Here is a 56,814-nt window from a genome sequence, read left to right as displayed (position 1 = left end):
AATCGCCGCCTTCGCCGTGGCCGACCGAGGTGATGAAGTCCAGCTTGTCGACGAAAGCACGCGGCGACTGCTTGAGAATGATCAGCACCTGCTTGGCGGAACCGGCGATCTCCGGCGCGCCACCGGCACCCGGCAGGCGGGTCTTGGGCGCGAAGTAATCGCCCACCACGGTGGTGTTGATGTTGCCGAAGCGGTCCACCTGGGCAGCACCCAGGAAGCCCACGTCAATACGCCCACCCTGCAGCCAGTAGCGGAAAATCTCGCCGGTCGGCACCACGGTGTCGGCGGTCTCGGCCAGCTCGCCGTCACCGATCGACAGCGGCAGCACGCTCGGCTTGGCACCGATAGGGCCGGACTCGTAGATCAGCACCACATCGGGCGACGAGGTCAGGCGCGCCAGGTTGGCGGCCTTGGACGGCAGGCCGATGCCGACGAAGCACACGGCACCGTTGCGCAGCCGGCGGGCGGCGGCGACGGTCATCATTTCGGAAGTGGAGTAGCTCATTGCGCGGCCTCCGCGGTGCTGGCCAGCTTGGCCTGGAATTCGTTGAAATCGGCGGTGCCACGGATGTAGGTGTCGATCCAGGCGGTGAACGACTCGCGGTTGCGGGCGATCGGGTCCCAGGCCTGGTAGAAGCGGTTGTCACGCTCGTAGTAGCCATGGGCGTAGGACGGGTGGGCGCCGCCCGGCACCAGGCACACCGCGCTCAGGGCCCAGGTCGGCAGCACGCAGGCATTCATCGGTGCGTTCAGGTCATCGACGATCTCTTCGACGGTGACGATGCAGCGCTTGGCCGCCAGGGCGGCTTCTTTCTGCACGCCGAGGATGCCCCACAGCAGCACGTTGCCCTTGCGGTCGGCTTTTTGCGCGTGGATCACGGTCACGTCCGGGCGTACCGACGGTACCGCGGCGAGCACTTCGCCGGTGAACGGGCAGGTGACGCTCTTGATCAGCGGGTTGACCTTGGGCAGGTCGGACCCTGCATAAGCGCGCAGCACCGCGAACGGCAGGCCGGAGGCGCCGGCCACGTAGGCGTTGGCCAGGTCGGCGTGGCTGTGCTCTTCGATTTCCAGGGGCTGCGGCCACTGTTTTTCCACCGCGTCACGCAGGCGGTGCAGCGAGCCGACACCGGGGTTGCCGCCCCAGGAGAAGATCAGCTTGCGCGCACAACCGGCACCGATCAGCTGGTCGTAGATCAGGTCCGGGGTCATGCGTACCAGTGTGAGGTCGCGCTTGCCCTGGCGGATGATCTCGTGACCGGCGGCGGTCGGGATCAGGTGGGTGAAGCCTTCGAGGGCGACGGTGTCACCATCCTGGATGAACTGCTTCACAGCCTCGTGAAGCGAGAGGATTGCTGCCATTGGAGACTCCTGGTCAGGACGAGTCGGTCGGTGAGCAGCGGGCCGATGCGTCGCTGCGATGAGCTCAGATTAAGGAGCCTGGCGGGGTTCAGACAATCCGATAATCGCACTTTTGTGCGATTATCGAACCGTTTGTTGCCCTGCTATCCATCTATGCGAAAGCGCCACTGTAGGAGCGGGGGGGGGGGGGGGGGGGGGGGGGGGGGGGGGGGGGGGGGGGGGGGGGGGGGGGGGGGGGGGGGTGGGGGGGGGGGGGGGGGGGGGGGGGGGGGGGGGGGGGGGGGGGGGGGCGGGGGGGGGGGGGGGGGGGCGGGGGGCGGCCGGGGCCGTCGCGTGGGGCGGCGCGCCCCCCCCCCCCGCCCCCCCCCCCCCGCCCCCCCCCCCGCCCCCCCCCCCCCCCCCCCCCCCCCCCCCCCCCCCCCCCCCCCCCCCCCCCCCCGCTCCTACAAGGGATCGCGCCGCCACACGGGAATCAGGTCGCGTCGGCGTGGCTCACCAGCCCCTTCACCACAACACCGACCGTGGCCAGCGCCGCCGGCACCAGCAGCGCGGTCAGCACTTGTTCGAAGTTCCAGCCCAGCCCCAGCAGGGTAGCCCCGCTCCAGGCCCCGAGAATCGCACCGAAGCGGCCGATGCCGAGCATCCACGACACCCCGGTGGCGCGCGCCTGGGTTGGGTAGAAGCGCGCCGCCAGCGATGGCATGGCCGATTGCGCGCCGTTGACGCACATGCCCGCCACCAGCACCAGGGTCGCCAGCACGGTGATGTTGCCCAGGCTCTGCCCCACTGCGTAGGCGAACACCCCGGCCAGCAGGTAGAAGATGCCGATCACCTTGTGCGGGTTGAAACGGTCCATCGCCCAGCCTACGGCCACCGCGCTGAGCACACCGCCGAACTGGAACAGCGCGCCGATGAACGCCGCCTGCTCCATGCTCGCGCCGCTGTCGCGCATCAGGGTCGGCAGCCAGCTGGTCAGCAAGTAGACGATCACCAGGCCCATGAAGTAGGTCAGCCACAGCAGCACGGTGCCCAGCCCGAAGGTGCCGGAGAAGATCACCGCGAATACGTTGCGCGCAGCCACGGCCTTCTGCTCCGGCACGCTGAAGCTCGACGCCTGGGCCACCACTGCCGGAGCAATCGGGGCCAGGGTCTTGCGTACCTTGTCGGTACCACGGTTGCGCACCACCAGAAAGCGCGCCGACTCCGGCAACCAGGCCAGCAACACCACCGCCAGCAGCAGCGGCAGCACCCCGCCGATCACCAGCAGGCTGTGCCAGCCATAGGCCGGGATCAACTTGGCGGAAATGAAGCCGCCGCCAGCCATGCCTAAGTTGAAGCCGCAGAACATGCTGGTCACCAGCAGCGACTTGAGGCGCTCGGGGGTGTATTCAGACAGCAGTGTGGTGGCATTGGGCATGCCGGCGCCCAGGCCCAGGCCGGTCAGAAAGCGCAGCACCAGCAACTGGTCGACGTTGGTGGCGTAGGCCGAGGCCAGGCTGAAGCCGCCGAATACCAGCACCGCGCCCACCAGCACACCCTTGCGCCCGAAGCGGTCGGCCAGCGGCCCGGAACCCAGGGCACCAAACACCATGCCGATCAGCGCAGCGCTCATCACCGGGCCCAGGCTGGCGCGGTCAATGCCCCATTCCTGGGACAGTGCCGGGGCGATGAAGCCCATGGCTGCGGTGTCCAGGCCATCGAGGAAGACGATCAGAAAACACAGGATCACCACCCGCCACTGGTAGCGGGACAGCGGCTGGTCGTTGATGAACGACTGGACGTCGAGGCAGTTGCCGACGGTGGATTGCGGTTTGTTCATTGTTGTTATCCGGATGAAAGGCGCAGGCAGGCTACTGCGTACGGCTCAGGCGCAGGAACGGGAAATGTCTGAGGGTGCGGTGGCCTTGGTCAGCCGGAATGCAACGGGAGTGTGCGGGTAGTCATGGGGGTGCCCTTTGTGGCCCTGTTGTTATTGTCTGGGTCGGCAAAGCCGACTTGTGCGAAAGACATTAATCAGCGGGCGTGGGCTGCGCAATTCGTCGCAAACGACATTGTGCGTTTATCGAACAGGAAAGTGGTGGCGTGTTCGATTATGGTGCAGGCCATCTCTTTTGCTGCGCCTGCCAGGGCCCTATCGCTGGCAAGCCAGCTCCTACAGGATCAATGCCAGCAGATACCCTGTAGGAGCCGGCTTGCCGGCGATAGGGCCGGTGAGCCTTGCACTGATGCTGATGGCCTCATCGCCGGCAAGCCGGCTCCTACAGGGGTAATGTCTCAACCAAACAGCTGATGGCAGAGGTCGCGGCTGGCGGCCAGCAGGATCGGCAAGAAACGCTGCTCCAGCTCCGTGCGGCTGACCCGGCCCACATGGGTACTGACATTCAGCGCCGCCAGCACCTGCCCGGAAGCATCGTAGATCGGCACGGCAATCGAGCGCAGGCCCTGCTCCAGCTCCTGGTCCACCACGCACCAGCCCTGCTCGCGCACCTGCTGGATACAGGCAAACAACGAGTCATGGTCATGCAGGGTACGGCTGGTGCGGGCCTTGAGGTCGGCGCGCTCGAGGTATTCGTGCAGGCTGGCGTCATCCAGGGCCGCCAGCAGGATGCGGCCCATCGAGGTGCAATAGGCCGGCAGGCGCCCGCCCACCGACAGGTCCACCGAAATCAGCCGCTCCACTGTCGCCGAACGGGCTATATAAAGAATGTCGTCGCCTTCGAGGGTGGCCATGTTGGCCGCCTCGTGCAACTGGTCACTGATGCGGTCCAGGTACGGCTGTGCCGACACCGCCAGCGGCGTCGACGAAAGGTAGGCGTGGCCCAGGGTCAGTACCTTGGGCAGCAGCGAATAGGTGCGCCCGTCGGTGGTGGCGTAGCCCAGCTTGATCAGCGTGTGCAGGCAACGGCGCACGGCGGCGCGGGGGATTTCCGTGCGGTGGCTGATCTGGGCGATGGTCAGGTGGCGCTTGCGCTCCTGGAACGCCTGGATCACCGCCAGGCCACGGGCCAGCGAGGTCATGAAATCCGGATCGCCGGTAAAGGCCTGGATACGCTTGGCCGGCGACGCCACGATTGGCGGGGCCAACGCCGCGCTGGTGCCGCGTGGCGGCTCGATGGCCATCGGGCTGCTGGTTTCGTCATTCATGGGCATGCCTCAAAAAATCGGGAGCTTGTGCGATTATCGAACGAACGGCCGATAATCGCAATTGACCGCCGACACTTTTGCTTATACCTTTCCCCTGCCACATGTGGCTTCTTTGGAGAGACTGGTCAGGTACCCACCGTAGAAGTCCCAGGCAACGGCCTCGCCCAACCGCGAGGCCGTTTTCATTTCCGCCCCCGGCTCTCAGTTCCGCCCTCGGCAAGTGAAACTTCCGATAACAGCCGTTTGAACTTCCGCTGTTGCGCAAGGACCAATCGGTTAACGAACTCGTACAACTTCACAGCCCGGTACACTACCCGTGGCCTTGGCCGTGAGCATTGCTATAATCAGCGGCGTGCCGGGCCCGGTATTCGAATACTGGCTGCAAAGCACCCCGCTCCTCGCCTGACAACCCGCCGCCAGTCCAAGGCTTGCGGCTGCCATGGCGAACGTACCCTGGTGTTGTATCCGCACAATCACCCTGTGCACTAACGCCAGCACCCAACTTCAACCAGTTCAGGTATTACTGTGACGAAAGATGAACTGCGCGCAGAACTCGAGCGCCAGGCAGAACGTTACAAGGATGTTTACGGTGGCGAAGTGACCACCTATGCCGCACAACCCGACCCCGAACGCAAACCCTGGCGCAAACGGGCCACCGTGCACGACCAGGCGTTCGCCCAGGAGCTCGAGAAGATGGAAAAGGAACTGCGCCCGGCGGACGACTGAGGCCAGCTCGATATCACCGTGCCATCAGCCGACAGGCGGCTGGCACGGGCCTATCTTTACCGAAACGCCTTGGATGAAATGGAATTACACAAATTTCATACAAGCGTTTGAAACAAGCCGAAAACACCACTTACACGCCAATTCCTTGAAATTGCTGCATTTTTCAGAATTTTCCGGGCAAGTTTGCGCCCGCAGGCAATTCAATTGTCGCCCGGCCCGCGCATCGGGCGACTGCCATCGGTCTGCGGCAGGTGCATCGATTGCCATGGTTTTCTGGCATAATCCCGCCCCCCTAAGACCGCCAGAAAACCCTTCATGATCGATTTATTCAGCGGACTGGATGCCTGGGTCGTCGTGAGCCTGATGCTCGCCCTGACCTTCGTGCTCGCATTCGAGTTCATCAATGGCTTTCATGACACCGCCAACGCGGTAGCCACCGTCATCTATACCAAAGCCATGCCACCGCAACTGGCCGTGTTCTTCTCCGGCGTGTTCAACTTCCTCGGGGTTCTGCTCGGCGGTGTCGGGGTGGCCTACGCCATCGTCCACCTGCTGCCGGTCGAGCTGCTGATCAACGTGAACACCGGGCACGGCCTGGCCATGGTCTTCTCGTTGCTGGCTGCGGCCATCACCTGGAACCTCGGCACCTGGTACTTCGGCATCCCGGCCTCCAGCTCGCACACCCTGATCGGCTCGATCCTCGGCGTGGGCCTGGCCAATGCCATGATCAACGACATCCCGCTGGGTGACGGCGTCAACTGGCAGAAGGCGATCGACATCGCCATGTCGCTGGTGGTCTCGCCGATGGCCGGCTTCGCCGTGGCCGCCCTGGTGCTGCTGGGCCTGAAGTGGTGGCGCCCGCTGTCGAAGATGCACAAAACCCCCGACCAGCGCCGCAAGCTCGACGACAAGAAGCACCCGCCGTTCTGGAACCGCCTGGTGCTGGTGGTTTCGGCCATGGGCGTAAGCTTCGTGCACGGCTCCAACGACGGCCAGAAGGGCATCGGCCTGATCATGCTGGTGCTGATCGGTATCGTGCCGGCCAAGTTCGTACTGGACCTGAACAGCACCACCTACCAGATCGAACGCACCCGCGACGCCACCCTGCACATGAGCCAGTTCTACCAGCGCAACGCCGCCACCCTCGGCGAGTTCCTGGCACTGGGCAAGGCCAAGTCCAACGACCTGCCGGAGCAGTTCAGCTGCAACCCGCAGCAGACCGAGCCGACCATCGCCGCGCTGCAGACCTCGCTGAACGGTGTGACCGACTACCGCGACCTGAGCGCCGACAAGCGCGTCGAAGTGCGCCGCTACCTGCTGTGCCTGGACGACACCGCCAAGAAAGTCGGCAAGCTGCCGGGCCTTGAAGCCCGTGAAAAGGCCGACCTCGACAAGCTGCGCAAGGACCTCACCGCCACCACCGAATATGCCCCGTTCTGGGTCATCGTCGCGGTCGCCCTGGCCCTTGGCCTGGGCACCATGGTCGGCTGGAAGCGCGTGGTACTGACCGTCGGCGAGAAGATCGGCAAGCAGGGCATGACCTATGCCCAGGGCATGTCGGCGCAGATCACCGCAGCCTGCGCCATCGGCATGGCCAACGTGTTCAGCCTGCCGGTATCGACCACCCACGTACTCTCGTCGGGCGTGGCCGGTACCATGGTCGCCAACAAGAGCGGCCTGCAAGGCGGCACGGTGAAAACCATCCTGCTGGCCTGGGTACTGACCCTGCCGGCCTCGATGGGCCTGGCTGCCGGCCTGTTCTGGCTGGCTTCCAAAGCCATCGGCTGAGTGCAGTTGCTGCATTGAAAAGGCGCCTTCGGGCGCCTTTTTGGTTTTTCCGGTCAAGGCCCTATCGCGGGGCAAGCCCGCTCCCACGCCCCCGGTTGGAACCCGGTAATTGGCGTGGGAGCGGGCTTGCCCCGCGATAGGGCCGCAACAGACCTACCTTTTCTTGCCCCCCAACAACGACCCCATCAACCCCCGAACCAACTGGCGCCCCAGCTGGTTAGCCGCCTGGCGTACTGCCGACTTGATCGCCTGCCCGGCAGCACTCTGCAGAAAATCCCCCGCCTTGTCGGCGAAGCTCTCCTCGTCAGCCTTGGGCTGCGGCGCCGGCTCCACCGGCTCGCCCTTGCGCCGGGTGAGCATTTCATAGGCCGACTCACGGTCGAACGGCTTGTCATAGCGCCCGGCCAGGGGCGAGGCGGCCACCAGCGCGCTGCGTTCGGCCGCAGTCAACGGCCCGATGCGCGACTGCGGCGGGGCAATCAGCACCCGCTGCACCATGGCCGGGGTGCCCTTGTCTTCCAGGGTGCCCACCAATGCCTCGCCGATACCCAGCTCGGTCAGCACCGCCAGGCTGTCGAACCCAGGGTTGGGGCGAAAGCCATCGGCCACCGCCCGCAGCGACTTCTGCTCCTTGGCGGTGAACGCGCGCAACCCGTGCTGGATGCGCAACCCCAGCTGGGCCAGCACGGCGTCGGGCAGATCACCCGGCGACTGGGTGACGAAATACACCCCCACGCCCTTGGAGCGGATCAGCCGCACCACCTGCTCCAAGCGGTCCTGCAAGGCCTTGGGGGTGTCGTTGAACAGCAGGTGCGCCTCGTCGAAGAACAACGCCAGCACCGGTTTGTCGGCATCACCGCGCTCGGGCAACTGCTCGAACAGCTCGGCCAGCAGCCACAGCAAAAAGGTCGCGTATACCTTGGGCGCCTCGTGCACCAGGCGGCTGGCATCGAGCAGATGAATACGCCCGCGCCCGTCCGCGGCCGGGTGCAACAGGTCTTCGAGCTGCAGGGCCGGCTCGCCAAACAACGCCTCGGCGCCCTGCTGCTCCAGCGTGGCCAGGCGCCGCAACAACGCCTGGGTAGAGGCGCTGGTCATCAGCGCGCTGTCCTCGCCTAGCAATTGCGGGTTGTCCTTCAAGTGGGCCAGCAACGCCTTGAGGTCCTTCAAATCGAGCAGCAGCAGGCCTTCGCGGTCGGCCACTTTGAACGCGGCGTACAAGGCCGCCTGCTGGCTGTCGGTCAGCTCCAGCAGGTTGCCCAGCAACAACGGCCCCATCTCGCTCAAGGTGGTGCGCAGCGGGTGGCCGGACTGCCCGGCGACATCCCACAGGGTCACCGGGTAGGCCTTGGGCTGGTGTCCGAGCCACGGCATGCTGGCAATCCGCTCGGCCACCTTGCCCTGGGGCGAACCCGCCGCCCCCAGGCCACACAAATCGCCCTTCACATCGGCCGCGAACACTGCCACGCCAGCATCGCTGAACAGCTCGGCCAGGTGCTGCAAGGTGACGGTCTTGCCGGTACCGGTCGCCCCTGCCACCAGGCCGTGGCGGTTGGCCAGGCGCAGGCTTTGCGACACCGGCTGGCCATCTGGGCACATTCCTACAATCATTTTTGAAATATCCGACATGACGCACCACCCTCCGCTCAAGTTCTGCCCGATGACTGCCGATAGTTCGTAGTGATTAATTCCTGCATTTCAGTAGCCCCCGTAAGGATTCACGGGACCAGTTGCACTGATTTTCTACCGTGCTTTGTGCGAACGACCCGATAAAAAACCTTAGCGGACGCGATCACGTCATGAATAAAAGCCTTCGTTTCAGCCACAAGATTCTCCTGGCAGCATCACTGATCGTGATCCTCGCCTTCAGCCTGTTCACCCTCTACAACGACTACCTCCAGCGTAATGCCATTCGCGCCGACCTGGAGAACTACCTCGGCGAGATGGGCGATTCCACCTCCACCAACATCCGCAACCTGTTCGAAGGGCGCATCAAGCTGGTGGAGAACGTCGCCCAGAACCTGGCGCAGAACCCGCAGAACATCGGCACCCAGCTGGGCATGAACGCCCTGACCTCAAGCTTTCTGACCATCTACCTGGGCCAACCCGACGGCACCTTCACCGTGCGCCCCGACGCCAAGATGCCCGACGGCTACGACCCGCGCGTACGCCCCTGGTACAAGGACGGCCTGAACGCCAGCGGCCCGATGCTCACCGAGCCGTACATCGACATGGCCACCAACAAGATGGTCATCTCGATCATCAGCACCGCTTCGCGCTCGGTCGGCGTGGTCGGCGGCGACCTGGCCCTGGACGGCCTGGTAGAGATCGTCAACTCGCTGAACTTCGGCGGCATGGGCTATGCCTTTTTGGTCAACGACCAGGGCAAGATCCTGGTGCACCCGGACAAGAACCTGGTGATGAAGTCGCTGTCGGACCTGTTCCCGCAGCACACACCGAAGCTGTCCCGCGAACTGACCGAAGTCGAAGTGGACGGCAAGACCCGCCTGCTGACCTTCACCAAAGTGCAGGGCCTGCCGTCGGCCAACTGGTACATCGGCCTGTCGGTGGATAAGGACAAGGCCTTCAGCATGCTCAGCAAGTTCCGCACCTCGGCGGTGATCGCCACCCTGGTGGCGGTGGTGATCATCATCGCCCTGCTCGGGCTGTTGATCCGCGTGCTGCTGCAGCCGCTGCACACCATGACCCGCGCCATGGAGAACATCGCCGAGGGCGAAGGCGACCTGACCCGCCGCCTGGACATCCACACCCACGACGAATTCGGCACCCTGGGCACCGCCTTCAACCGCTTCGTCGAGCGTATTCACGGCTCGATCCGCGAAGTGTCGTCGGCCACCGAGCAGGTCAACGAAGTGGCCCTGCGGGTGATCAGCGCCTCCAACTCGTCGATGAGCAACTCCGACGAGCAGTCCAACCGCACCAGCAGCGTCGCCGCGGCCATCAACCAGCTCGGCGCCGCCGCCCAGGAGATCGCCGGCAACGCCGCCCAGGCCTCGCAACACGCCAGCTCCGCGCGCCTGTTGGCCGAGGAAGGCCAGCAAGTGGTGCAGCGCAACATCGAGGCGATGAACCGCCTGTCGGACCTGATCGTCAGCTCCAGCGGCCATATCGAGACGCTCAACAGCAAGACCGTCAACATCGGCCAGATCCTCGAAGTGATCACCAGCATCTCCCAGCAGACCAACCTGCTGGCGCTCAACGCCGCCATCGAGGCCGCCCGCGCCGGTGAGGCCGGGCGTGGTTTCGCTGTTGTCGCCGACGAAGTACGCAACCTGGCGCACCGCACCCAGGAGTCGGCGCAGCAGGTGCAGACCATGATCGAAGAGCTGCAGGTCGGCGCCCGCGCTTCGGTCGACACCATGGACCAGAGCCAGCGCCACAGCCAGGACAGCATGGACATCGCCAACCAGGCCGGCGAGCGCCTGGGCAGCGTGACCCAGCGCATCGGCGAGATCGACGGCATGAACCAGTCGGTGGCCACGGCGACCGAGGAGCAAACCTCGGTGGTCGACTCGATCAACATGGACATCAACGAAATCAACATGCTCAACCAGGAAGGCGTGGAAAACCTGCAGGCCACCCTGCGCGCCTGCTCCGACCTTGAGCAGCAGGCCGGGCGCCTCAAGCAACTGGTCGGCAGCTTCCGTATCTGACCTGAAAACATCCCGGGGCCTGCTTGCTCCCACGCACTTTGCGCGGGAGCAAGCAGGCCGCGCGACAGGCCCTTCCGGCCAACCCCGATCGAACAAACTATCCTTCCACAAGGTCAACCTTCAGGCGAGTCATCGTCGGCCATTACCGGCAGATGACAGACCCCGAAGACGATCCCGGAGGGATGCTGATCGTGCACATCGCCGACATCACCATGTTCTACGCCCCGGCCAGTGGCGGCGTACGAACCTATCTTGATGCCAAGCACCGCCGCCTCGACGCCATGCCCGGCGTACGCCACAGCCTGCTGATCCCCGGCGCCAACGCCGGCCATACCGACGGTATCTACCAGGTGCCCGCCCCACCCCTGCCGTTCGGCAACGGTTATCGCTTTCCGCTGCGCCTGGCGCCCTGGTGCAAGGAACTGCGCCGCCTGCAGCCCGACCTGATCGAAGTCGGCGACCCCTACCTCACCGCCTGGGCCGCGCTTGAGGCGCGGCGCAAACTCGACGTGCCGGTGATCGGCTTCTACCACTCCGACCTGCCCCTGCTGGTGAGCAATCGCATGGGCAACTGGTTCACCCCCAACGTCGAGGCCTATGTCAGCAAGCTGTACGGCAACTTCGACCGGGTGCTGGCGCCCAGCCAGGTGATGGCCGACAAGCTGCGCCGCCTGGGGGTAAAAGACGTGCACGTGCAGCGCCTGGGGGTAGACCTGGCGCTGTTCAACCCCGCCCGGCGCGACCCCGGCCTGCGCGCCGAACTGGGCATTGCCGACAGCCGCCGCCTGCTGGTGTTCGCCGGGCGCGGCTCGCGGGAGAAGAACCTGCCAGTGCTGCTGGACTGCATGCGCGCCCTGGGGCCGGACTACCACCTGCTGCTGGTGGGCTCGAACATGCCCGCCAGCGTCGCCGGCAACATCAGCGTGATCGACCACTTCTGCCCGCCCCACCAAGTCGCCCGGCTGCTGGCCAGCGCCGACCTGCTGGTGCACGCCGGCGATCAGGAGACCTTCGGCCTGGTGATCCTCGAAGCCATGGCCAGCGCCACCCCGGTGGTGGCCGTGCGCGCCGGGGCCTTCGGCGAAATCGTCCACCCGCAGTGCGGCCGCCTGTGCCGGCCCAACGACGGCCAGGCCATGGCCACGGCGGTGCGCGAAGCCTTCGAAGAAGGCGTGCACACCCTCGGCGCCCGGGCTCGCCGCCACGTCGAGCAGCACTACAGCTGGGACAACGTGGTCAGTGGTCTGCTGTCGCATTACCAGGCGGTGCTCGGCCACACGCCGCAGGCCCGCGCCCATGGCTGACAACCACGCCGCCCGCCCCAGCCTGATGCTGGTGCTGCATGACGTTGCGCCGCAAACCTGGCCGGACTACCAACCGTTGGTCGAGGCCGTCGACGCGCTTGGTGGCGTGCCCATGACCTGGCTGGTGGTGCCGGACTTCCACCACCGCAACCCACTCAGCCACTCGCCGGCCTTCTGCCGCCTGCTCGAACAGCGCCTGGCCCGGGGCGACGAACTGGCCCTGCATGGCTACTACCACGCCGACGATGGCCCGCCACCGCGCAGCCCGGGCGAGTACTTCATGCGCAGGCTTTACACCCATGAGGGCGAGTTCTACGGCCTTGACCAGGCCACCGCGTTGCAGCGCCTGCAGGCCGGGCTGCAGTTGTTCGACCGCCTAGGCTGGCCGGTCGCGGGTTTCGTCGCCCCGGCCTGGCTGATGAGTGAAGGCACCCGCCAGGCCCTGCGCCAGCTGCCGCTGCGCTACACCAGCACACCGCAACACCTGTACCGCCTGCCGGACTTCACCGCCATCCAGGCTCCGGGGCTGGTGTGGAGCGCCCGCAGCGCCTGGCGCCGTGGCCTGTCCAAGGTCGTCAGCGACTGGCAATGCCGGCGCTGGCGGCAGGCCAGCACCCTGCGCCTGGGCTTGCACCCGGTCGACATGCGCCACCCCAGCGCACGTAACTACTGGCTCGACACCTTGCAGGCGCTGCTGGCCCAGGGTCGCGAGCCGCTGACCAAGTCAGCCTGGCTGGACCGCCAGGTTGCCCCATGAACCGCCTTGCCTGGCTGGGCCTGGCACTGCTGCTGGCGGTGCTGGTGCCGGCCCTGCTCGGCGGTGGCGAACTGTTGCCGCGCCTGCACACCTTCGACCCCGGGCTGATGCTGCAACTGCTGGGCATGATTTTGCTGTGCTGGATCATCAACGCCGCGCGCCTGCGCCTGCTATTGGGCCAGCAAGGCGCAAAACTCGGCCGGGTGCGCAGCCTGGGGGTGGTGATGGCCACCGAATTCGCCATCTGCACCACCCCCGGCGGCAGCGGCGGGCCGCTGGCGCTGATGGCGTTGCTCGGCCGCGAACGCATCCCGGCCTCGCGCAGTGGCGCGGTGTTCGCCATGGACCAGCTCAACGACCTGCTGTTCTTTTTCTGCGCCATGCTGGCAATAGCTGCCTACGCGCTGTTCCACCGCCTCGGCCACAGCCAGCAGAGCATGCTGCTGGGCAGCGCGCTGATGCTGTGCGCCGCCCTTGCTGGCGTGCTGGCACTGCTGCGCTACCGGCGCGGGGTGATAAAGACTTGTGGCCGGCTATTGCGGCGCCTGGGCGTAGCCGCGCCTCGGCAGCGGCGCTGGGCACGCAAGCTGCTGCGCTTCGTGCATGCCTTGGCCGACACCTGGCGCCTGCCCAAGCGCACCCTGGCCCTGGTGTTCAGCCTCACCTGCGCGCACTGGTGCCTGCGCTACAGCGTGCTGTACCTGGTGTTGCAGGGGTTGGGGGCGAACCTTGCGTGGGTGCCGAGCTTTCTGGTGCAGATGCTTGCGCTCAGCGCTGGCCAGTTCAGCCTGCTGCCGGGCGGTGCCGGGGCGGCGGAGCTGACTTCGGCAACCTTGCTGGCGCCGTTGGTGGGGAGTTCGACGGCGGCCGCGGCGATTCTGATCTGGCGCGCGGTTACCTACTACTTTTACCTGCTGGCCGGGGGGCCTGTGTTTCTGTGCCTGCTGGCTCGCCCGTTGCTGGCGCGCTGGCGGCGTCAGGCGGGTTGAGCGCTTGCCACAAGGCGGCGGCACCGGGGAACTCGGTGCCATCCTCCTCGCCCAGCGCGTCAGGGTCGAAGCGCGCCAGGCAACCCTCGCCCAAGGTCGGTGGCGCCGAGGCGCCGGCCTTGTCGCGAGGGTCGGCCATGCTCAGTCGAACACCACGGTCTTGTTGCCGTGCACCAGCACGCGGTCTTCGAGGTGGTAGCGCAGGCCACGGGCCAGCACCATCTTCTCGACGTCACGGCCGAAGCGCACCATGTCTTCGATACTGTCGGCGTGGCTGACACGCACCACGTCCTGCTCGATGATCGGGCCGGCGTCCAGCTCTTCGGTGACGTAGTGGCAGGTCGCACCGATCAGCTTCACCCCGCGCAGCGAGGCCTGGTGGTACGGCTTGGCACCGACGAACGACGGCAGAAAGCTGTGGTGGATGTTGATGACTTTTTCGGCGTAGTCGCGGCACAGCTGTGGCGGCAGGATTTGCATGTAGCGGGCCAGCACCACCACGTCGGCGCCGTGCGCCTCGACCAGGCGCGACACTTCGGCGAAAGCCGGGGCCTTGTCCTTGGGGTCGACCGGTACATGGAAGAACGGAATGCCGTGCCACTCGACCATGCTGCGCAGGTCGTCGTGGTTGGAGATCACGCAGGGGATCTCGCAGTCCAGCTCGTCAGTGTGGAAGCGGTGCAGCAGGTCGGCCAGGCAGTGCGACTCGCGGCTGGCCATCAGCACCACGCGCTTTTTCTGCGCCGAGTCAGTGATGCGCCAGGTCATGGAGAACTCTTCGGCGATTGGCGCGAAGGCTTCGCGGAACGCCTCGATACCGAACGGCAGCGATTCGGCGCGGATCTCATGACGCATGAAGAACCAGCCGCTCTGCTCGTCGGAGTGGTGGCTGGCTTCATTGATCCAGCCATTGTAGAGGGCCAGGAAATTACTGACTTTCGCCACGATACCGACACGGTCGGGGCAGGCAATCACCAGTCGATAGGTGCGCATGGGACAAGCTCCAGAACTTCGCAAAGGGGCACATTCTAGCGGCCCGCCGGAAAAAACGCAGTAATGTTCGACGGCAGGAAGCCATTAAGCTGTGCGCGCAATCCTACCGGGCATTTCCCTGCGTCTCACGGGGAAATGGCCATTAGCCTCGACACTAAGTAAATTTTTCTTAACCAAACAGCAATCCGGCCAATTCAAGGCGGCTAATTGATTCAATACTTTTTTAATTGTTTACTTGAGAGTATCGGCTGTCTATTATTACCGGCACTGCCTTCCCGAACATGCACTCAAGGAACTCTCCATGTCCCTGATCAACGAATACCGCGCTACCGAAGAAGCCATCAAAGAACTTCAGGCCCGCCTGACCAACCTGCAGCAAGATGGCAAACTGCAGAAAGAACTCGACTTCGAAAAGAAGCTGCGCGAGCTGATGGCCGAAAACGGCAAGTCGCTGCGTGACGTCATTGCCCTGCTCGACCCGGAAAGCAAACTGAGCAAGGCCCCACGTGGCGCCGCCAAGCCAGTTGCTACCAAGCGCGCGCGCAAGGTCAAGCAATACAAGAACCCGCACAATGGCGAGGTTATTGAAACCAAGGGCGGCAACCACAAAACCCTGAAAGAGTGGAAAGCCAAGTGGGGCGGTGACACCGTCGAAAGCTGGGCCACCCTGCTGGACTGATTCGGGCCTGTACCGTTTCGGTTTCACGATGAAAAACGCCGGCACTTGCCGGCGTTTTTTATTGGCGCGTTGTAGAACATATCGCAACTCGCCAGGTAATTACGGCCCCTGTAGGAGCGGCCTTGCCGGGGCGCCGGACCGGTCGGAAAGGGCTGCGTAGCGGCCCCGGGATTTCGGCGTCATGCAAGATTGCTGGGGCTGCTACGCAGCCCTTTCCGACCGGTCCGGCGCCCCGGCAAGGCCGCTCCTACAAAGGGCTCGCGGCGCGGCCTTTGCCTCACAAGGCAAAGCGCCCCTTCAATTGCGCAACATGCTCAAGCCAGGCCTGCAACACCTGCCGCCCGGCCTCGTCGGCCTCCGGCATACGCGCCTGGCAAGCCAGCTCGAAGTCAGCCACGGTATTCGGCGCGCCCATCGGCGGGCTACTCAAGCGTTGCTGGCAGAACGCATGCCAGCGCGCCGACTCCGCAGCATTCAGGGTGTCGGCAAAGTTGCGCGCCCGATAACGGAACAACAGCTCCGGCAAACGCGGGTCATCGAACATCCAGTTGGCCCCGCCCAAGTGCGCCGGTTCCGCATTGCGAACTTGCTCACACAAACGCCGGTCACGGTCGCCGATGAAACCGTCATACAACTGCTGCTCCGGATCTTCACTGGCGGCAAAGCCTTCTTCCTCAAAGATGACATCCAGCTTGTCACGCCAGAGCGCCTGCTGGCTGGCCAGTTGTTCGGCGCTGCGTTGCAACGCAGACATATCCAGCCCCAACCGTTGTTGATCGGCAGCGCGCACCACCGACAACGGCGCCAGTACCGGGCAGCGGTTGATGTGGACCAACTTCAGCGGCACCGGTAATTGCCCTGCAGGCATTTCTTCGCGACGAGTGTACAAACGCTGACGCAGTACTTCGGCACTTTCCTGCAACAGCGGCGCGCTGTCCTGGCCCAGGTCACAAACAATCAGGGCATTGCGATTGCGCGGGTGCCAAGCCAATGGCAGCACCACGCCGATGTAATTGCGCTCGGCAGAAAAGCGCCCGGAAATATGCACCAAAGGCTGCAACAGGCGAACCTGCTCCATCACCTTGTGCTTGCTGCGCAACTGGAACAACCAGTCATACAACTTGGGTTGTTTCTGGCGAATCAGGCGCGCCAGGCCAATGGTTGCCCGCACGTCGGAAAGCGCCTCGTGGGCATGGCCATGCTCCAGGCCGTTGGCCTTGCTCAAGAGCTCCAGGCGCAGGCTGGTGCGGCCATCCTGCTGCGGCCACTCGATGCCCTCGGGGCGCAGGGCATAGGCGGTGCGTACCACGTCGATCAGGTCCCAGCGGCTGTTGCCGCCCTGCCACTCACGGGCATAAGGGTCGAAGAAGTTGCGGTACAGGCTGTAGCGGGTCACTTCATCATCGAAGCGCAGGGTGTTATAGCCCGCCCCACAAGTACCAGGGCGCGCCAGCTCGGCGTGCACCCGGGTCATGAAGTCGGCTTCGCACAGGCCCTGGCTTGCCAGTTGCTGCGGGGTGATGCCGGTCACCAGGCACGCCGCCGGGTGCGGCAGGATGTCGTCGCTGGGGCGGCAGAAGAGGTTGATCGGCGCCTCGATCTCGTTGAGGTCGAGGTCGGTGCGCACACCGGCCATCTGCAACGGGCGGTCGCTGCGCGGGTTGATGCCGGTGGTTTCGTAGTCGTGCCAGAAAATGCTGGTGCTCACGGGGTCTTCCTGTATCAAGGTCGACCAGAGTCTAGCGGCCCATGCCCGGCCGCGGCCAGCATTCAGGCAGAGGCGTTCTGCGGGCGGAAGCTGAAGAACTCGCGCAGCGAGCGTACGAAGGCGTCGTACTCGGGCGGTGCCTGCAACAGCATGAAGCCGGCATCGAAATGCCCGGGGGTCTGGTCTTCACGGCACCACAGGCAACTGGCGGTGAGGTTGATGAACTGCAGCCCGCCGCCCGCCAGCGGCACGCGCAGTTGCAGCTCAAAGTCAGGCCCCACCAGCACCGGCAGGTGGCTGATGAGCATCAGGCCGTCTTCGGAGGCATTGCCCAGGTAGCCGAGCTGCTGGTCGGTAAAACGGTTGTAGACCTTGAGCACGCAAGGCAGCTGGTGACGTTCTATATGGCGTTCGACGAACATGGTCGTATGCGCGGTCCTGTACCGGGGCCAGGAATACACGGGACTGGCAATGAAGGTGACTACTCAATTGCAAGATTAGCCCAGTCAAAGGCAGCCTTTAAGTGAAATCAATGACACCTTGGGATTATCGCCAAGGTGTGGCATTGGCCGGGTTGGCCACCGCCGCCTCGGTACCGCGCAGGTGGCCCAGCTTGTCGAGGGTCTGCAAACGCGCCTGGGCGCGGTAGGCGTACTCGTTGCCCGGGTACTGCTGGATCATGAACTGGTAGGTCTGCGCCGCATCGACGTAGAGCTTCTGGCGCTCCAGGCACTGGCCACGCAGCAGCGACACCTCAGGGTGGATGAACGGCCGCGAACGGCTGGTGCGGTCGACCTGCGACAGCTCCAGCATCACCCGCGAGCAATCGCCGCGGTCGTAGGCGCGGTAGGCGTTGTTCAGGTGGTGGTCCATGGACCAGCGGGTGCAGCCGACGACACTGGCCGCCATGGTCAAAACGATCAGGGTGCGCATGGGAATTCTCCTTTGATGGGCAGTGTATCGGCCTTTTGCGTCAAATCTTCACAGGCTTTTGCAAGCATACGCCCACCGTTCAAACGCTACCTTGGTTCAGGTGCAGGTAGTGCAACGGAACAATGACTACAGCGTAATTGAGGAGTAGCCTTTCGCTGCGCTTCACTATAGGAGTCTGTGCATGACCATCCGCCGTACCAAAATCGTCGCCACCCTTGGCCCCGCCAGCAATTCGCCGGAAGTGATCGAACAGTTGATCCTCGCCGGCCTGGACGTGGCACGCCTGAACTTCTCCCACGGCACCCCGGACGAGCACAAGGCCCGCGCCCGCCTGATCCGCGACATCGCCGCCAAGAACGGCCGCCACGTCGCGCTGCTGGGCGACCTGCAGGGTCCGAAGATCCGCATCGCCAAGTTCGCCAACAAGCGCATCGAACTGAAAGTCGGTGACAAGTTCACCTTCTCCACCGCCCACCCGCTCACCGAAGGCAACCAGGATATCGTCGGCATCGACTACCCCGACCTGGTCAAGGACTGCGGCGTAGGCGACGAACTGCTGCTCGACGACGGCCGCGTGGTCATGCGCGTCGAGACCGCCACCAGCGATGCCCTGCACTGCGTGGTGATCATCGGTGGCCCGCTGTCCGACCACAAAGGCATCAACCGCAAAGGTGGCGGCCTGACCGCACCGGCCCTGACCGAAAAAGACAAGGCCGACATCAAGCTGGCCGCGCAAATGGACCTGGACTACCTGGCCGTGTCGTTCCCGCGTGACGCCAGCGACATGGAATACGCCCGCAAGCTGCGTGACGAAGCCGGCGGCAGCGCCTGGCTGGTGGCCAAGATCGAACGCGCCGAAGCGGTAGCCGACGACGAGACCCTCGACCAGCTGATCCTCGCCTCCGACGCCGTCATGGTGGCCCGTGGCGACCTGGGTGTGGAAATCGGCGACGCCGAGCTGATCGCCATCCAGAAGAAGATCATCCAGCACGCCCGCCGCAACAATAAAGCGGTGATCGTGGCGACCCAGATGATGGAGTCGATGATCCAGAACCCGATGCCGACCCGCGCCGAAGTGTCCGACGTGGCCAACGCCGTGCTCGACAACACCGACGCGGTGATGCTCTCGGCCGAAAGCGCCGCCGGCAGCTACCCGATCGAAGCGGTACAGGCCATGGCCCGTATCTGCTCGGGCGCCGAAAAGCACCCGACCAGCCAGAAGTCCAGCCACCGCCTGCACACCACCTTCGAGCGCTGCGACGAGTCCATCGCCCTGGCGGCGATGTACACCGCCAACCACTTCCCCGGCGTCAAGGCGATCATCGCCCTCACCGAAAGTGGCTACACCCCGCTGATCATGTCGCGCCTGCGCTCGCACGTGCCGATCTTCGCGCTGTCGCCGCACCGCGCCACCCAGGCCCGTGCCAACATGTTCCGCGGCGTCTACCCGATTGCCTTCGACCCGGCTTCGCTGCCGGCCGACAAGGTCAGCCAGGCAGCCGTCGACGAGTTGCTCAAGCGCGGTTTGGTGGAGCAAGGCGACTGGGTCATCCTGACCAAGGGTGACAGCTACCACACCATCGGTGGCACCAACGGCATGAAGATCCTCCACGTGGGTGACCCTCTGGTCGGTTGATTTGCGCGCAGTACCTATCGCGGGGCAAGCCCGCTCCCACGCATCAGGCATCACCTGCGTGGGAGCGGGCTTGCCCCGCGATCGTTTCAAGCCTGGGCATGCTCGGTAAACACATCCGCCAGCACCTGATTACGCGGTACCCCGGCAATGAACAGCCGCCGGGCAAAGCGCTCGACACTCCCCGGCGCCCCGCACAGCAATGCCATGGTCTGGCGCGACGCCAGACGCATCCCGGCCAGCGCTTCATCCAGTTGCTCGGCCAACACCAACTCCACGCTCACCCCCGGTAGCGCCTGCAACGCCTCGGCCAGGTAATGCCCGGCTGGCGTGCGCGCCACATGCAGCACCCGAATTTCCCCTTGGTGCCCCTGGCGCAACGCCTCGCGCAGAATGCCCCACAAGGGTGCCAGCCCGGTGCCCGCCGCCAGTAACCAGAGCGGCCGCGCCTGCCAGTCCGGGTCGTAATGCAACGCGCCGCCACGCAACTCGCCGAACCTCAGCTCATCGCCCACCTGCAACTGCCGGGCGCGGTCGCAGAATGCCCCGGGGCGGCTGCAGTCGAGGTGAAACTCCAGCATGTCGTCCTCCCCCGGCAGGCTCGCCAACGAGTACGGGCGGGCAACATCGGCGCACCACAGCACCAGGTGCTGGCCGGCCTGGTAGCGCAGCGCCCGCCCGGGGCGCAGGCGCAGGCGCAGAACCTCGTCGAACCAGTCAAGCGCAGCCACCGTGGCCGGCAGGCCGTCCTGCAGCGGGTCGAACAGCGCCAGCTTGAGGTCGCCGGCCACCGTGCACTGGCAGGCCAGGCGCCAGCCCTCGGCGTGCTGGGCCGCGCTGAGGGCTTCGGGTTTGGCATCGACAGGCTGGCCGTCGAGGCAGCGCACCAGGCAGGCATGGCAACTGCCGGCGCGGCAACTGTAGGGCACAGCGCAGCCGGCGCCGTTGAGCGCATCGAGCAGGTTGCTGGCGGGCGGTACCGTGAAGCGGCGCTCGCCCACGCACAGTTCGGGCATGGTTGGCTGGTCTCCGAATATGGGGATGTACTCCGGGGGCGCTTTGCGCCCCTTTCGCGACACAAGGCCGCTCCTACAGGCTACGCGATAGCCTGTAGGAGCGGCCTTGTGTCGCGAAAGGGCTGTGAAACAGCCCCCAGGACTCTAAGGCTAACAGCAAAAAGGATGCCCGCCCCGCAGCCGACCATGGTCCAGACCACCCGCAGGTGTTTCCCGCGCCGGGGCGCGGTATACTGCCGCGCCTTTTTGCCCCGGCCCGACCAGCCGGAGCCTTGCCAGGCATGCCCGACATACCGGTGTGCGTTGTCGGTGTGCCTTTACGAATGTTCCCGTCTTTAAGAGGAGCGCGCTGCATGACCGTGATCAAGCAAGACGACCTGATTCAGAGCGTTGCCGACGCCCTGCAATTCATCTCGTACTACCACCCCGTCGACTTCATCCAGGCGATGCACGAAGCCTACCTGCGTGAAGAGTCGCCAGCCGCGCGTGACTCGATCGCCCAGATCCTGATCAACTCGCGCATGTGCGCCACCGGCCACCGCCCGATCTGCCAGGACACCGGCATCGTCACCGTGTTCATCCGCGTCGGCATGGACGTGCGCTGGGACGGCGCCAGCATGAGCGTCGACGACATGATCAACGAAGGTGTGCGCCGCGCCTACAACCTGCCCGAGAACGTCCTGCGCGCCTCGATCCTGGCCGACCCGGCCGGTGCCCGCAAGAACACCAAGGACAACACCCCGGCAGTCATCCACTACTCCATCGTGCCCGGCGACAAGGTCGAGGTCGATGTCGCAGCCAAAGGCGGCGGCTCGGAGAACAAGTCGAAGATGGCCATGCTCAACCCGTCCGACTCGATCGTCGACTGGGTACTGAAAACCGTGCCGACCATGGGCGCCGGCTGGTGCCCGCCTGGCATGCTGGGCATCGGTATCGGCGGCACGGCAGAAAAAGCTGCGGTGATGGCCAAAGAAGTGTTGATGGAATCCATCGACATCCATGAGCTCAAGGCCCGTGGCCCGCAAAACCGCCTCGAAGAGATCCGCCTGGAGCTGTTCGAGAAGGTCAACCAGCTGGGCATCGGCGCCCAGGGTCTGGGCGGCCTGACCACCGTGCTCGACGTCAAGATCATGGACTACCCGACCCACGCCGCCTCGCTGCCGGTGTGCATGATCCCCAACTGCGCCGCCACCCGTCACGCCCACTTCGTGCTCGACGGCAACGGCCCGGCCGAGCTCGAAGCGCCGTCGCTGGACGCCTACCCGGAAATCGTCTGGGAAGCCGGCCCAAGCGCGCGCCGGGTGAACCTGGACGACATCACCCCGGAAGAAGTGGCCAGCTGGAAGCCGGGCGAGACCATCCTGCTCAACGGCAAGATGCTCACCGGCCGCGACGCTGCGCACAAGCGCATGGTCGAGATGCTCAACCGCGGCGAACAGCTGCCGGTCGACCTCAAAGGCCGCTTCATCTACTACGTAGGCCCGGTCGACCCGGTCGGTGACGAAGTGGTAGGCCCGGCCGGCCCGACCACCGCCACCCGCATGGACAAGTTCACCCGCCAGATCCTCGAGCAGACCGGCCTGTTGGGCATGATCGGCAAGTCCGAGCGCGGCCCGACCGCCATCGAGGCGATCAAGGACAACAAGGCCGTGTACCTGATGGCCGTCGGCGGCGCCGCGTACCTGGTGGCCCAGGCCATCCGCAAGTCGAAGGTCCTGGCCTTTGCCGAGCTGGGTATGGAAGCGATCTACGAGTTCGAAGTCAAAGACATGCCGGTTACCGTCGCGGTGGACAGCAACGGTGAGTCGGTGCACATCACCGGCCCCGCGCTGTGGCAGAGCAAGATCGCCCAGAGCCTGGCTGTTGAAGTGAAGTAAAACCGCTGTAACCGTGGCGGCCCCTTCGCGGGCAAGCCCGCTCCCACAGGAGCAGTGCAAGCCTGAGAGCTGCACGATCCCTGTGGGAGCGGGCTTGCCCGCGAAGGGGCCGTCACTGTTTACAACACTCTATCGAACTGCTCCGGCCAGTCCCTGCGGGTAAACACCTGCCCCTCCTGCCTCACCCGCCGCACCTCATCCAGGTCGATATCACAGACCAGCCAGCGGCTCCCCGTCGGCATCAGCGACTCGCTTTCAGCCACCACCCCATCCCCCGGCATGCCATGGTCCGGCGGCACGAACAACCCCGCCTTGCCGACATTCTCGTCCAGCGCCGGCGACCAGGGTGCCAACCCCACGGTCGGGCTCTGCAGCACGGCAATCTGGTTTTCCAGCGCGCGCGCCTGGGCGCCGATGCGTACCCGGTGGTAACCGGCCACGGTGTCGGTGCAACTGGGGGCAAGAATCAGGTCGGCGCCGCCTTCGGCCAGGGTGCGGGCCAGCAGCGGGAATTCATTGTCATAGCAGATCAAGATGCCCAACCGGCCCAGCGTCGTGTCGAACACCCGTAGCCCCTGCCCCGGCGCAATGTCCCACTGCTCACGCTCGAAGCGGGTCATGATCAGTTTGTCCTGGTGCCCCAGCAGCCCGTCAGGGCCGAACAGCCAGGCCCGGTTGCGGTAGCGGCCATCGGCGTCCAGCACCGGCACGCTGCCCGGCTGCAGGTAGATGCCCCAGCGCCGGGCGATGCCTTCGCACAGCACCAGCCAAGGTTCGATCAGCGGCTGGATGCCGGCGATCGAAGCCTTCAGGTCACCACGCTGCCCGCCCGGCAACTGACCACTGAGCACCAGCCCGGCGTACTCGGGCAGCAGCAGCAACTGCGCCCCCTCGGCCACCGCCTCGGCGCACAGGCCTTGCAGATGGTCGGCGTAGGCCTCCCAGCTTTCATGCAACTCGATGGCGTACTGGCAGGCGGCAACGCGGATCATACCGGCAGGGCCTTGAGCCAGAACGACATGATCTTCGCCGACTGCTCCTGCTCGTCGAGGTCACGCCAGCTGTAACTGGTGCGCAGTGAAGGCTCATGCAAAAAGCCACGGTTGCGCCAGAAGCCATGCAACGGCTTGTAGTCCCCCGGCCGGCGCGGGTGCCCGGCCGGGCGCTCCACCGCGCAGAAGGCGCAGTAGTCGAACTCGGCCAGCTTGTGGGCGTAGGACTCGCGCTCGATGAAAAAGCGCACCCCCAGGCCCTGGCCACGGTAGGCCGGCAGCAGTACCGACTCGCCGAAGTAATAGACCGAGGCCGGGTCGCGGCCCTGGGCCAGGAAGGGTTGCTGGAACTCAGGCGTCTCGTCCACCAGCGGCAGGCCGGTGGAGGCACCGACTACCTGGCCGCCGTCCAGCGCCAGCACCACCAGGCTGCGCCCGGAGCGGGCGTAGGTGGCGAGGTATTCGGCTTCGTAGTCCTGGTTGCCGTCGTAGAGGTAGGGAAACTCGCGGAACACCGTCAGGCGCAAACGAGCAAGGTCATCGATGTAAGGCGCGATGGCAGCGCCGTGCAGCAGGCGTATTTCCATGCGGGGCGGTCGTTTTGTCGATGTGGATGACGCGCTCGGCTAAGCCGGGCCTGAGCACAAACCCTATCATCGGCCCGGCACCCTTCCCTTTCCCCTGCGCGACAGGTATTTCTCCATGACCGCTACCGAACTCGTCACCGCCTACTACAACGCCTTCAATGCCGGCGACATGCCCGCCTTCCTCGCGCTGCTGAGCGAAGACGTGATTCACGACATCAACCAGGGCGAACGGCAGATGGGCAAGGCCCGCTTCGCAGCGTTCATGGACAAGATGAACCGCTGCTACCGCGAACGCCTGGCCGACATCGTGGTGATGCAAAACGCCGAGGGCAACCGCGCCGCCGCCGAGTTCACCGTGCACGGCGAATACCTGGCTGACGACCAAGGGTTGCCACCGGCCAACGGGCAGAAGTACGTGCTGGCGGCCGGGGCGTTCTTCTACATCCACTGCGGCAAGATCGCCCGGGTGAGCAACTACTACAACCTCAATGACTGGGTCGAGCAGGTGGGCTGAGCTTCAGGCCCTCATCGCCGGCAAGCCAGCTTCTATGGAACAAATCACAAGTCGTTGATTTAACGAAGACTCTGTGGGAGCGGCTTCAGCCGCGAACACCGGCGAAGCCGGTGCCATCTAGCGCGGCGTCTGCTTCGCGGCTAAAGCCGCTCCCACAGGGGCCGGGGCGCGCTTGCGGCCGTAGTTCCCTGCGCGACAGCGCAGCCCGCAGGGCTGGGTAATCTCCTACAGGAGAGTGCGCTCGCCTGTAGGAACCGGCTTGCCGGCGATGAGGCCGGTTCAGGAAATTCGCGTCCCCAGCACCTTCAAAAACGCCGCCAACCACGCTGGGTGCGCAGGCCAGGCCGGCGCCGTCACCAGGTTGCCATCGACATGGGCCTGGTCCACTGCGATATCGATAAACGTGCCCCCGGCCAGGCGCACCTCCGGCGCACAGGCCGGGTAGGCGCTGCATTCACGCCCCTCCAGCACCCCCGCCGCCGCCAGTAACTGCGCGCCGTGGCACACCGCCGCAATCGGCTTGCCGGCCTGGTCGAAATCGCGCACCAGCTCCAGCACCTTTTCGTTCAGGCGCAGGTACTCCGGTGCCCGCCCCCCCGGAATCAGCAGCGCGTCATAACTCTCGGCACGCACCCGGACGAAGTCGTAGTTCAGGGCAAAGTTGTGCCCGGGCTTTTCGCTGTAGGTCTGCTCGCCCTCGAAATCGTGGATCGCCGTGCGCACCGTCTGCCCCGCGACTTTCTCCGGGCACACCGAGTGCACGGTGTGGCCGACCATGCTCAAGGCCTGGAACGGCACCATCGCCTCGTAATCCTCGACGTAATCGCCCACCAGCATGAGAATCTTCTTCGCCGTCATCGCATCCACTCCTTCCATTGCAGGGACATTCACCATAGTTCGCTTTTACCGCCCGCGACATGCTGCGCTAGTCGCGCCGGTCCAGCAGGTTGGCCACCAACCGGTCCAGCCAACCCCACACCCGCTGCTTCACTCGCCGCCACAAGGGCCGCGCATGCCAGTGGGCCAGGTCGACTTCTTCGCTCAAGGCGAAATCCCGCTCAAAGCTGGCCGCCACCGCTGCCGTCAGCGGCGGGTCCAGCGCCTCGACATTGGCTTCGAGGTTGAAGCGCAGGTTCCAGTGGTCGAAGTTGCACGAGCCCACGCTCACCCAGTCATCCACCAGCACCATCTTCAGGTGCAAGAAGCACGGCTGGTATTCGAAGATCCGCACCCCGGCGCGCAGCAGGCGCGGGTAGTAGCGGTGGCCGGCGTAGCGCACCGCCGGGTGGTCGGTGCGCGGGCCGGTGAGCAGCAGGCGCACGTCCAGGCCCTTTTGCGCGGCGCGGCGCAGCGAGCGGCGCACGCTGAAGGTGGGCAAAAAATACGGCGTGGCCAGCCAGATGCGCTGCTGTCCGCTGTTCAGCGCGCGCACCAGCGCATGCAGAATGTCCTTGTGCTGACGGGCGTCGGCATAGGCCACCCGGCCCATGCCTTCGCCCTGGGCCGGCACCTTGGGCAGGCGCGGCAGGCCGAAGTTTTCCGGCGGGCGCCAGGCGGTACGGCGCTGGTTGGCATGCCACTGGCGGTCGAACAGCAACTGCCAGTCGCTGACGATCGGCCCGTGCATATGCACCATCACCTCATGCCATTCGCTCACCGGCTGGTCGGGCTGCCAGAATTCGTCGGTTACCCCGGTACCGCCGACTACCGCCCAGCGCTCGTCCACCAGCAGCAGCTTGCGGTGGTCGCGGTACAGGTTGCGCAAGCCCCGGCGCCAGCGCAGGCGGTTGTACCAGCGCAGGTACACGCCGGCCGCCAGCAGGCGCTCGCGCAGCACGTTGGGGAAGGCCAGCGAGCCGTAGTCGTCGAACAGGCAGCGCACCCGCACGCCGCGCCGCGCGGCCTGCTCCAGGGCCTCGACCACGGCTTCGGCGCAGGCGCCGCCTTCGACCAGGTACAGCTCCAGGTCCACCTGGAACTCGGCACGCACGATCGCCAGGAGCATGCGCGGGAAGAACTCGGGGCCGTCGATCAGCAGTTCGAACTGGTTGCCATCCCGCCAGGGGAAGACCGGCCCCGGCATGTCAGCGGGCGTTGAAGATCAGCACCGCGCTCACCGGCACCGACGGGTTGATCGACTTGAGCCCGGCAGCCTTGCGCAGGGTTTCCAGGCCCGGCAGCAGGCCGAAGTCCTCGGCGCGCAGCACCAGTGGCTCCAGCGTCACTACCTGAAAACGCCGCTCGTCCAGGCGGGTGGCCAGCAGCAGGGTGTTGTAGTTGTGGGTCTGGCCATGCAGGGTGACGCTCACCGGCAGGCGCAGCTCCAGCTGGGCGCCGTCGGCCAGGTCGTTGATCGGGCGCAGGTCGATCTGCGCCTGCACCTTGCCTTCGGCGAAGCGCTCCACCTCGAACAGGCTCTCACGCATGCGCTCGTCACGCAGCGGTATGCCGCTGCTGACCGAGTCCATCTCGATGCTGACCTCGGCCGCACCCTTGCGGTCGACCGTGCCGTGCAATACCAGGAAGCGGCTGACCTCGGCGATGTTGCCGTTCTTGCCGGTGACGAAGGACAACCGCGACGACTCGCCGTCCAGGTGCCAGTTGGCCAGGGCAGGCGAACCTGCGCCGATGAACAGAGGGAGCAGCAATGCGGGCAGCAGGCGGGACGGTTTGAACATGGGAATTCCTGTCAATCAAGGCCGCCAACATTACCCGCCCGGTTTCATGGCAGCAAGCGGCAGCCCTCCCGCGCCCCCTGCCAGGCGGCCTGGCTGCGTACCCCCAGCCCCTCTGCGGTCACCCGCCGCTGCGCGCTGTCCTCCTCAAGCAGCCCCAGCGGCAGGTACTGCTTCACGTAGCCACGGCAATAGGTTTCGCTCAGGCCCATTACGAAACGGCACGAGCAGTACTCCTTGGCCGAATAGGCCGACAGGATGCCGGGGAAATCGCCCAGCGCCTGGCGCTCGTGCCAAGCCCAGGCCAGCAGCGCCACTATCAGCAACAACAGTACCCGCTTCATGCGCCACCCTCCCCGGCCAGCACGGCCAGTACCCGCTTGAGCAGTTCGTCGTGGCTGAAGCAGCCATCGCGGTCGTCGGCATAGCGCACGATCACCAGCTTTTGCGCCGGCAGCACGTACAGCGCCTGGCCCCAATGCCCCAGGGCAGCGAAGGTGTCAGCTGGCGCTGCGGGCCAGGGCCGCGCCTGGCCGGGCAACGGCTGGTTGAGCCACCAGTGCCCGCCCGGGTTGGCCTCACCGGGGATGGCCTGGGCGCGCTCGAACAGGGTGCGGTTGAACGCCACCCAGTCGGCTGGCAGCAACTGCCGGCCCTGCCAGCGCCCGCCGCGCTGCATCAGCAGGCCGATGCGCGCCAGGTCGCGGGCGCTGAGGTAAAGGTACGACGAACCCACATAGGTACCGGCGCCGTCGCGCTCCCACACCGCGCTGCGGATACCCAGCGGGGTGAACAGCGCCTGCCAGGGGTAGTCGGCGTATTGCCCGGGCTCGAGCATGCCGCGCAGGGCGGCGGCCAAAAGGTTGCTGTCGCCGCTGGAATAGACGAAACGCTCGCCCGGCGCACTGGCGGCAGGCATGGTGGCAGTATAGGCGGCCATGTCGGTGCGGCCACGGGTGTAGAGCATCGCCACCACCGAAGATTTGAGCGGCGCGTATTCGTAATCCTCCTGCCAGGCCAGGCCGCTGGCCCAATGCAACAGGTCGCGCAGGCGCAGGTTCGGGTGTTGCTTGAGCGCCGGGTAGTAGCGGGCAGCGGGGTCGTCCAGGTTGAAGCGCTGCTCGGCCTGGGCCACGCCCAGCACGGTGGCTAGCACGCTCTTGCTCACCGACCAGGTCAGGTGCGGGGTGTCGGCGCGGCTGGGGGCGGCGTAGCGTTCGTGGAGGATGCGGCCGTCGCGGATGATCAGCAGGGCGTCAGTGCGGATGCCGGTGCGTTCGGTCGTGCGCTCGGGGAAGGCGTAGCGGTCGACGCTTTGCCAGTCGAGGAGGCTGTTGTCGATTGACCAGTCAGGGGCGGGCCAGTCTTCGGCCCAGGCGGGGCTGACAGCCAATGCAAGGAGCAATCCCACAAACAACCAGAGTGCCTTCATCGAGATCGCCTTCCATTGAGCCGCCTTGCGGCCCTTCGCGGGCAAGCCCGCTCCCACAGGGATCGCGCTGGCATTGAAGATCGCCCAGCTTCTCAGGCTTTCATGACAATCCTGCAGCCCCCCAGGCCTTGGCCAGGCGCTTGTCCCGCGCAGCCTGTGCCAGCATCAGCACACCCTGGTCACGCTGCCAAAGCTGCGCCCACGGCTCGGGCCCGGCAGCCAGGGCCTTGTCGAGCTCACCGCGCAGCCCTTCGAACTGGGCGAACAAGCCGCCCAGCAGCAGGTGGCAAGCCACACTGTCGGCACATTGCCGGCTGCCCTCGGCGCAACCGGCCAGCAGGCTCAGCAAGCGCAGGCGCAAGGCCTGCGGCCAGGCGCACTCCTGCCCCACGCCATACAGCCAGGCCACCAGCGCGGCCAGTACATAGAGGTCTTCGAGGGTGCGAAAGGGTTTGACGTAGGCATCCCAGCCATCGCCGGCCAGCAACTCGCAGGCGGCGCCCTGCAGTTGCAGGCGGCCATGGCCGACTTCGGGCATCAACGGCAGGGTTGGCAGGGCTTGCAGCGTCACCCCAGGCTCGCCCGGGTAAACCACCGCCAAATGCAAGCGCGGACTTTCGCCCGGCCCTTCGCAGCGCGCCGCCACCAGCAACCACTCGGCCTCAAGCCCGGCCGTGACGAAATCCTTGTTGCCGGTCAGGCGCAGGCCGTCCAGGCGGGTTTGCATGTCGGCCGGGCGCACGCTGCGCCGCTCGGTGGCGCACAACGCGCCAAGGCCGGCCGGGGCGCTGGGCCAAAGCACCCGCAACGCCGCCTGGTAGCCCAGCAGAAAGGCCAGCCCAGGGGTGGCCATGGCACGCCCGCCGAGCACCGCCAGTTCGAACGGCGAAGCACTGGCAAAGCGCTCCAGCACCGTGGCGCAGGTTTCGCCAAGGGTTGCTTGCAAGGGGTGGCGCAAAGGGTCGTTGAGTCGTTGCAACCAGGCCATCGAGGGTCCTCCCGTGGGGCTGTCACGCAAGCATCACCAAAGATTCATGGGGGTGACACCGGCCGTACCTAGGCTGACTTTGCACAACAAAGCCGACCGGCCGCAACCCTTTGGCTGGCTTATGGAGACTCGCAATGACTCGGATCGCTCGCTCTGGCGACAACAGCCCTGAACGCCGTCTGCAAGCCGAACGCCTGGTCGGCGCTGCCGCCCTGCAGGAAGCACAGGCGCTGCGTTTCAAGGTATTCAGTGGTGAATTCAAGGCCAAGCTCAAGGGCGCAGAACACGGCCTGGACATGGACGACTACGACAGCCACTGCCGCCACATCGGCGTGCGCGACCTGGCCACCGGCGAGCTGGTCGCCACCACCCGCCTGCTCGACCACCAGGCCGCCAGCAGCCTGGGGCGCTTCTACAGCGAAGAAGAATTCAGCCTGCATGGCCTGCTGCAACTGCAGGGCCCGATCCTCGAACTGGGCCGCACCTGCGTAGCCCCCGACTACCGCAACGGCGGCACCATCGCGGTGCTCTGGAGCGAGCTGGCCGAAGTGCTCAACGAGGGCCGCTACAGCTACCTGATGGGCTGCGCCAGCATCCCCATGCAAGACGGTGGCGTGCAGGCCCATGCGGTCATGCAGCGCCTGCGCGAACGCTACCTGTGCACCGAGCACCTGCGCGCCGAGCCGAAGAACCCGCTGCCGACCCTGGCCCTGCCAGGCAATGTCATCGCCGAGATGCCGCCACTGCTCAAGGCCTACATGCGCCTGGGCGCGAAGATCTGCGGCGAACCGTGCTGGGACGAAGACTTCCAGGTGGCCGACGTGTTCATCCTGCTCAAGCGCGACGATCTCTGCCCGCGCTATGCCCGCCACTTCAAGGCGGCGGTCTGATGCCGGGGCTGCGGGCCAGTGCCCGCCTGCTGCGACTGTTTATGGTGCTGGCCTTGGGCCTATTGATGGCCGCCTGCATCGCCCTGGCCGAGCGCCTGGGCATGAACACCCCGCTGGAGCGCCGGCAACGCTGGACGCGCCTGTTCATGCAGCGCCTGGTCGCCGCCTTGCCCTTCGAGGTGAAGGTGCAGGGGCAACTGCCGCAACAGCCGATGTTGTGGGTGTGCAACCACGTGTCGTGGACCGACATCCCGCTGCTGGGCATGCTCACCCCGCTGTCGTTCTTGTCCAAGGCCGAGGTGCGCCACTGGCCAGTAGCCGGCTGGCTGGCAGAAAAGGCCGGCACGCTGTTCATCCGCCGCGGTGGCGGTGACGCCCAGCGCCTGCGCGAACAGATCAGCACCCAGCTCGGCCAGCAGCGCCCGCTGCTGATCTTCCCCGAGGGCACCACCACCGACGGGCGCACCCTGCGCACCTTCCATGGCCGCCTGCTGGCCGGGGCCATCGACCAGGGCATACCTGTACAACCGGTTGCCATTCGATACCTTCGCAACGGCGAGACCGATCCAATTGCACCGTTCGTCGGCAACGATGACCTGGTCTCGCACCTGCTGCGCCTGTTCGGCCAAGACCGTGGGCAGGTGCATATCGAGCTGCTGCCGGCCATCGCCAGCGCAGGCAAAGAGCGCGCCGTGCTTGCCCTGCAGGCGCAACAGGCGGTTCACATGGCGCTGTTCGGCGTGGTCGAAAGCGAACTGCCGGTACGCCGCCACGCCCGCGCAGCCTGAGGTTAGAGCAATCGCTCAAACCTGTACAAAGTGATCGTCTTGTAGAACTTTAAAGCGCTGTCTCCAGTCGGAAAGCCAGACCTCTGAACTGGAGCAGCCATGAACGACGCCGCCGTACGCGTCGCTGAAGTAGGCTTTGGCCGCGAATCGCAGCACCCGCTTGCGACCCGCTTCACCGACCTGACCGCCCTGTTGCTGGAACCTGCCTTCGACGCCGTTGTGCTGGGCGCCTCCCTCGAAGAAAACCGTCAGATGCTGCGCCATCTGCGCGCGCGCCCGCAGTACGGCCTGGGCCTGATCTACTGCCGCCAGCAGCACGATGCGCAGGTATTGGCGCTGGCCGACGGCGCCCCGGCCGCCAGCTGGCCGGCTCTGGAAAACGCCTGCCTGCAACACCGCGAACGCCTGGCGGTGTTCAACAACGGCCGCCCCCCACAAACCCCGCAAGCACGCCTGCTGGCCTGGCTGTGGCTGCGCGCCCCGGGCCGCCTGCAGGCGCTGCGCGAGCCAGGTAACCCGCAGCACTACGACTACCCGCTGGCCCGCTGCCTGGGTGGCGAGGCGGTCAACAGCCAGGCGCTGGTGCGTGACCTGGCGCAACGCGGCCTGCTCGAGAGTACCGCCCTGGTGGACCGCATCCGCCTGTGCCGGCGCTGTGGCAGCGGCCAGCTGAACTACGTCGACACCTGCACCGAATGCCACAGCCTGGACATCCGCCGCCAGGCCTCGCTGCACTGCTTCACGTGCGGGCATATCGGCCGCCAGGCGCAGTTTCTCAAAGATGGTGCGCTGGTCTGCCCCAACTGCCTGACCCGCCTGCGGCACATCGGCAGCGACTACGACCGGCCACTGGAAAACTACGCCTGCAACCAGTGCCAGGCGTTCTTCGTCGACGCCGACATCCAGGCGCGCTGCCTGGACTGCGGTGAGCAGCACACCCCCGACCAGTTGCAGGTGCGCGAGGTGCGCCATTACCAGCTGTCCGAAGCCGGCATGCTCGCCGCCCGCCAGGGCCTGGAACGCGACAGCGAACCGCTGTTCGGCGGCCTGGCCATGGTCGCGGCCAACACCTTCCGCACCCTGCTGGACTGGCAGCTGGAACTGATCGAGCGCCACCAGGCGCCACGCTTCGCCCTGCTGGGCCTGCGCTTTCACAACCTGGCGGCGGTGCTCGAACGCCTTGGACCGCAGCGCGGCCATGCGCTGCTCGATGCCTTGATCGAACGCATCCAGGTGGCCATCCGCGACACCGACCGCTGTACCCGCACCAGCGAAGAACAGCTGTGGCTGCTGCTGATGTACACCGACGGCGCCGGCCTGCAGCGTGTGGTCGAGCGCCTTAACCGCATCAGCGAACTGTTCGTCGGCCAGGACCTGCAAGACATTCGCCTGGCCACCGTCGGCTGCGTGGCCCCCGAAGGCCTGCTGGAAAAAGACAGCGCTGAGCTTTTGATGGCGCGCCTGGCGGGGGAGCTGCAATGAACGCGCTGATCGATCACTGGCAGGCCTGGCTGGGCGAGATCCAGGGCCCCAACGGCCACTGGCGGCTGTTCTTGATGGTGTTCCCGTACTTCTTGTTGCTGGAGGTGCCGCTGAACCTGCTGGTGCTGCTCGGCACCCTGCGCTGGTTCGCCCGCGAACGCAGCGCCGTGGAGCAGCGCACGCCCTGGTACCCGCGGGTGTCGTGCATCATCACCTGCTACAGCGAAGGCCGCGACGTCGAACTGACCCTGCGCAGCCTGGTGGAACAAACCTACCCCGGCATGCTGGAGATCATCCCGATCATCGACGGCGCCAGCGGCAACCCGCACACCACCGCCGCCGTGCGCGCGTTTCGTGCAAGCCACCGGCTGCCGGCCAACCGGGTAATCCGCCCACTGGCCAAGTGGCAACGCGGTGGCCGGGTGTCGTCGCTGAACGCGGGGCTTGCCTACAGCAGCGGCGAAATCCTGATCAACGTCGACGGCGACACCTCGTTCGACAACGACATGGTCGGCCACCTGGTGCGCCACTTCGCCGACCCCAAGGTGCCGGCGGTGGCCGGCAGCCTGCGGGTGCGCAATGCCGGGCAGTCGCTGGTGGCGCGCATCCAGGCGCTGGAGTACCTGCTGTCGATCCACATGAGCAAGATCGGCCTGGCCGAATGGAACCTGGTGAATAACGTCTCCGGGGCCTTTGGTGCATTCCGTCGCAGCTTCCTGGTGCAGATCGGCGGCTGGGACACCCACACCGCCGAAGACCTCGACCTGACCCTGCGCATCAAAAGCTACTTTCGCCGCTACCGCCTGCGCATCCCCTTCGAGCCGCGGGCCATCGGCCATACCGACGCCCCGGCCACCTGGCGCGGCTTCCTGCAGCAGCGCCTGCGCTGGGACGGTGACTTGTTCTTCGTCTATGCACGCAAGCACCGGCATGCCTTCAACCCAGCACTGGTGGGCTGGCCGAACTTTCTCATGCTGCTGGTCAGCGGGCTGTTCTTCCAGCTGGTGCTGCCGCTGATCATCCTCGGCTACAGCCTGGTGGGCCTGGCGGTGCTGCCGTTCACCGCGTTCGTGTTCTTCTCGCTGCTGATCTACGGCCTGTACCTGGGCATGAGCGCACTGTTGTACCTGGGCATGCTGCTGATGGTCAGCGAACGGCCGCGCCAGGACCTGCGCCTTATCTGGATTCTGCCGCTGTACCCGCTGGCGATGTACGCCCTGCGCTGCTGGAGCGTGTTCGCCCTGCTCAACGAGCTGCTGCGCCGCGGGCACGAAGAATCGAGCATGGCACCCTGGTGGGTGCTCAAACGCGCCAACCGCTTCTAGGGCCCCTGCCATGAACTTCAAACAAAGCACCCGGCTGCTGCCGGTGTTGTGCTGGCTGCCGGCGCTTGCCTGGGCCACACCACTGCCGCTGGACAGCGTGCTCCAGCGCGCCACCAGCAACCCCGCCAGCGAAGCGGCCAACGCCCGCCTGCAGGCCCGTTATGCCGCCAGCGAGCAACGTGAGTCGGAGGCTGGCTGGCAGATGTTCGGCAACGCCGACGTGGGCCGCTACCGCGAGCTGGTCACCGAAGACCTGCGCAACGACTACTACGGCCGCTCGTTCGCTGTGGGCGTACGCTACCCGTTACTGGGTAGCCTGCGCCGGCGCCTGGATGCGGTGGATGACAGCCGCCGCGACATTCACCTGGCCGAAATCGAGCAGGGCTACCAGCGTGCCCGCCAGCGCCTGGCGGTGCGCAGCGCCTATGCCGACTGGTGGCGTGCCAGCGAAGAGCAACGCCTGTGCCGCGGGCTGAAGCAGGCCAGCCAGGCCGCCGAGGCGCAATTGCGCCAGCGCCTGGACGAGCGCTGGATCCTGCCCTCCGATGCCCAGCTGATGCGCGGCGAGTGGCAGGCGCTGAGCGACCGCTGCGCCCTGCAGGACGACCTGCTGGGGGATATTCGCGCAAGCCTTGAAAGCCTCGGCGTTACCCTGCGCCCCGGCGACACGCCAGTGCCAAGCCAGCTGGCCCGTCACCCGCAGGCGCTCGACGCCTGGCGCCCGCTTTTGCAAGACAACCCGCGCCTGGCCGGGCGTGACGCCGAGCTGGCCAACGCCGAGCGCCAGCGCAAAAAACCCTGGTACACCGCCATCGACGCCTACTTCAGCGTGGCGCAAACGGTCGAGGAGCGCAGCGGCGCCGCCGACCGTGGCAGCGGCCTGGCCGCCGGGCTGACCCTGTCGGCACCGGTCGACCTGCTCGACTACGGCACCGCCCGCAGCCGCGAAGGCGAGGCGCGCTACCAGGCCGCGGTACAGGCCCGCGAGCAGGAACAGGGCGAGCTGTTGCGCGAGCTGGGCAAGGTGATTGCCCAGCAGCGGCGCAGCGTCAACGAGTACCAGCGCCTGCGCGAGCGGCGTGCCGGGCTGCGCCAGGTGCTCGACGAGCGCCGCCAGCGCGGCGAACTGGACGCCGGTGAAGCCAGCCTGCGCCTGCAGCAGGCACGCATCGACGACTACAACGCAGGCTTTGCGCAGATTGCCGCCTGGCACCGAGTGTGGCTGCAGGATGCCGCGCTGCGGGTGTTCGGCGACGACAGCCAGCGCTTCGAGCAACTGCTGGGTAGCCGCTACCTGCGCTGGGACGCCCCCGGCCAGATCGCCAGCGCGCCCCTGGCCCGTGGCTGGCGCCAGGGCGTGTACATCTGGCACAGCCAGGCCCTGCTCGACCCTGCCCGGCGCAGTGAGGAGCTGGCCGAGCTGCGCCGCTCCGGCATCGACGAACTGCACCTGGGGCTGGACGCAGAGCAGGTGAACGCCGGCGAGGCCACCCGCGCCCAGCTCCAGACCCTGCTGCACGCCGCCCATGCCCAGGGGCTGCGGGTCAACCTGCTGCTGGGCGACCCGCACTGGATCGAGCCGGCCGGGCGCAGGCAACTGCTCGGTTTGATCCAGCGCTTTGCCGGGCTGCCGTTCGATGGCCTGCACCTGGACCTTGAAGTCGAGCAACTGGGCTGGCCGGTGCCCGACCAGCGCGTGCAGGACTGGCTGCAGACCCTGCGCGAGGCCAAGTCGCACAGCCCCTGGCCACTGACGCTGTCGAGCCACCCGCGCTGGTTCGAGGTGGCGGCCGACGCCAACCCCTGCGTGCCCTGCGAGCTGCAAGCCCTGGGCGTGACCAACGTCAGCCTGATGATCTACCAGCGCCAGGCCGACAAAAGCACCCGCCGCGCACTGGACATCGCCCGCCGCTGGCCGGCGCTGCACCTGCGCCTGGCGCAAAGCATCGAGGCCGACCAGCCCGACACCCTGAGCTGGGCCGGCAGCAGCCCCGCGCAACTGCAACAGCTGGCCGCCGGCTGGCAGCGCAGCCTGCAGCCTGCCGGCCTGGCGGGCATCGACTGGCAATCCTGGACCGACTACCCGAGAAGCCGATGAAGATCAATTTTCGCAGTGCCAAGGAACAACACCCGACCCAGGACAACGGCATGCAGGTGCTCTATGCGCCGGGCAAACGCCTGGCCTTTCGCCTGCGCTGGTACCTGATCCTGCTGTTGATTCTGTTGCCGCCGGCCTGGCTTGCAGGGCGCTACGGCCTGGCCATGCTGCGTGTCGAGGCGCCGGCGCTGGTGCGCCTGCCCACCCTTGAGGTGCGCGCCATGCAACCTGGCCAGGTGGAGGCGGTGAACGTGCAGCCGGGCGACCATGTGCAGCCCGGCAGCCCGCTGGTGCAAATGGACAACCCCGAATGGCGGCTGCGCCTGAACCTGCTGCAAGGCAGCGCAGCACCGGCCACGCCTGACGGGCTCACCGCGCACAACCGCCAGGTGCTGCAGGCGCTGGTGGACCGGGCTGCCGCGCGGGTGCGCGATGTGCGTTCACTGGTGGCGCGCCAGGCCGCGACCCGCGGCGAGCTGCTGGAGGCGCAGAACGCCCTGGACAGCCGCGAAGCCGAGCGCCTGGCCTGGGAGCGCAGCCTGGCCGGCGGCAACGAGGCCGAGCGCTACCAGCATCAACAGCAACAGGAAGCGCGCTGGCTGACCGAGCGGTTGCAGCAGATGCGCATCGACGCCAGCGAAAGCGGGCGGGTGGCCGAGGTCATCGCCGCCCCTGGCGAGAACGTCGGCCCCGGCACCTTGCTGATGCGCCTGGAACGCAACGGGCCGGCGCAGTTGTGGGTGTACCTGGACCCCAAGGATGTCGAGCACGCCACCCCGGGCTCGCGCCTGGAAGTGCGCCTGCCCGACGGCAGCGCCACCGGCGCCACGGTGATCAACCCGGCCGAAAGCGCCAACCCGCTGCCCAGCGACCTGCGCAAGCCGTTCAGCAGCCCGACCCGCGGGCTGATGGTGCCGGCGCGCTTCGACCAGCCGCTGGCCGATACCTGGCGGGTGGATTCGTTGCCGGTGAGCGTGAGGTTTGCGCGTAGCGGGTGGCAGTGGTTTGGGTTGAAGGATTGAGCTCGATTGAGCAGTGATTTCACGACTGCCGGGGTGTACGTAACCTTGTGGGAGCGGGTTCACCCGCGAAGCAGGCGACGCGGTGCCTGGCACCGGCTGCGCCGGTGTTCGCGGCTAAAGCCGCTCCCACAGGGATAACATGGCTGTCAGGCCAGGGCTGTACTTGTGGGAAGCGGCCTTGTGTCGCGACGGGGCGCGCAGCGGCCCCAGAATATCGGCGCCCTGCAAAATCGCCGGGGCTGCTGCGCAGCCCTTTCGCGCTCAAAGCCGCTACAGGCACAGCGCTGGGTTTGGGGTTGACGCAGTCCTGTGGGAGCGGGTTTACCCGCGAAGCAGGCAGCGCGGTGGTTGGCACCGGCTATGCCGGTGTTCGCGGTGGTCCGGCACTCCGGCAAGCCCGCTCCCACAGGGATCGCACCAGCCTTTAGAAATTGAGCAAGACAGTTGCTCCCACAGGGATGGCACCGGCAGGCTCAGCGGCTGCGGGCTTGGGCGGCAAACCCCTGCAACTGCGGGTAGAACTCGCGAAAATCCACCAGCAGCGGTTCATACAGGCGCTCAAGCTCGCCCATCACCCCGGCCATGCCTTCCGGCCGCGACAAGCGCCGGGCAATGCCGTTGAACACCTGCTCCAACGTCGCAAAATCGCCATAGGCCCCCAACCAGTCATCCGCCGCCATGTAGGGCGCAATCCGCGCCAGCCGCCCGGGCAACTCGGGCTCGGCCAGCAGCACTCGATAAAAAGCCCCGGTGAACTGCGCCAGCGGTTGGTCGGCGTAGTCGGCCCAGTGCCGCGCCAGGCAATGGTCGAAAAACACATCCAGCACAATCCCGGCAAAGCGCCGGCGTTCCTTGGGGAAACGCGCCAGCGCCGCCAGCACCAGCGGGTGGCTGTCGGTGTAGCTGTCGATGTGCCGGTGCAGGCGAATGGCTGCTTCAAGCTCAGGCGCAAAGCGCCCCTCCAGCGAGCCTTTGACGAAATCGCCATACAGGCTGCCGAGCAATTGCTGCGGCGCCGGGCCGCCCAGGTGCAGGTGTGCGAGGTAGTTCATGGGCGCAGTCTAGCACCGCCAGCGCCTATATCGTTATAACGCGATATAGCGATTCGAGCTGAGCTCAGAACCTCTTCATATTTGTATATCGGAAAATACCGATTTAAATTTCGCCCTATCGCGATACACAACGAGCCTCACCCATGCCACTCGATCTCGACGAAATCATAAAAGCGCTGGCCCACCCGGTCAGGCGAGAAATCCTCAGTTGGCTGAAAGACCCGGCAGCGCAATTCCCCGACCAGTACCACAGCACCGAAAACGGCGTGTGTGCCGGGCAGATCGACCAACGCTGCGGCCTTTCGCAGTCGACCGTCTCAGCCCACCTGGCCACCTTGCAGCGCGCCGGGCTGATCAGCAGCCAGAAGATCGGCCAATGGCACTTTTTCAAACGTGACGAAGCCACTATCCAGGCGTTCCTCGAACAACTGCGCCAAGCGCTTTGAACAGGCAGGTAACCGTTATGACCACGCTTTTCGATCCGATCACCCTGGGCGACGTGAAATTGCCCAACCGCATCATCATGGCCCCGCTGACCCGTTGCCGCGCCGACGAAGGCCGCATCCCCAACGCGCTGATGGCCGAGTATTACGTGCAACGCGCCAGCGCCGGGCTGATTCTCAGCGAGGCGACCTCGGTGACCGCCATGGGCGTCGGCTACCCCGACACCCCCGGTATCTGGAACGACCAGCAGGTGCGCGGCTGGCATAACGTCACCCAGGCCGTGCATGGCGCCGGCGGGCGGATCTTCCTGCAGCTGTGGCATGTGGGGCGCATCTCCCACCCCTCCTACCTGAACGGTGAACTGCCGGTGGCGCCCAGCGCCATCCAGGCCAAGGGCCATGTCAGCCTGGTGCGCCCGCTCAGCGACTACCCAACGCCACGCGCCCTGGAAACCGAAGAGATCGCCGACATCGTCGAGGCCTACCGCAGCGGCGCCGAGAACGCCAAGGCTGCCGGCTTCGATGGCGTGGAGATTCACGGTGCCAACGGCTACCTGCTCGACCAGTTTCTGCAAAGCAGCACCAACCAGCGCACCGACCGCTACGGCGGCTCGCTGGAAAACCGCGCACGGCTGCTGCTGGAGGTGACCGACGCGGCCATCGAGGTGTGGGGCGCCGGGCGTGTGGGCGTGCACCTGGCGCCGCGCGCCGATGCCCACGACATGGGCGATGCCGATCGCGCCGAGACCTTCACCTATGTGGCCCGCGAGCTGGGCAAGCGCGGCATCGCGTTCATCTGCTCGCGGGAAAAAGAGGCCGACGACAGCCTCGGGCCATTGATCAAGGCAGCCTTTGGCGGGCCGTACATCGTCAACGAACGCTTCGACAAGGCCAGCGCCAATGCGGCGCTGGCGGCGGGCAAGGCCGATGCGGTGGCGTTTGGCGTGCCGTTTATCGCCAACCCCGACCTGCCGGCGCGGCTGGCGGCGGATGCACCGCTGAACCCGGCGCACCCGGAGACTTTTTATGGCAAGGGGCCGGTGGGGTATATCGACTATCCGCGTTTGTAAGCGAGATCGCCGGGGCCGCTTTGCGGCCCTTTCGCGGCACAAGGCCGCTCCTACAGGGAATCGCGTCACCCTGTAGGAGCGGCCTTGTGCCGCGAAAGGAGGGCAAAGCCCTCCCCTGCGGATTCAGGGCCGCGCGTTGATCTGCTGCTGCAGGTTCTGGATCTGGCTTTGCAGGGTGCTGATGTTGCGGGTGGTCTGCCCGCGGAAGGCATCGAATTCCTGCACCGAGGCACCGCTGGAGGCTGCCGCCGGGCGGTTGTCCATCTGCGTCTTGAGCACCAGCACATCCTGCTCCAGGCTATCGATGGCGGCCTTCTGATTACCCTGCTTCTTCAGCGCAGCCACCTCATCGTTGAGGTTCTTCAGCTGGCCATCGAGCTTGCCGCCATCCAGCTGGCCCGACTTCAACGCCGCAAGCTCGGCGTTCACCGCTTTCAACTGCGCCTGCAACTGGGTTTGCAGGTCGGTCACGGCTTTTTGCTGCGCGCGGGTATCGGCCAGCACCTGCTCCAGGCGCTTGCCCAGGTCACCCGCCTGGCCGGCGACGCCCTGCTGCTGCTTGCCCTGCTCGGCCAGGCTGGCCTGCAACTGGCGAATCTGCAGTTTCAGCGCCTCGCTGCCAGTGCTGCTGGTGGACTCGCTGGCATCGACCTTGCCACTGATCGCCTGCAGGCGCCCGGCCGCTTCCTCGCTGATGCGGGCAAAGCTTTCTTGTGTAGCCACCAGTTGCTGTTCCATCAGCGAGATCTGCTGGAAGCTCCACCAGCCAAGCCCGGCCAGGGCAATGAACGAAGCCCCCAGCAAGGCCCACAGCGGGCCGTTGCTGCGTGGCCGTACGGCCTTCTGGCGGCTGCGCGCCACGTGGGCGGGCAACAGTTCGTCGTCATCGGGGGTGCCGGCGCGCAGCGGGGGCACGTCGTCAAAATCGTCATGGGCGTCGTTACGCATGGGCATTCAACCACGGTGATAGCAAAGAGGCATGAGTATAAACCGCCACGGCGGCGCACTTATGAACATCTCTTTAGCCGGTGGTTCAGCGGTTGCCCTGCTGGGCCTGCCACCAGGCGCAGAATTCATCCAGCGCGGCCCACACATCGGTCTTGGGCCGGTAGTCGAGGTACTGCCGGGCGCGGCTGATGTCCAGGGTGAAATCGTGGCTCATCACCTGCATCGCGGTGCGGCTCAGGGTCGGCTGCGGGCGCCCGGGCCACAGCAGGCAGGCGGCCTCGTTGAGCGCCGCCAGGCTGTAGGCCAGGCCCAAGCTGCGGTAGCGGGTGACCTGCGGCACGTTCATGCGGCGCATCACGTAGTTGACCACGTCCCACAGCGGCAGCGGGTGGCCGTTGCTGATGTTGTAGGCTTGGCCAAGGGCCGCATCGTCTGCGAACAGGGCGCTGAGCAAGGCGTCGTTGAGGTTGTGCACGCTGGTGAAGTCGACCTTGTTCAGGCCGTTGCCGATGATCGCCACCCGGCCCTTGCGCTGCATCTGCATCAGCCGCGGGAAGATGCTCGCATCCCCTGCCCCGGTGACGAAGCGCGGGCGCAGCGCCAGCACTTCCAGGCCGAACTCCTGGGCGCCGAACACCTTCTGCTCGGCCAGGTGCTTGGTCAGTGCGTAGTGGTCGTGAAAGCGTCGTGGCAACTGGTCTTCGCGGATATCCAGGCGCGAGCGGCCGGTGAAGTACACCGACGGCGACGACAGGTGCACCAGGCGCCGCACGTGCTCCTTGATGCAGCCTTCGACCACGTTCTCGGTCAGCACCACGTTGCCTTGATGGAAGTCCTGGTAGCGCCCCCAGGTGCCCACGGCGCCGGCGCAGTGCACCACCGCATCGACCCCCTGGCACAGGCGCCGGGCCAGTTCTGCATCGCCCAGGTCACCAGGGATGAACTGCGCGCCACGCTTGACCAGGTGCTCGACGCCCTCGGCGCGGCGGCCGTTGACCCGCACGTCCAGGCCCTGCTCCAGCGCAAAGCGCGCAAAGCGCCCGCCGATGAAGCCGCTCGCGCCGGTGACCAGAATTCGCATGTAACACTCCGCCTTGCCAGATTTCAGATGCAACTGACGCCGGCCGGCCCTACAAGGGCACCAGCCAGTCGCGCGCCGAATGGCGCAGGTGTTCGGTCAGCTGGGCGAGCAGTTGCCCGCCGTTGCGCCAATGATGCCAGTACAGCGGCACATCGATGGGGGTATCGGCGCAGATTTCCACCAGTTGCCCGCCGGCCAGCTGTTCGCGGGCCTGCAACTCGGGCACCAGGCCCCAGCCCAGGCCGGCTTCGGTCATGCGCAAAAAGCCTTCGGACGAAGGGCACAGGTGGTGCAAAAAACCGTCCTCGATGCCCAGTGACGCCAGGTAGCGATGCTGCAGAAAATCGTCCGGGCCGTAGACGATGGCCGGCGTGCGGGCCAGGCGCGCCACCTCGAAACCTTGCGGGAAGTGCCGGGCCATGAACGCGGGGCTTGCCAGCGCCCGGTAGCGCATGGCCCCCAGCGCCAGGCTGCGCGCCCCGGCCACCGGCCGTTCGCTGCCGCACAGGCAGGCCGCCACTTCGCCGGCGCGCATGCGTTTCAGGCCGACCTCCTGGTCTTCCACCACCAGCTCCGTGAGCAAACGCTGCTCGGCACAGAACGCACCCACCGCACCGGCCCACCAGGTGGCCAGGCTGTCGGCGTTGAGGGCGATGCGCAGGCGTTCGGGGGCGCCCTCCTCGTCCAGTGCCGGTACCTGGCGCTGCAAGTCACGTTCGAGCAGGCGTACCTGCTGCACGTGGTTGAGCAACTGGCGGCCGACGTCGGTGGGGCTGGGCGGCGTGGCGCGCACCAGCACCGGCTGGCCGACGCGTGCTTCGAGCAGCTTGATGCGCTGGGAAATCGCCGACTGCGACAGCCCCAGCACCTGGGCGGCACGCTCGAAGCCGCCCTGTTCGATCACCGCGGCCAGGGCGGCGAGCAGTTTGTAGTTGAACATCAGTTCCTCTAATGCCAGATCAGCTCTATTGGTTTTTCTTATACCGCCAGCCTCGCCACAATGGCCAGCATCTTTTGTGGAGTAATCGCCATGTGGCAAAGCTATTTGAACGGCATGTTGGTGGCCTTCGGCCTGATCATGGCCATCGGCGCGCAGAACGCCTTTGTATTGGCCCAGAGCCTGCGCCGTGAGCACCACTTGCCGGTGGCGGCGTTGTGCATTGTCTGCGACGCGATTCTGGTGGCAGCCGGGGTGTTCGGCCTGGCCACGGTGCTGGCGCACAACCCGACCCTGCTGGCCATTGCCCGCTGGGGTGGCGCGGTGTTTCTGCTGTGGTATGGCGCCAAGGCGCTGCGCAGCGCCTGCTCCAAACAGAGCCTGCAGCACCAGCAAGGCCAGGGCACGCGCTCGCGCCGGGCAGTACTGCTGAGCGCCCTGGCGGTGACCCTGCTCAACCCCCATGTGTACCTGGACACCGTGCTGCTGATCGGCTCGCTCGGCGCCCAGCAGAGCGTGCCCGGTGCTTATGTGGCCGGTGCCGCCAGCGCTTCGCTGCTGTGGTTCACCACCCTGGCCCTGGGCGCGGCCTGGCTGGCCCCCTGGCTGGCCCGCCCGGCGACCTGGCGGATGCTCGACCTGATGGTGGCGGTGATGATGTTCGCGGTGGCGGCGCAGTTGATTTTCGGCTGATTGCAAGACAGGCGTTGCAGCGTGGGAGCGGGCTTGCGCACAACCCAGGTGCCATCGCCTGCCCCGCCCGTCACCTGCGCCAACCGCTCTGGAACCTCTATTCCCTATAGTTGTTGCGTGGTTATGCGCCTGCCCCGGTGCTATGATCCTGCCCCTGCGTCGCAAAGAGTACAAACTCGCCGACGCTCATACAGGCCACCCGTGAGGCCTGGCGCAAACCGCAAACAGACCTGAATCAGGAGATACACCATGGCTTTTGAATTGCCGCCGCTGCCGTACGCCCACGATGCCCTGCAGCCGCACATCTCCAAGGAAACCCTGGAGTTCCACCACGACAAGCACCACAACACCTATGTCGTGAACCTGAACAACCTGGTCCCGGGCACCGAATTCGAAGGCAAGACCCTGGAAGAGATCATCAAGACCTCTTCGGGTGGCGTCTTCAACAACGCCGCGCAAATCTGGAACCACTCGTTCTACTGGGAATGCCTGTCGCCAAACGGCGGTGGCCAACCTACCGGCGCCCTGGCTGACGCCATCACCGCCGCCTTCGGTTCCTTCGACAAGTTCAAGGAAGAGTTCACCAAGACTTCGGTCGGCACCTTCGGCTCCGGCTGGGGCTGGCTGGTGAAGAAGGCCGACGGCTCCCTGGCCCTGGCCAGCACCATCGGCGCCGGCTGCCCGCTGACCAGCGGCGACACCCCGCTGCTGACCTGCGACGTCTGGGAACACGCCTACTACATCGACTACCGCAACGTGCGTCCGAAGTATGTCGAGGCGTTCTGGAACCTGGTCAACTGGGCCTTCGTTGCCGAGCAGTTCGAAGGCAAGACCTTCAAGGCCTGATCCACAAGCCTTGTGAAAAACCCGGCCCAGGCCGGGTTTTTTTTCGCCTGCCATCCGCCGCTCGGGCCTTGCTCGCAGCCCATAGCACGCTAACATCAATTTTCTGGAAAGCTGACGCTGCGCACTCAAGTCGCATGGCCGCCCGACCGATACAGAGCCAAGGGTAAATCCGCCGACGGGCGGCTTGCCGGACAGGGCGATCGGTCGATACTCTGTCGCCAGAGTTAATGGCAAAATAATGGCATGCGCATGGATTAAGGAATCCCCTTTGAAGCTGGAATTTCGCAACAGCTTGTCGGTGAAGTTGCTCAGGGTGGTGCTGCTTTCGGCGTTGGCTGTCGGCGTCGTGCTCAGCTGCGCGCAAATCGTCTATGACGCCTACAAGACCCGCCAGGCGGTGAACAACGACGCCCAGCGCATCCTCGACATGTTCCGCGACCCGTCCACCCAGGCGGTGTACAGCCTCGACCGGGAAATGGGCATGCAGGTGATGGAAGGCCTGTTCCAGGACGAATCGGTGCGCATGGCCTCCATCGGCCACCCCAACGAAACCATGCTGGCAGAGAAAAACCGGCCGCTGCAGGACATGTCCATGCGCTGGCTCACCGACCCGATTCTCGGCCAGGAGCGCACCTACACCACGCAACTGGTCGGCCGCGGCCCCTACAGCGAATACTACGGCGACCTCAGCATCACCCTCGACACCTCCAGCTACGGCGAGGGTTTTCTGGTCAACGCGGTGATCATTTTCATCTCCGGCGTGCTGCGCGCCCTGGCCATGGGCCTGGTGCTGTACCTGGTGTACCACTGGCTGCTGACCAAGCCGCTGTCGAAGATCATCGAGCACCTGACGCAAATCAACCCCGACCGCCCCAGCCAGCACCAGATCCCCCAGCTCAAGGGCCACGAGCGCAACGAACTGGGCATCTGGGTCAACACCGCCAACCAGTTGCTGGCCTCGATCGAGCGCAACACCCACCTGCGCCACGAAGCCGAAAACAGCCTGCAGCGCATGGCCCAGTACGATTTTCTGACCGGCCTGCCCAACCGCCAGCAGTTGCAGCAGCAACTGGACAAGATTTTGATCGACGGCGGCCGCCTGCAGCACCGGGTGGCAGTGCTGTGCGTGGGCCTGGACGACTTCAAGGGCATCAACGAGCAGTTCACCTACCAAGTGGGTGACCAGTTGCTGCTGGCCCTGGCCGACCGCCTGCGGGCCCACAGCGGCCGCCTGGGGGCACTGGCGCGCCTGGGCGGCGACCAGTTCGCCCTGGTGCAGGCCAACATCGAGCAACCCTACGAGGCCGCCGAGCTTGCGCAGAGCATTCTCGACGACCTTGAAGCACCGTTCGACCTCGACCACCAGCAGATCCGCCTGCGCGCCACCATCGGCATCACTCTGTTCCCCGAGGACGGCGACAGCACCGAAAAACTGCTGCAAAAGGCCGAGCAGACCATGACCCTGGCCAAGGCCCGCTCACGCAACCGCTACCAGTTCTACATCGCCAGCGTCGACAGCGAGATGCGCCGGCGCCGCGAGCTGGAAAAGGACCTGCGCGAAGCCCTGCCGCGCAACCAGCTGTACCTGGTGTACCAGCCGCAAATCAGCTACCGCGACCACCGCGTGGTCGGCGTCGAGGCGCTGCTGCGCTGGCAGCACCCGGAGCTGGGCATGGTCCCGCCGGACCAGTTCATCCCCCTGGCCGAGCAGAACGGCAACATCATCGCCATCGGCGAATGGGTACTCGACCAGGCCTGCCGCCAACTGCGCGAATGGCACGACCAAGGCTTCAGCGAACTGCGCATGGCGGTCAACCTGTCCACCGTGCAACTGCACCACAACGAGCTGCCGCGGGTGGTCAACAACCTGCTGCAGGCTTACCGCCTGCCGCCGCGCAGCCTGGAGCTGGAAGTCACCGAAACCGGCCTGATGGAAGACATCAGCACCGCCGCCCAGCACCTGCTGAGCCTGCGCCGCTCCGGCGCGCTGATCGCCATCGACGACTTCGGCACCGGCTATTCGTCGCTGAGCTACCTCAAGTCACTGCCGCTGGACAAGATCAAGATCGACAAGAGCTTCGTCCAGGACCTGCTCGACGACGATGACGACGCCACCATCGTTCGCGCCATCATCCAGCTGGGCAAGAGCTTAGGCATGCAGGTGATCGCCGAAGGCGTCGAAACCAGCGAGCAGGAAAGCTACATCATCGCCCAGGGCTGCCACGAGGGTCAGGGCTACCACTACAGCAAGCCGCTGCCAGCGCGCGAGCTGACCACCTTCCTCAAGCAGGCGCAACGCAACCAGGTCTCGGCGCTGTAACACCCCCGCGAACATTGACCCTGCACCGCAAACGGGCGTTTGCATGAAATGCGCAAGCGCCCCTTTACAGCAAATGCAAATCTTTCGCATGATGTTGCGGTTTCGCGTGCCACGGTGCACGGCTAACCCTCTGGTCCAACCACACGACGCAGGAAACCAACAATGATTCGAATGCCTCTGGCCTCCGCCAGTCTGCTGGCCATCGCCATCGCCCTCGCCGGTTGCGGCGAAAAGGACGACAAGGCTGCCGCCCCGCAAGCCCAGGCACCTGCTGCCGCCAGCACCGCCGCAGCCCCTGCCGGCGCTGTCGATGAAGCCGCCGGCAAGGCCGTGGTCAAGCATTACACCGAGATGGTCTACGCCGTGTACAGCGACTCGCTGAGCACCGCCAAACAGCTGCAGACCGCCGTCGACGCCTTCCTCGCCAAGCCTAGCGACGAGACGCTCAAGGCCGCCAAAGAGGCCTGGGCCGCTGCCCGCGTTCCGTACCTGCAGAGCGAGGCGTTCCGCTTCGGCAACACCATCATCGACGACTGGGAAGGCCAGGTGAACGCCTGGCCCCTGGACGAAGGCCTGATCGACTACGTCGACAAGAGCTACGAGCACGCCCTGGGCAACCCGGCGGCCAGCGCCAACATCATCGCCAACACCGAGATCCAGGTGGGCGAGGAGAAGGTCGACGTCAAGGATATCACCCCTGAGAAGCTGGCCAGCCTGAACGAGCTGGGCGGTTCCGAAGCCAACGTCGCCACCGGCTACCACGCCATCGAGTTCCTGCTCTGGGGCCAGGACCTCAACGGCACAGGCCCAGGCGCAGGTGCCCGCCCTGTCTCCGACTACCTCGAAGGCAAAGGCGCCACTGGCGGCCACAACGACCGTCGCCGCGCCTACCTGAAAGCGGTCACCGACCTGCTGGTCAAAGACCTCGAAGAGATGGTCGGCAACTGGGCACCGAACGTGGCCGACAACTACCGCGCCACCCTGGAAGCGGAGCCGGTCAACGACGGCCTGCGCAAGATGCTGTTCGGCATGGGCAGCCTGTCGCTGGGCGAACTGGCCGGCGAGCGCATGAAGGTCTCGCTGGAAGCCAACTCGCCAGAAGACGAGCAGGACTGCTTCAGCGACAACACCCACTACTCGCACTTCTATGACGCCAAGGGCATCCGCAACGTCTACCTGGGCGAGTACACCCGTGTCGACGGCACCAAGCTGACCGGCCCGAGCCTGTCGTCGCTGGTGGCCAAGGCCGACCCGGCCACCGACGCCACCCTCAAGGCCGACCTTGAAGCCACCGAAGCCAAGATCCAGGTGATGGTCGACCATGCGCTGAAAGGCGAGCACTACGACCAGCTGATCGCCGCCGACAACGCTGCCGGCAACCAGATCGTGCGCGACGCCATCGCCTCGCTGGTCAAGCAGACCGGCGCCATCGAGCAGGCCGCCGGCAAGCTGGGCATCGCCAACCTGAACCCGGACACCGCCGATCACGAGTTCTGATCAGCGCCAGCGGGATAACAAAGGCGGCCTTCGGGTCGCCTTTTTTCTGCACTGGCCCTTTCGCGGGCAAGCCCGCTCCCACAGGGAACGCACAATACCCAAACCGTGCACTCCCTGTGGGAGCGGGCTTGCCCGCGAAAGGGCCAGTACAGCAGGTGAAAATGCTGGCATTTCACATCCTTTTCACCCGGGTAATTGCAAATTGCTCTTATTCAAATACCCCCGGCCTGATAAGCTTGCACGCCGGTTTTTCGCCCACGCCCAGGATTGTCGATGTCCTTGCTCCGCCTAAGCCCCCTGCTGCTGGCCCTCACCCTCGCTGCCTGTGACGACGCCCCGCGTTTCACCCAGGCCGAGCCCGGTGAAGCCCTCTCCGGTGGCAAGGCAACGGTGCAGCGCAGCGACCGCAACGCCTACTCGCTGCCCTCGGCCAACCTTTCGCCCGAGCGGCGCCTGGACTTCTCGGTGGGCAACAGCTTCTTCCGCAGCCCCTGGGTGATTGCCCCCAGCACCACCACCGCCCGCGATGGCCTGGGCCCGCTGTTCAACACCAACGCCTGCCAGAACTGCCACGTGCGCGACGGCCGCGGCCACCCGCCCGAGCCCGGCGACAGCAATGCAGTGTCGATGCTGGTGCGCCTGTCGATCCCCGACCAGCCCTACCTGGCCCGCGAAATCGAGCGCATCGGCGTGGTGCCCGAGCCCACCTACGGCACGCAACTGCAGGACATGGCCATCCCCGGCGTAGCGCCGGAGGGCAAGGTGCGGGTGAGCTACGACAGCCACACCGTCACCTTCAAAGATGGCCACCAGGTCGAACTGCAGCGCCCGACCCTGCAGATCACCCAACTGGGCTACGGCCCGATGCACCCCGACACGCGCTTTTCGGCGCGCATCGCCCCACCGATGATCGGCCTGGGCCTGCTCGAAGCCATCCCCAAGGCCGACATACTGGCCAACGAAGACCCCGATGACCGCAACCGCGATGGAATCCGTGGCCGCGCCAACCGGGTCTGGGACGACGCCCAGGGCAAGACCGTGCTCGGGCGCTTCGGCTGGAAGGCCGGCCAGCCCAACGTCAACCAGCAGAACGTGCACGCCTTCGCCGGCGACATGGGCCTGACCAGCACCCTGCAACCCAAGGACGACTGCACCGCGGCGCAAACCGACTGCCTGGCCGCGCCCAATGGCGACGGGCAAGACGGCGAGAAGGAAGTCAGCGACAACATCCTGCGCCTGGTCACCTTCTACACCCGCAACCTCGGCGTACCGGCCCGCCGCGACGTCGGCGCCCCGCAGGTGCTGGCCGGCAAGAACCTGTTCTTCCAGGCCGGCTGCCAGGGCTGCCACACCCCGCAGTTCACCACCAGCGCCAACGCCAAGGAGCCGGAGCTGGCCAATCAGGTCATCCGCCCCTACAGCGACCTGCTGCTGCACGACATGGGCCCCGGCCTGAGTGACGAACGCACCGAATTTGCCGCCAACGGCCAGGACTGGCGCACCCCGCCACTGTGGGGCGTCGGCCTGTCCGAGACGGTCAGCGGCCACAGCCGCTTCCTGCATGACGGCCGCGCCCGCAACCTGCTTGAAGCCGTGCTCTGGCACGGCGGCGAAGCCCAGGCGGCGCGCGACCAGGTACTGACCTTCAATGCCGAGCAGCGCGCCGCGCTGCTGGCGTTTCTGAATTCACTTTAAAACGCACAAGGAGCCGGGCATGTTCCGACCCAAACTGTTGTTCACCAGCCTCGCCGCCCTCGCCCTCGGCGCCTGCTCGCCGCAGGACCCGCAGGCCGTCACCTCTGCCGCCATCGCCAAGCAGGTGATCCTGCCGACCTACAGCCGCTGGGTCGAAGCCGACCGCGCCCTGGCTGCCAGCGCCCTGGCCTACTGCGAAGGCAAGGCCTCGCTGGACACCGCGCGCGCCGACTTCCTCAACGCGCAAAAAGCCTGGGCCGAGCTGCAACCGCTGCTGGTCGGCCCGCTGGCCGAAGGCAACCGCGCCTGGCAGGTACAGTTCTGGCCCGACAAGAAGAACCTGGTCGGCCGCCAGGTCGAGCAACTGGTCAATGGCGACAAGCCGGTAGACAAGGAATCGCTGGGTAAATCCAGCGTGGTGGTGCGTGGCCTGTCGGCCTACGAGTACATCCTGTTCGACAGCAAGCCGGACGTCGCCACGGCCGAACAGAAGGCCCGCTACTGCCCGCTGCTGGTGGCCATTGGCGAGCACCAGCAGGCCCTGGCCGAAGAAATTCTGAAGGGCTGGAACAGCACCGACGGCATGCTTTCGCAGATGACCAAGTTCCCCAACCAGCGCTACGCCGACTCCCACGAGGCGATCGCCGACCTGCTGCGTGCCCAGGTCACCGCCCTGGACACCCTGAAGAAAAAGCTCGGCGCGCCCATGGGCCGCCAGAGCAAGGGCATCCCGCAGCCGCTGCAGGCCGAAGCCTGGCGCAGCCACTCCTCGCTCAAGAGCCTGGAAGCCTCGCTCAAGGCCGCCGAAGCGGTGTGGGTGGGCGTGGACAACCAAGGCCTGCGCGGCCTGCTGGGCAAGGACCAGGCGCCACTGGCGCAGAAGATCGACGACGCCTACGCTACCTCGCTCAAACTGCTGGCCGACAACCAGCAAAGCCTCGGCGAGCTGCTGGCAGACGAAGCCGGCCAGCAGAAGCTGAACCAGATCTACGACAGCCTCAACGTCGTCCACCGCCTGCACGAAGGCGAGCTGGCCAAGGCGTTGAACATCCAGCTGGGCTTCAATGCCAACGACGGTGACTGATCATGCTGCGACGCCAGGCCATCAAACTCGGTAGCGTATTGCTCAGCGCCCTGACCCTGGGCGGCTGGAGCCTGTTTCGCAACAAAGGCAGCGAACCCTTGCTGCTCTCGGCGCGCGACGACGGCGACGGCAAGCACTACGCCGTCGGGTTTCGCCTGGACGGCAGCGAGGTGTTCAGCACCCAGGTAGCCCAGCGCTGCCACGCCATCATCAACCACCCAACGCTGCCCATCGCGCTGTTCGTCGCCCGCAGGCCCGGTACCGAAAGCTACCTGATCGACCTGCGCGACGGCCGCCTGCTGCAGACCATCACCTCGCAGCCCAACCGCCACTTCTATGGCCATGCGGTGATTCACAAGGATGGCGAGTGGCTGTACGCCACCGAGAACGACACCACCGACCCGGGGCGTGGCGTGCTTGGTGTGTACCGCTTCGAGGGCGAGCGCCTGGTGCACAGCGGCGAAATTTCCACCCACGGCATCGGCCCCCACGAAGTGGCCTGGCTGCCCGACGGCGAAACCCTGGTGGTGGCCAACGGCGGCATCCGCACCGAGGCCGAAAGCCGGGTGGAGATGAACCTCGACGCGATGCAGCCAAGCCTGGTGCTGATGCAGCGCGACGGCACCCTGCTGAGCAAGGAAACCCTCGCCCAGCAGATGAACAGCGTGCGCCACCTGGCGGTGGGCAACGATGGCACCATCGCCGCCTGCCAGCAGTTCATGGGTGGCTCGGAGGAAACCGCCGAGCTATTGGCGATCAAGCGCCCGGGCGAGCCGTTCAAGGCCTTCCCGGTACCCGAGCGGCAGTTGCAGTCGATGGCCCAGTACACCGCCAGCGTCGCCATCCACAGCGACCTGCGCCTGGTGGCGCTGACCGCGCCGCGGGCCAACCGGCTGTTCATCTGGGACCTGGACAGCGGCGCGGTGAAGCTGGATGCGCCGATGCCCGATTGCGCCGGGGTCGGGGCGGTGAAAGACGGGTTTGTCGTCACCTCCGGGCAGGGGCGTTGCCGCTTCTACGATTGCCGCAAGCAGGAACTGATCGGCCAGCCGATGAACCTGCCGTCCGGGTTCTGGGACAACCACCTGCACCTGGTCTGAGGGCCTCATCGCCGGCCCCTGTAGGAGCGGCCTTGTGTCGCGATGGGGTGCGCAGCAGCCCCGACAATTTCGCGTGATACCGGAATCGTGGGGCCGCTGCGCGCCCCATCGCGACACAAGGCCGCTCCTACAAATTCCGCGTTGAATCGGCACCTTCTACCTGCCCCTCCCCTTTTCAGAAAACTCGACAATACTTTCCTCCAACGCACGTAGGCAGGATCGCCCTTGACCGTGCGTAATCCATAACCCATTACGCATCCAGGGAACCGGACCATGTTGCGCCGCCGCATGCTGATCATGTTGGCCATCGTCTTGCTGATCGTGCTGATTCTGGGGGGCATCAAGGGCTTCTCGATCTACCAGCAGGTGCAGATGTTTTCCAAGCCCAAGCCGCCGGTCAGCGTCGCCGCGGCCCAGGCCGAGCTGCGCCAGTGGCAGGAGCGCCTGCCGGCGGTGGGCAGCCTCAAGGCCTTCCAGGGCGTGGAACTGAGCCTGGAGGTGGCCGGCACGGTCAAGTCACTGCACTTTGAATCGGGCCAGCAGGTCAAGGCCGGGCAACTGCTGCTGCAACTGGACAACGACCAGGAAACCGCACTGCTGGGTACTGCCCAGGCCGACCTGGGGCTGGCCAAGGTGGACTTCGGCCGTGGCAGCCAGCTGGTGGGTGACTCGGCGATTTCCCGCGGCGAGTACGACCGCCTGACCTCGCAGTACCGGCGCAACCAGGCGGTGGTCGAACAGCTCAAGGCCTCGTTGGCGAAAAAGAGCATCAGCGCACCGTTCAGCGGCACCATCGGCATCCGCCAGGTAGATGTCGGCGCTTATCTGGCCAGCGGCACGGTGATCGCCACCCTGCAGGATCTGTCCAGCCTCTACGTCGACTTCAACGTGCCCGAGCAGGCGCTACCGCACCTGAGCCTGGGCCAGCAGGTGCTGGTGCAGGTGGCCGCCTACCCTGGCCAGACCTTCCCCGCCAGCCTCAGCGCAATCAACCCCAAGGTCGAGGAAAGCACCCGCAACCTGCTGGTACGCGCCACCTTGGCCAACCCCGACGGCAAGCTGCTGCCCGGCATGTTCGCCAGCCTGCAACTGCTGCTGCCCGACCCGCACCCGCAGGTGGTGGTGCCGGAAAACGCCATCACCTACACCCTGTACGGCAACTCGGTGTACGTCATCGGCCCGAAGAAGGGCAAGGACGGCCAGCCGGAAAACACCGCAGAAGGCCAACCGCAACTGGCAGTCGAGCAGCGCACCGTGCAAACCGGCGAGCGCCGCGACGGCTGGGTGGTGGTGAGCAAGGGCCTGCAGGCCGGTGACCAGGTAGTGACCGCCGGCCAGCTCAAGCTGAGCCCGGGCGCCGCCGTGCACATCAGTGACGACGCCGCCCTCAAGCCCGCCGCGTCCGGCGCAGACTGAGGGGGCCGGCATGGCATTCACCGACCCGTTCATCCGCCGCCCGGTACTGGCCAGCGTGGTCAGCCTGCTGATTCTGCTGCTGGGTTTGCAGGCCTGGAGCAAGCTGCAGATTCGCCAGTACCCGCAAATGGAAAACGCCCTGATCACCGTCACCACCGCCTACCCCGGGGCCAACGCCGAGACCATCCAGGGCTACATCACCCAGCCGCTGCAACAGAGCCTGGCCAGCGCCGACGGCATCGACTACATGACCTCGGTGAGCCGGCAGAACTTCTCGGTGATTTCGGTCTACGCGCGCATCGGCGCCGACAGCGACCGGCTGTTCACGCAACTGCTGGCCAAGGCCAACGAGGTGCGCAACAAGCTGCCCCAGGATTCCGAGGACCCGGTGCTCAGCAAAGAAGCGGCCGACGCCTCGGCGCTGATGTACATCAGCTTCTACAGCACCGAGATGAGCAACCCGCAGATCACCGACTACCTGTCGCGGGTGATCCAGCCCAAGCTGGCCACACTGCCCGGCATGGCCGAGGCAGAGATTCTCGGCAACCAGGTGTTCGCCATGCGCCTGTGGATCGACCCGGTGAAGCTGGCCGGCTTCGGCCTGTCGGCCAGCGACGTGACCAGCGCGGTGCGCCGCTACAACTTCCTCGCCGCCGCCGGCGAGGTGAAGGGCGAGTACGTGGTCACCAGCATCAACGCCACCACCGAGCTGAAATCCGCCGAGGCCTTCGCCGCCCTGCCGGTCAAGACCGACGGCGACAGCCGGGTACTGCTGGGCGATGTCGCGCGCATCGAAATGGGCGCCGAGAACTACGACACGGTCAGCTCGTTCGACGGCACGCCATCGGTATACATCGGCATCAAGGCCACCCCGGCGGCCAACCCGCTGGAGGTGATCAAGGAGGTGCGGCGGATCATGCCGCAGCTTGAGGAGCAGTTGCCATCGAGCCTGAAGGTGTCGATCGCCTACGACGCCACGCTGTTCATCCAGGCGTCGATTGACGAGGTGATCAAGACCCTCGGCGAGGCGGTGCTGATCGTTATCGTGGTGGTGTTCCTGTTCCTCGGCGCGTTGCGCTCGGTGCTGATCCCGGTGGTGACCATTCCGCTGTCGATGATCGGCGTGCTGTTTTTCATGCAGATGATGGGCTACTCGCTGAACCTGCTGACGCTGCTGGCCATGGTGCTGGCCATCGGCCTGGTGGTGGACGATGCCATTGTGGTGGTGGAGAACATCCACCGGCATATCGAGGAGGGCAAGTCGCCGTTCGAGGCGGCGCTGGAAGGGGCCCGGGAGATCGCCCTGCCGGTGGTGTCGATGACCATCACCCTGGCGGCGGTGTATGCGCCCATCGGCTTTCTTACCGGGCTGACCGGCGCGCTGTTCAAGGAGTTCGCCCTGACCCTGGCCGGTGCGGTGATCATCTCCGGGGTGGTGGCGCTGACACTGTCGCCGATGATGTGCGCCCTGCTGCTGCGCCGCGAGCAGAACCCCAGCGGCCTGGCCCATCGCCTGGATTTGATTTTCGACAAACTCAAGCAACGCTACCAGCGCCTGCTGCACGGCACCCTGGACAGCCGCCCGGTGGTGCTGGTGTTCGCCGTACTGATTCTGTGCCTGATCCCGGTGCTGCTGATGTTCACCCGCAACGAGCTGGCCCCAGACGAGGACCAGGGGGTGATCTTCATGATGAGCAGTTCGCCGCAGACTGCCAACCTGGATTACCTGAACGCCTACACCGACCAGTTCACGCCGATTTTCAAGCGCTTCCCGGAGTACTACTCGTCGTTCCAGATCAACGGTTTCAACGGCGTGCAAAGCGGCATCGGCGGCTTTCTGCTCAAGCCGTGGAACGAGCGCGAACGCACGCAAATGCAGTTGCTGCCGCTGGTGCAGGCGGAGCTTGAGAAGATTGGCGGGCTGCAGATTTTCGGCTTCAACCTGCCGTCGCTGCCGGGCACCGGCGAGGGCCTGCCGTTCCAGTTCGTGATCAACACCGCCGGCGATTACCCGGCCTTGCTGGAGGTGGCCCAACGGGTCAAGGAACGCGCCCAGGCCTCGGGCAAGTTCGCCTTCCTCGACATTGACCTGGCCTTCGACAAGCCGGAGGTGATGGTGGATGTGGACCGCGCCAAGGCTGCTCAGATGGGGGTGTCGATGGACACCCTCGGCAGCACCCTGGCGACGTTGCTGGGCGAGGCCGAGATCAACCGCTTCACCCTGGAGGGGCGCAGCTACAAGGTCATCGCCCAGGTGGAGCGCCCCTACCGGGCCAACCCGGGCTGGCTGAACAACTACTACGTGAAGAACGAGCAGGGCCAGTTACTGCCGCTGTCGACCCTGATCACCCTCAGCGACCGCGCCCGGCCGCGCCAGTTGAACCAGTTCCAGCAGCTCAATTCGGCGATCATCCAGGGTTTCCCGCTGGTGAGCATGGGCGAAGCTTTGGACACGGTGCGCAGCATTGCCCGTGAGGAGGCGCCCGAGGGTTTCTCCATCGACTATGCGGGCACTGCGCGGCAGTTCGTGCAGGAGGGTAACGCGCTGTGGATGACCTTCGGGCTGGCCCTGGCGATCATCTTCCTGGTGCTGGCGGCGCAGTTCGAGAGCTTCCGTGACCCCTTGGTAATTCTGGTGACGGTGCCGCTGTCCATCTGCGGGGCGTTGTTGCCGCTGTTTTTGGGGGTGTCGAGCATGAACATCTACACCCAGGTAGGGTTGGTGACCTTGATCGGGCTGATTACCAAGCACGGGATTCTGATTGTCGAGTTTGCCAACCAGTTGCGTGAGGAGAAGGGGCTGGGGGTGCGCGAGGCGATCGAGGAAGCGGCGGCGATACGCTTGCGGCCGGTGCTGATGACCACGGCGGCCATGGTGTTTGGCATGGTGCCGTTGATTTTGGCCACGGGGGCCGGGGCGGTGAGCCGGTTTGATATCGGGGTGGTGATTGCTACCGGGATGTCGGTGGGGACCTTGTTTACGTTGTTTGTTTTGCCTTGTGTTTATATGGTTTTGGGGCATCGGGAGGGTTCGGGTTCGGGGCTTTAGGGTGATTGCTTTGGGAGATGTTTGCGCATTCATTGACGATGGCGGCTTTTCGTCACCTTTCCGCCCTTACGGCGGGTAACTTTTTGAAGGATCAAAAAGTCACCAAAAAATCCCTGCTCCCATCATCCGGCCCCCTACGCTGCGCTTCGGGGGTTCCCTCGCTCCGGGCTTGCTCCGGAGGTACGCGCCGACGGGCCGTCCCTGGCC

49 protein-coding genes and 1 pseudogene (1 of these 50 only partly in view) are annotated in these 56,814 nt (G+C 65.7%); 28 read left to right on the top strand and 22 right to left on the bottom strand.

Annotated elements, in window-relative coordinates; all coding sequences use genetic code 11:
* The 4 genes from ACI2KK_RS05090 to pcaR form a co-directional block, all read right to left on the bottom strand.
* Nucleotides 1-505: the 5' portion of a CoA-transferase subunit beta gene (locus ACI2KK_RS05090; RefSeq protein WP_404668114.1), read on the bottom strand. The gene continues 275 nt to the left of window position 1, outside the view; the window shows 505 of its 780 coding nt (coding positions 1-505); its start codon is at nt 503-505; its stop codon lies beyond the left edge, outside the window.
* Nucleotides 502-1,362, bottom strand: a complete 861-nt coding sequence (locus ACI2KK_RS05085; protein ID WP_217841984.1) for a CoA transferase subunit A — start codon at nt 1,360-1,362, stop codon at nt 502-504. The genes ACI2KK_RS05090 and ACI2KK_RS05085 overlap by 4 nt, the downstream gene beginning before the upstream one ends.
* Nucleotides 1,363-1,834: 472 nt before the next feature.
* Nucleotides 1,835-3,181 carry an MFS transporter gene (locus ACI2KK_RS05080; protein WP_217841983.1) on the bottom strand — a complete coding sequence of 449 codons (1,347 nt, stop codon included), beginning with the start codon at nt 3,179-3,181 and terminating at the stop codon, nt 1,835-1,837.
* A gap of 455 nt (nt 3,182-3,636) precedes the next feature.
* A complete protein-coding gene (gene pcaR, locus ACI2KK_RS05075; RefSeq protein WP_217841981.1) occupies nt 3,637-4,506 on the bottom strand; it encodes a pca regulon transcriptional regulator PcaR in 870 nt (289 codons plus the stop codon).
* 525 nt (nt 4,507-5,031) lie between these two features.
* Here pcaR and ACI2KK_RS05070 point away from each other — a divergent pair.
* Nucleotides 5,032-5,232: a hypothetical protein gene (locus ACI2KK_RS05070; protein WP_217887903.1), complete on the top strand. Its 201-nt coding sequence runs from the start codon at nt 5,032-5,034 to the stop codon at nt 5,230-5,232.
* A gap of 315 nt (nt 5,233-5,547) precedes the next feature.
* Nucleotides 5,548-7,020 carry an inorganic phosphate transporter gene (locus ACI2KK_RS05065; protein ID WP_404668113.1) on the top strand — a complete coding sequence of 491 codons (1,473 nt, stop codon included), beginning with the start codon at nt 5,548-5,550 and terminating at the stop codon, nt 7,018-7,020.
* 153 nt (nt 7,021-7,173) lie between these two features.
* On the opposite strand, the gene ACI2KK_RS05060 is transcribed toward ACI2KK_RS05065, so the two are convergent.
* Nucleotides 7,174-8,649 carry a helicase HerA-like domain-containing protein gene (locus ACI2KK_RS05060; protein WP_404668112.1) on the bottom strand — a complete coding sequence of 492 codons (1,476 nt, stop codon included), beginning with the start codon at nt 8,647-8,649 and terminating at the stop codon, nt 7,174-7,176.
* 170 nt (nt 8,650-8,819) lie between these two features.
* Here ACI2KK_RS05060 and ACI2KK_RS05055 point away from each other — a divergent pair.
* The 5 genes and pseudogenes from ACI2KK_RS05055 to ACI2KK_RS05035 form a co-directional block, all read left to right on the top strand.
* A pseudogene (locus ACI2KK_RS05055) lies at nt 8,820-9,836 on the top strand (cache domain-containing protein); the annotation flags it as partial.
* A gap of 93 nt (nt 9,837-9,929) precedes the next feature.
* Nucleotides 9,930-10,694 (top strand): methyl-accepting chemotaxis protein, encoded by a 765-nt coding sequence (locus tag ACI2KK_RS05050; protein ID WP_369992119.1) that lies wholly within the window; start codon nt 9,930-9,932, stop codon nt 10,692-10,694.
* Nucleotides 10,695-10,876: 182 nt separating this feature from the next.
* Nucleotides 10,877-11,998 (top strand): glycosyltransferase family 4 protein, encoded by a 1,122-nt coding sequence (locus ACI2KK_RS05045; RefSeq protein ID WP_404668111.1) that lies wholly within the window; start codon nt 10,877-10,879, stop codon nt 11,996-11,998.
* Nucleotides 11,991-12,755 carry a DUF2334 domain-containing protein gene (locus ACI2KK_RS05040; protein WP_404668110.1) on the top strand — a complete coding sequence of 255 codons (765 nt, stop codon included), beginning with the start codon at nt 11,991-11,993 and terminating at the stop codon, nt 12,753-12,755. The genes ACI2KK_RS05045 and ACI2KK_RS05040 overlap by 8 nt, the downstream gene beginning before the upstream one ends.
* Nucleotides 12,752-13,744, top strand: coding sequence for a lysylphosphatidylglycerol synthase transmembrane domain-containing protein (locus ACI2KK_RS05035; RefSeq protein ID WP_404668109.1), 993 nt, complete (start codon nt 12,752-12,754; stop codon nt 13,742-13,744). The genes ACI2KK_RS05040 and ACI2KK_RS05035 overlap by 4 nt, the downstream gene beginning before the upstream one ends.
* Nucleotides 13,745-13,885: 141 nt before the next feature.
* On the opposite strand, the gene purU is transcribed toward ACI2KK_RS05035, so the two are convergent.
* Entirely contained in the window at nt 13,886-14,737 is an 852-nt protein-coding gene (purU, locus tag ACI2KK_RS05030) for a formyltetrahydrofolate deformylase (RefSeq protein WP_217841973.1), read from the bottom strand.
* A 301-nt stretch (nt 14,738-15,038) separates the two neighbouring features.
* Here purU and mvaT point away from each other — a divergent pair, with 301 nt between their 5' ends.
* Complete coding sequence (gene mvaT / locus ACI2KK_RS05025; protein WP_217841972.1) at nt 15,039-15,416, top strand: histone-like nucleoid-structuring protein MvaT; 378 nt, start codon at nt 15,039-15,041, stop codon at nt 15,414-15,416.
* A 277-nt stretch (nt 15,417-15,693) separates the two neighbouring features.
* On the opposite strand, the gene sbcB is transcribed toward mvaT, so the two are convergent.
* The 3 genes from sbcB to ACI2KK_RS05010 form a co-directional block, all read right to left on the bottom strand.
* Nucleotides 15,694-17,124, bottom strand: a complete 1,431-nt coding sequence (gene sbcB / locus ACI2KK_RS05020) for an exodeoxyribonuclease I (protein WP_404668108.1) — start codon at nt 17,122-17,124, stop codon at nt 15,694-15,696.
* Between the two features lie 62 nt (nt 17,125-17,186).
* Nucleotides 17,187-17,546: a PilZ domain-containing protein gene (locus ACI2KK_RS05015; protein ID WP_369989955.1), complete on the bottom strand. Its 360-nt coding sequence runs from the start codon at nt 17,544-17,546 to the stop codon at nt 17,187-17,189.
* Between the two features lie 124 nt (nt 17,547-17,670).
* Nucleotides 17,671-18,057, bottom strand: coding sequence for a tol-pal system YbgF family protein (locus tag ACI2KK_RS05010; RefSeq protein WP_404668107.1), 387 nt, complete (start codon nt 18,055-18,057; stop codon nt 17,671-17,673).
* 181 nt (nt 18,058-18,238) lie between these two features.
* Here ACI2KK_RS05010 and pyk point away from each other — a divergent pair, with 181 nt between their 5' ends.
* Nucleotides 18,239-19,693, top strand: coding sequence for a pyruvate kinase (gene pyk / locus ACI2KK_RS05005; protein ID WP_404668106.1), 1,455 nt, complete (start codon nt 18,239-18,241; stop codon nt 19,691-19,693).
* Between the two features lie 86 nt (nt 19,694-19,779).
* Here pyk and ACI2KK_RS05000 read toward each other — a convergent pair whose 3' ends face one another.
* On the bottom strand, nt 19,780-20,706 hold the full coding sequence (locus ACI2KK_RS05000; RefSeq protein ID WP_404668105.1) for an iron-sulfur-binding ferredoxin reductase: 927 nt from the start codon (nt 20,704-20,706) through the stop codon (nt 19,780-19,782).
* A 353-nt stretch (nt 20,707-21,059) separates the two neighbouring features.
* Here ACI2KK_RS05000 and ACI2KK_RS04995 point away from each other — a divergent pair, with 353 nt between their 5' ends.
* Nucleotides 21,060-22,583, top strand: a complete 1,524-nt coding sequence (locus ACI2KK_RS04995; protein ID WP_404668104.1) for a fumarate hydratase — start codon at nt 21,060-21,062, stop codon at nt 22,581-22,583.
* Between the two features lie 119 nt (nt 22,584-22,702).
* Here the strand turns inward: ACI2KK_RS04995 and ACI2KK_RS04990 are convergent, their stop codons facing one another.
* Both ACI2KK_RS04990 and ACI2KK_RS04985 read right to left on the bottom strand, forming a co-directional pair.
* A complete protein-coding gene (locus tag ACI2KK_RS04990) occupies nt 22,703-23,575 on the bottom strand; it encodes a carbon-nitrogen hydrolase family protein (protein ID WP_404668103.1) in 873 nt (290 codons plus the stop codon).
* Nucleotides 23,572-24,162 carry a GNAT family acetyltransferase gene (locus ACI2KK_RS04985; protein ID WP_369989951.1) on the bottom strand — a complete coding sequence of 197 codons (591 nt, stop codon included), beginning with the start codon at nt 24,160-24,162 and terminating at the stop codon, nt 23,572-23,574. Before ACI2KK_RS04985 ends, ACI2KK_RS04990 begins: the two co-directional genes overlap by 4 nt.
* Nucleotides 24,163-24,277: 115 nt before the next feature.
* Between ACI2KK_RS04985 and ACI2KK_RS04980 the strand changes: the two genes are divergently transcribed.
* Nucleotides 24,278-24,676, top strand: coding sequence for a nuclear transport factor 2 family protein (locus tag ACI2KK_RS04980; protein WP_217841964.1), 399 nt, complete (start codon nt 24,278-24,280; stop codon nt 24,674-24,676).
* A gap of 279 nt (nt 24,677-24,955) precedes the next feature.
* Here the strand turns inward: ACI2KK_RS04980 and ACI2KK_RS04975 are convergent, their stop codons facing one another.
* The 6 genes from ACI2KK_RS04975 to ACI2KK_RS04950 form a co-directional block, all read right to left on the bottom strand.
* Complete coding sequence (locus tag ACI2KK_RS04975) at nt 24,956-25,534, bottom strand: DJ-1/PfpI family protein (RefSeq protein WP_217887885.1); 579 nt, start codon at nt 25,532-25,534, stop codon at nt 24,956-24,958.
* A 67-nt stretch (nt 25,535-25,601) separates the two neighbouring features.
* Complete coding sequence (locus ACI2KK_RS04970) at nt 25,602-26,759, bottom strand: phosphatidylserine/phosphatidylglycerophosphate/cardiolipin synthase family protein (RefSeq protein ID WP_404668102.1); 1,158 nt, start codon at nt 26,757-26,759, stop codon at nt 25,602-25,604.
* 1 nt (nt 26,760) lies between these two features.
* A complete protein-coding gene (locus ACI2KK_RS04965; RefSeq protein WP_404668101.1) occupies nt 26,761-27,354 on the bottom strand; it encodes a YceI family protein in 594 nt (197 codons plus the stop codon).
* Between the two features lie 44 nt (nt 27,355-27,398).
* Complete coding sequence (locus ACI2KK_RS04960) at nt 27,399-27,695, bottom strand: amidase (RefSeq protein WP_404668100.1); 297 nt, start codon at nt 27,693-27,695, stop codon at nt 27,399-27,401.
* Nucleotides 27,692-28,783 carry a serine hydrolase domain-containing protein gene (locus tag ACI2KK_RS04955; RefSeq protein WP_404668099.1) on the bottom strand — a complete coding sequence of 364 codons (1,092 nt, stop codon included), beginning with the start codon at nt 28,781-28,783 and terminating at the stop codon, nt 27,692-27,694. Before ACI2KK_RS04955 ends, ACI2KK_RS04960 begins: the two co-directional genes overlap by 4 nt.
* A gap of 100 nt (nt 28,784-28,883) precedes the next feature.
* Nucleotides 28,884-29,771 (bottom strand): acyl-CoA dehydrogenase, encoded by an 888-nt coding sequence (locus tag ACI2KK_RS04950; protein WP_404668098.1) that lies wholly within the window; start codon nt 29,769-29,771, stop codon nt 28,884-28,886.
* 134 nt (nt 29,772-29,905) lie between these two features.
* On the opposite strand from ACI2KK_RS04950, the gene olsB reads away from it, so the two are divergent.
* The 6 genes from olsB (at nt 29,906) to ACI2KK_RS04920 (ending at nt 37,376) form a co-directional block, all read left to right on the top strand.
* Nucleotides 29,906-30,661 (top strand): L-ornithine N(alpha)-acyltransferase, encoded by a 756-nt coding sequence (gene olsB / locus ACI2KK_RS04945; protein WP_217841957.1) that lies wholly within the window; start codon nt 29,906-29,908, stop codon nt 30,659-30,661.
* Nucleotides 30,661-31,449, top strand: coding sequence for a lysophospholipid acyltransferase family protein (locus ACI2KK_RS04940; protein ID WP_404668097.1), 789 nt, complete (start codon nt 30,661-30,663; stop codon nt 31,447-31,449). The genes olsB and ACI2KK_RS04940 overlap by 1 nt, the downstream gene beginning before the upstream one ends.
* Before the next feature lie 99 nt (nt 31,450-31,548).
* The gene (locus tag ACI2KK_RS04935) at nt 31,549-32,931 is read left to right on the top strand and encodes a diguanylate cyclase domain-containing protein (protein ID WP_404668096.1); all 1,383 of its coding nucleotides are present in this window, start codon (nt 31,549-31,551) and stop codon (nt 32,929-32,931) included.
* On the top strand, nt 32,928-34,256 hold the full coding sequence (locus tag ACI2KK_RS04930; RefSeq protein WP_404668095.1) for a glycosyltransferase: 1,329 nt from the start codon (nt 32,928-32,930) through the stop codon (nt 34,254-34,256). The genes ACI2KK_RS04935 and ACI2KK_RS04930 overlap by 4 nt, the downstream gene beginning before the upstream one ends.
* A 10-nt stretch (nt 34,257-34,266) precedes the next feature.
* Nucleotides 34,267-36,354, top strand: a complete 2,088-nt coding sequence (locus ACI2KK_RS04925; protein ID WP_404668094.1) for a hypothetical protein — start codon at nt 34,267-34,269, stop codon at nt 36,352-36,354.
* Nucleotides 36,351-37,376: an HlyD family secretion protein gene (locus tag ACI2KK_RS04920; RefSeq protein WP_404668093.1), complete on the top strand. Its 1,026-nt coding sequence runs from the start codon at nt 36,351-36,353 to the stop codon at nt 37,374-37,376. The genes ACI2KK_RS04925 and ACI2KK_RS04920 overlap by 4 nt, the downstream gene beginning before the upstream one ends.
* Before the next feature lie 473 nt (nt 37,377-37,849).
* Here ACI2KK_RS04920 and ACI2KK_RS04915 read toward each other — a convergent pair whose 3' ends face one another.
* Nucleotides 37,850-38,428: an ACP phosphodiesterase gene (locus ACI2KK_RS04915; RefSeq protein ID WP_404668092.1), complete on the bottom strand. Its 579-nt coding sequence runs from the start codon at nt 38,426-38,428 to the stop codon at nt 37,850-37,852.
* Between the two features lie 143 nt (nt 38,429-38,571).
* Between ACI2KK_RS04915 and ACI2KK_RS04910 the strand changes: the two genes are divergently transcribed.
* Nucleotides 38,572-38,874 (top strand): helix-turn-helix transcriptional regulator, encoded by a 303-nt coding sequence (locus ACI2KK_RS04910; RefSeq protein ID WP_217841953.1) that lies wholly within the window; start codon nt 38,572-38,574, stop codon nt 38,872-38,874.
* Nucleotides 38,875-38,891: 17 nt separating this feature from the next.
* Nucleotides 38,892-39,941: an alkene reductase gene (locus tag ACI2KK_RS04905; protein ID WP_404668091.1), complete on the top strand. Its 1,050-nt coding sequence runs from the start codon at nt 38,892-38,894 to the stop codon at nt 39,939-39,941.
* Between the two features lie 123 nt (nt 39,942-40,064).
* Here the strand turns inward: ACI2KK_RS04905 and ACI2KK_RS04900 are convergent, their stop codons facing one another.
* From ACI2KK_RS04900 to ACI2KK_RS04890, 3 genes are all read right to left on the bottom strand, one after another.
* On the bottom strand, nt 40,065-40,889 hold the full coding sequence (locus tag ACI2KK_RS04900; protein ID WP_404668090.1) for an ATPase: 825 nt from the start codon (nt 40,887-40,889) through the stop codon (nt 40,065-40,067).
* 85 nt (nt 40,890-40,974) lie between these two features.
* Nucleotides 40,975-41,970 carry an NAD-dependent epimerase/dehydratase family protein gene (locus ACI2KK_RS04895; RefSeq protein ID WP_404668089.1) on the bottom strand — a complete coding sequence of 332 codons (996 nt, stop codon included), beginning with the start codon at nt 41,968-41,970 and terminating at the stop codon, nt 40,975-40,977.
* Between the two features lie 49 nt (nt 41,971-42,019).
* Nucleotides 42,020-42,910 carry a LysR family transcriptional regulator ArgP gene (locus ACI2KK_RS04890; protein ID WP_404668088.1) on the bottom strand — a complete coding sequence of 297 codons (891 nt, stop codon included), beginning with the start codon at nt 42,908-42,910 and terminating at the stop codon, nt 42,020-42,022.
* 90 nt (nt 42,911-43,000) lie between these two features.
* On the opposite strand from ACI2KK_RS04890, the gene ACI2KK_RS04885 reads away from it, so the two are divergent.
* The 9 genes from ACI2KK_RS04885 to ACI2KK_RS04845 all read left to right on the top strand — a co-directional run bounded on the left by ACI2KK_RS04885 (nt 43,001) and on the right by ACI2KK_RS04845 (nt 56,607).
* The gene (locus ACI2KK_RS04885) at nt 43,001-43,600 is read left to right on the top strand and encodes a LysE/ArgO family amino acid transporter (protein WP_369989927.1); all 600 of its coding nucleotides are present in this window, start codon (nt 43,001-43,003) and stop codon (nt 43,598-43,600) included.
* 249 nt (nt 43,601-43,849) lie between these two features.
* Nucleotides 43,850-44,446: a superoxide dismutase gene (locus tag ACI2KK_RS04880; RefSeq protein WP_217841948.1), complete on the top strand. Its 597-nt coding sequence runs from the start codon at nt 43,850-43,852 to the stop codon at nt 44,444-44,446.
* A 268-nt stretch (nt 44,447-44,714) separates the two neighbouring features.
* Nucleotides 44,715-46,766, top strand: coding sequence for a putative bifunctional diguanylate cyclase/phosphodiesterase (locus tag ACI2KK_RS04875; protein WP_404668087.1), 2,052 nt, complete (start codon nt 44,715-44,717; stop codon nt 46,764-46,766).
* Between the two features lie 162 nt (nt 46,767-46,928).
* Nucleotides 46,929-48,263: an imelysin family protein gene (locus ACI2KK_RS04870; RefSeq protein WP_404668086.1), complete on the top strand. Its 1,335-nt coding sequence runs from the start codon at nt 46,929-46,931 to the stop codon at nt 48,261-48,263.
* 267 nt (nt 48,264-48,530) lie between these two features.
* The gene (locus ACI2KK_RS04865; protein ID WP_404668085.1) at nt 48,531-49,958 is read left to right on the top strand and encodes a di-heme oxidoredictase family protein; all 1,428 of its coding nucleotides are present in this window, start codon (nt 48,531-48,533) and stop codon (nt 49,956-49,958) included.
* Between the two features lie 19 nt (nt 49,959-49,977).
* On the top strand, nt 49,978-51,042 hold the full coding sequence (locus ACI2KK_RS04860) for an imelysin family protein (RefSeq protein WP_404668084.1): 1,065 nt from the start codon (nt 49,978-49,980) through the stop codon (nt 51,040-51,042).
* Between the two features lie 2 nt (nt 51,043-51,044).
* The gene (locus tag ACI2KK_RS04855; RefSeq protein WP_404668083.1) at nt 51,045-52,142 is read left to right on the top strand and encodes a DUF1513 domain-containing protein; all 1,098 of its coding nucleotides are present in this window, start codon (nt 51,045-51,047) and stop codon (nt 52,140-52,142) included.
* 273 nt (nt 52,143-52,415) lie between these two features.
* On the top strand, nt 52,416-53,558 hold the full coding sequence (locus ACI2KK_RS04850; RefSeq protein ID WP_404668082.1) for an efflux RND transporter periplasmic adaptor subunit: 1,143 nt from the start codon (nt 52,416-52,418) through the stop codon (nt 53,556-53,558).
* Nucleotides 53,559-53,568: 10 nt separating this feature from the next.
* Nucleotides 53,569-56,607: a multidrug efflux RND transporter permease subunit gene (locus ACI2KK_RS04845; RefSeq protein ID WP_404668081.1), complete on the top strand. Its 3,039-nt coding sequence runs from the start codon at nt 53,569-53,571 to the stop codon at nt 56,605-56,607.
* Nucleotides 56,608-56,814 lie beyond the last annotated feature (207 nt).

Source organism: Pseudomonas sp. NPDC089406 (assembly GCF_044900265.1).
Taxonomy (GTDB): domain Bacteria; phylum Pseudomonadota; class Gammaproteobacteria; order Pseudomonadales; family Pseudomonadaceae; genus Aquipseudomonas; species Aquipseudomonas fakonensis.
This window is presented reverse-complemented; position numbering and strand designations above follow the sequence as displayed.

Coding starts and splice junctions, on each gene's coding strand:
- ACI2KK_RS05010 (WP_404668107.1), bottom strand. CDS start 18,057: ATGCGCACCCTGATCGTTTTGACCATGGCGGCCAGTGTCGTCGGCTGC.
- pyk (WP_404668106.1), top strand. CDS start 18,239: ATGACCATCCGCCGTACCAAAATCGTCGCCACCCTTGGCCCCGCCAGC.
- ACI2KK_RS04970 (WP_404668102.1), bottom strand. CDS start 26,759: ATGCCGGGGCCGGTCTTCCCCTGGCGGGATGGCAACCAGTTCGAACTG.
- ACI2KK_RS04960 (WP_404668100.1), bottom strand. CDS start 27,695: ATGAAGCGGGTACTGTTGTTGCTGATAGTGGCGCTGCTGGCCTGGGCT.
- ACI2KK_RS05080 (WP_217841983.1), bottom strand. CDS start 3,181: ATGAACAAACCGCAATCCACCGTCGGCAACTGCCTCGACGTCCAGTCG.
- ACI2KK_RS05040 (WP_404668110.1), top strand. CDS start 11,991: ATGGCTGACAACCACGCCGCCCGCCCCAGCCTGATGCTGGTGCTGCAT.
- ACI2KK_RS04860 (WP_404668084.1), top strand. CDS start 49,978: ATGTTCCGACCCAAACTGTTGTTCACCAGCCTCGCCGCCCTCGCCCTC.
- ACI2KK_RS04930 (WP_404668095.1), top strand. CDS start 32,928: ATGAACGCGCTGATCGATCACTGGCAGGCCTGGCTGGGCGAGATCCAG.
- pcaR (WP_217841981.1), bottom strand. CDS start 4,506: ATGAATGACGAAACCAGCAGCCCGATGGCCATCGAGCCGCCACGCGGC.
- ACI2KK_RS04935 (WP_404668096.1), top strand. CDS start 31,549: ATGAACGACGCCGCCGTACGCGTCGCTGAAGTAGGCTTTGGCCGCGAA.
- ACI2KK_RS05000 (WP_404668105.1), bottom strand. CDS start 20,706: ATGCCCGAACTGTGCGTGGGCGAGCGCCGCTTCACGGTACCGCCCGCC.
- ACI2KK_RS04845 (WP_404668081.1), top strand. CDS start 53,569: ATGGCATTCACCGACCCGTTCATCCGCCGCCCGGTACTGGCCAGCGTG.
- ACI2KK_RS05050 (WP_369992119.1), top strand. CDS start 9,930: ATGAGCAACTCCGACGAGCAGTCCAACCGCACCAGCAGCGTCGCCGCG.
- ACI2KK_RS04915 (WP_404668092.1), bottom strand. CDS start 38,428: ATGAACTACCTCGCACACCTGCACCTGGGCGGCCCGGCGCCGCAGCAA.
- ACI2KK_RS04925 (WP_404668094.1), top strand. CDS start 34,267: ATGAACTTCAAACAAAGCACCCGGCTGCTGCCGGTGTTGTGCTGGCTG.
- ACI2KK_RS04985 (WP_369989951.1), bottom strand. CDS start 24,162: ATGGAAATACGCCTGCTGCACGGCGCTGCCATCGCGCCTTACATCGAT.
- ACI2KK_RS04880 (WP_217841948.1), top strand. CDS start 43,850: ATGGCTTTTGAATTGCCGCCGCTGCCGTACGCCCACGATGCCCTGCAG.
- ACI2KK_RS04955 (WP_404668099.1), bottom strand. CDS start 28,783: ATGAAGGCACTCTGGTTGTTTGTGGGATTGCTCCTTGCATTGGCTGTC.
- purU (WP_217841973.1), bottom strand. CDS start 14,737: ATGCGCACCTATCGACTGGTGATTGCCTGCCCCGACCGTGTCGGTATC.
- ACI2KK_RS04950 (WP_404668098.1), bottom strand. CDS start 29,771: ATGGCCTGGTTGCAACGACTCAACGACCCTTTGCGCCACCCCTTGCAA.
- ACI2KK_RS04965 (WP_404668101.1), bottom strand. CDS start 27,354: ATGTTCAAACCGTCCCGCCTGCTGCCCGCATTGCTGCTCCCTCTGTTC.
- ACI2KK_RS04855 (WP_404668083.1), top strand. CDS start 51,045: ATGCTGCGACGCCAGGCCATCAAACTCGGTAGCGTATTGCTCAGCGCC.
- ACI2KK_RS04885 (WP_369989927.1), top strand. CDS start 43,001: ATGTGGCAAAGCTATTTGAACGGCATGTTGGTGGCCTTCGGCCTGATC.
- ACI2KK_RS04990 (WP_404668103.1), bottom strand. CDS start 23,575: ATGATCCGCGTTGCCGCCTGCCAGTACGCCATCGAGTTGCATGAAAGC.
- ACI2KK_RS04895 (WP_404668089.1), bottom strand. CDS start 41,970: ATGCGAATTCTGGTCACCGGCGCGAGCGGCTTCATCGGCGGGCGCTTT.
- ACI2KK_RS04910 (WP_217841953.1), top strand. CDS start 38,572: ATGCCACTCGATCTCGACGAAATCATAAAAGCGCTGGCCCACCCGGTC.
- ACI2KK_RS04920 (WP_404668093.1), top strand. CDS start 36,351: ATGAAGATCAATTTTCGCAGTGCCAAGGAACAACACCCGACCCAGGAC.
- ACI2KK_RS04890 (WP_404668088.1), bottom strand. CDS start 42,910: ATGTTCAACTACAAACTGCTCGCCGCCCTGGCCGCGGTGATCGAACAG.
- ACI2KK_RS04870 (WP_404668086.1), top strand. CDS start 46,929: ATGATTCGAATGCCTCTGGCCTCCGCCAGTCTGCTGGCCATCGCCATC.
- ACI2KK_RS05035 (WP_404668109.1), top strand. CDS start 12,752: ATGAACCGCCTTGCCTGGCTGGGCCTGGCACTGCTGCTGGCGGTGCTG.
- ACI2KK_RS04995 (WP_404668104.1), top strand. CDS start 21,060: ATGACCGTGATCAAGCAAGACGACCTGATTCAGAGCGTTGCCGACGCC.
- ACI2KK_RS05065 (WP_404668113.1), top strand. CDS start 5,548: ATGATCGATTTATTCAGCGGACTGGATGCCTGGGTCGTCGTGAGCCTG.
- ACI2KK_RS05060 (WP_404668112.1), bottom strand. CDS start 8,649: ATGTCGGATATTTCAAAAATGATTGTAGGAATGTGCCCAGATGGCCAG.
- ACI2KK_RS05015 (WP_369989955.1), bottom strand. CDS start 17,546: ATGTTCGTCGAACGCCATATAGAACGTCACCAGCTGCCTTGCGTGCTC.
- ACI2KK_RS05085 (WP_217841984.1), bottom strand. CDS start 1,362: ATGGCAGCAATCCTCTCGCTTCACGAGGCTGTGAAGCAGTTCATCCAG.
- olsB (WP_217841957.1), top strand. CDS start 29,906: ATGACTCGGATCGCTCGCTCTGGCGACAACAGCCCTGAACGCCGTCTG.
- ACI2KK_RS04975 (WP_217887885.1), bottom strand. CDS start 25,534: ATGACGGCGAAGAAGATTCTCATGCTGGTGGGCGATTACGTCGAGGAT.
- ACI2KK_RS04940 (WP_404668097.1), top strand. CDS start 30,661: ATGCCGGGGCTGCGGGCCAGTGCCCGCCTGCTGCGACTGTTTATGGTG.
- ACI2KK_RS04850 (WP_404668082.1), top strand. CDS start 52,416: ATGTTGCGCCGCCGCATGCTGATCATGTTGGCCATCGTCTTGCTGATC.
- mvaT (WP_217841972.1), top strand. CDS start 15,039: ATGTCCCTGATCAACGAATACCGCGCTACCGAAGAAGCCATCAAAGAA.
- ACI2KK_RS04980 (WP_217841964.1), top strand. CDS start 24,278: ATGACCGCTACCGAACTCGTCACCGCCTACTACAACGCCTTCAATGCC.
- ACI2KK_RS04905 (WP_404668091.1), top strand. CDS start 38,892: ATGACCACGCTTTTCGATCCGATCACCCTGGGCGACGTGAAATTGCCC.
- ACI2KK_RS05045 (WP_404668111.1), top strand. CDS start 10,877: ATGCTGATCGTGCACATCGCCGACATCACCATGTTCTACGCCCCGGCC.
- ACI2KK_RS04900 (WP_404668090.1), bottom strand. CDS start 40,889: ATGCGTAACGACGCCCATGACGATTTTGACGACGTGCCCCCGCTGCGC.